Here is a 57,671-nt window from a genome sequence, read left to right as displayed (position 1 = left end):
AAAAACAACAAGGTGGTGTTGTTCATATTAATGTGCCATTTGCCGAGCCACTTTATGATGCAACTGATGAGGAGGTAGATTCTCACCCTTGGCTGCTGCCGTTACAACGCTGGTTAATTCAAACTAAGCCTTGGATGAATGTGGAAGCGCAACAGAACGAAGTATTAATGCATGAAAACTGGGATCATTGGCGTACCAAACGAGGTGTCGTTGTGGTTGGTCAATTACCTGCAGAGCAAGCGATGGGCATTAACTCTTGGGCAAGTGCTATGGGCTGGGTATTACTGACGGATATTCAATCCGGTGTTGTTCCAACGACGCCTTATGAAGATATTTGGCTTGCGAACCAAACTGTTCGTGAAAAACTTCTGCAAGCTGATATTGTGATTCAATTTGGTGCACGCTTTATCAGTAAACGAATTAATCAATTCTTACAGGCATTTAAAGGTGAATTTTGGTTGGTTGAACACAGCGGTAAAGCATTAGATCCTTATCATCATTCGCTTACTAGATTTAATGCTAAAGCACATCATTGGTTGCGTGCACATCCTCCTTTACGCCAAAAGCCTTGGTTGCTTGAGCCGTTAGCTTTATCTAAGTTCTGTGCGACCTTTATTGAACAGCAAGTCGGTGGAAATTTAACAGAAGCCTCGCTTGCATTACGTTTACCAACACTTTTACCTTATAACGGTGTTTTATTTTTAGGTAATAGTTTACTTGTTCGTCTGGTTGATGCGCTAACGCAATTACCAGAAAGTTATCCCGTTTATACCAATCGTGGTGCGAGTGGAATTGATGGTTTGTTGGCTACGGCAGCTGGAATTGGTATTGGTTCAAATAAACCTGTTGTTGCGGTGATTGGCGATACGTCCACTTTATATGATTTGAATTCTTTCGCATTATTCAAAAATGTTACGCAACCAACGGTAATCTTTGTGATCAATAATAATGGTGGCGCGATTTTTGATATGTTACCTGTGGATGAACAAGTCAAAGATCAGTTCTATCGATTACCGCATAATGGCGATTTTTCTCAAATTGCGGCAATGTTCGATCTCAAATACGCTCATCCTTATACTTGGGCGGATCTCAATTCCGTTGTTAAACAGGCTTATAGTCGCCGCAAGGCAACGTTAATTGAAATTAAAACGAATCCGAGTGATGGTAGTAGTTTGTATAAACGCTTAATCGAGCAAATTAGTCACGCCGTGATTGGTGCTTAAGTATTCTGTAGGCGGGCTTTAGTCCGCCATATTTTATTATTTTCTATCAATAATCCCTTCAATGATAAACATCATTTTTCTTCACGGACTTCTTGGTACAAAAAACGACTGGCAAAAAGTCATTGAAAATCTACCGCACTTTAATTGTATTGCGCTAGATTTACCTTTTCATGGGCAAGCTAAAGACATTGAAGTCACAAATTTTGAAGAAACGGCGGAGTATTTGGCTCAGCAAATCAAAAGTGCGGTGAAAAATGAGCCGTATTTTCTTGTTGGGTATTCTCTAGGTGGAAGGATTGCTTTGTATTATGCACTGCAAGCTCAGGTGGAACGATCTAATTTGCAAGGCGTTATTTTAGAAGGGGGGAATCTAGGTTTAAAAACTGACGAAGAAAAGCAAATTCGTTTTCAACATGATTTTGCTTGGGCGCAACGTTTTATGCAAGAATCGTCAGAAAATGTATTAAATGATTGGTATCAACAGCCCGTGTTTTCTCATTTGACTGCAGAAGAAAGACAGAAGTTAGTTGAAAAACGAAAATCAAGTTACGGGGAAAATATTGGTAAGATGCTGCTGGCGACAAGTTTATCTAAACAACCTGATTTTAGTGAAAAAGTGCGGTTAAGTGCTTTGCCATTTTTTTATTTTTGTGGCGAACGAGATCATAAGTTCCAAGTTTTAGCCAAAGAAAATCAAATTGATTTAGTAACCATTCCTTCCGCTGGGCATAACTCGCATTTAGAAAATTCAAAATATTTCTCTGAAAAAATAGAAAATTGCATATTAAAAATTGCTAGACCTTAGTTAAAATGCTAGGATTCAACCCTTTCTTTTTATAATAAACTACTAAGGAAATACAATGTCTACACAACTTCGTAATAATCCGATGAAAGTGGCGTTAGCCTCGATGGTCGGTACGGCAATCGAATTTTTTGATTATTATATTTATGCGGCTGCGGCTGTATTAGTTTTCAATACGCAATTCTTCCATAGCGATGATCCGCTTTCTAATGATTTACTTTCTCTTTCTACGCTTGCTTTAGCATTCTTTGCACGTCCAATTGGTTCCGCATTATTTGGTCACTTTGGCGATAAAATTGGTCGTAAAAAAACCTTGGTTGCCTCACTTGTTTTAATGGGTGGTTCAACAGTGGTAATTGGTTTACTTCCTAACTATGCTCAAATCGGTATCTGGGCGCCAATTTTGCTTTGCGTATGCCGTGTTGGTCAAGGTATTGGACTCGGTGGTGAATGGGGCGGTGCAGCTTTAGTCGCAACAGAAAATGCGCCAGAAGGTAAACGTGCATGGTACGGTACTTTCCCTCAATTAGGTGCGCCAATAGGCTTATTTGTAGCGAATGCAACATTCTTTTTAGTTAGCTATTTCCTCGGGCAAGATGCCCTTGTGGAATGGGCATGGCGTATCCCATTTGTATCTTCCATTTTATTAGTTGTAGTTGGTTTATATGTTCGCTTAACTTTGCACGAAAGCCACGTATTTGTGGAAGCAGAGCAAAAAGGCAAAAAATTGAATGCACCAGTGAGTGTTGTTTTTACTAAACACTTAAAACCAATGATCATTGGCACATTTATTATGGTAGCAACTTATTCTTTGTTTTACATTATGACGGCTTTTGCGCAGGCATATTCTCGAACCGCACCAAAGCTTTCTGAAGCAGGTTATGCGCTTGGCTTAGGTATCCCAGCAAATACATTTACTGGCTTGTTATTAATTAGTGCCATTGTATTTGGTATTTTTATCAGTATTTCTGGTGTTTATGCTGATAAAATTGGTCGCCGTAAATGGTTGATTTGGGTGACGGTGGCTGTTGGTGTACTTGGTTTAACCATGCCATTCTTTTTAGAAAATGGTACCCCGATGAGCGTATTTGCATTCTTAGTGATTGGTATGGCGATCATGGGGATGACATTTGGTCCAATGGCTGCGCTATTGCCAGAATTATTTCCAACAGAAGTACGTTATTCAGGCGCATCTCTCGCCTATAATTTAGCATCCATTATTGGTGCAACGATTGCGGCGATGATTTCTTTAAAAATTAACGCGTCATTCGGTGTAATGGGCGTAGGAATTTATTTAGCAATCAATGCTCTCATGACGCTATTAGCATTATTAGCATCAAAAGAAACTAAAAACGTAGATTTAACACAAATCTAATTCTAGTTAAGAAAAAAGAGCGGTGAAAAATTTCACCGCTCTTTTGCCTTTCTTTAGTTTATTTTCAATATTAACTTTCAAACGAATCTTTTAATCGTTCATCTGCTCGACGAGATTCACTTTTATGTTGAAGTTTATTAAGCTGGCGCTCCAATTTTTCCTCAACTTCATTAATTGCTTTATACATATCATCTGAGGTTGCACTTGCCAATAAATTGCCCAGTGGCGTGCCAATAGATGCTTCTACAGTAAATCCATTCGGTACTTTGTTTAAAACAAAATGTGGGTTGATTAACTGTGTTTGCCATTTACCTAATTTCGCGAGTCTTTCCTCCACGTGTTCACGAATTGCATGGGTGATTTCCATTTGTTTGCTGGTGATATTAAGTGTCATAGCATTTACCTCTTTGTTGCGTGATTTACAGTTTTCTTTAACTACAAAATAGCTTTCTTAATTCGGGTTTTCAAGGGCTTTAAGAGGAAATATCAAAGTAATTTTTAAAAATATGATCTATGTCTAATTTCTGAAAAAAGCTGCTTTTCTTTCGAAGATAAGTTGTTAAGATGGGAAATTGTGATAAGAAAAAAGGTGTGAATATTGATTGTATCCACACCTTTTTTCATTTGATTATTCTACGATTTCGTCTTGATCGTGATGATTTATTTTCAAGCGTTGGAAATAATCTTTTGTTTCTTCAATCACAACTTTTCGCAATCCGATGAGCGCGATGAGATTTGGAAAGGCCATTAAACCATTTACGATATCGGCGATAATCCATATTAAATTTAAATGTAAGAATGAGCCTAATCCCACCAACACAATATAAGCTAAACGATATAGTTTTACGCCACGAATACCAATGAGGTAAACAAAGCAACGTTCACCATAGTAACACCAGCCTAAAATAGTTGTGAATGCAAAAAATAATAAACCGACGGTTACAATCGTTGCGCCAATTGATGTCTCTAAACCTTGTGCAAAGGCATAGTTTGTTACTGTCGCACCCGCTAATTCAGGATTGTTCCACGCTCCCGTTAATACCAATACAATACCTGTCATTGTACAAACGATGATGGTATCTAAGAATGTACCTGTCATGGAAATTAAACCTTGGCGAACAGGTTCACGAGTTTGTGCCGCTGCGGCTGCAATTGGTGCGCTTCCTAAACCTGATTCATTGGAGAAAATGCCTCGAGCGACGCCTGATTGAATAGCCTTCATTACGGTAAAGCCAACAGCCCCGCCTAGCGCCGCTTGCGGATCAAAAGCACTATAAATAATTAATGAGATTGCATCTGGTACTTTTTCTATATTTAAAAGGATAATAACCAGTGAAGTTGTGACGTATAAAATCGCCATAAACGGCACAATTACCGATGATGCGGTTGCGATACGCTTTACACCACCAAGAATGATTAAGCCGACTAAAAGCGTCACAATAATTGCAGTAACTAAAACTGGAATATTAAAAGTATCTTGCATTGCATGGGTAATCGCATTGACCTGTGGGAATGTACCGATCCCGAAAAAGGCCACCATTACACCAAATAATGCAAATAATTTTGCTAGCCATTTGATACCTAATCCGCGTTCAATGTAATACATTGGACCGCCAGCCATAAATCCATTTTTATCGCGAACACGGTATTTAACCGCGAGTAAACATTCGGCATATTTTGTTGCCATTCCTAACAAGGCGACTAGCCACATCCAAAAAATAGCGCCAGGCCCACCTGCTTGTACAGCAGTTGCAACGCCCACAATATTACCAGTTCCGATTGTTGCTGCTAATGCGGTACAAAGTGCGGCAAAAGATGACACATCGCCTTTCCCGCCTTTATCTTTTTTAAATAAATAACCCAGCGCACGTGGTAAATAGCGAATTTGAATAAAACCTAAACGTAGCGTTAAATAGAGCCCTGTGCCCGATAAGAGTATGAGTAGCGGTGCTCCCCAAATAAAGCTATCAATAGCTGAAAGAATTGACTCAATTGTCATGTGATTCCTCGTCGTTTAAATCAAAAATAAACACGACAAGAAGACGAAAAGATACAATGGAAAAGAAAGTGCGGTGAAAGATAGATAATTTCCACACTTACGATAGATTGTCTTTTGCCCCTGTCCTTTTGCCTGAGCGTTTGAAAAACGATTGAAAAATTAACCGCTTTTTTGCGCCTTCGGCGTCCATTTCTAAAATGGATCTCTCCAAGGGTTCGTCCAGTAACAGTCCCTGCCATCGCACCTGAAAGATTTTACATCGTCGGTGTGGGGTCAATTCCCCGCTCTCCAGCTACCTTCATCCGAACTCATTTTTCATTGTGACAATCACAATGAAAGCGTATGGATTCTATCAAAATGGGAAATTAATTTCAAAAAGGAATTTTAAAATAGTCTCTCAGTTGATAGAAATAATGACTTTATTCTATATCCCCACAAAAACGATATCCTTCACCATGCACCGTCATAATGATATTTGGGGTATTAGGATGATCTTCAAAATGTTTTCTAATGCGTCGAATTGTGACATCTACGGTACGATCCTGAGGTTTCAATTCACGTCCCGTCATTTTTTTTAGTAATTCTTCGCGAGTTTGTAATTTTCCTGGATTTTCACAGAAATGTAGCATTGCACGAAATTCACTGCGCGGAAGTTTAAATTCTTGACCTTCTGGTGTAATTAAACTGTGGCTATTTAAGTCTAATTTCCAGCCATTAAAACGATAGAATTCTCGACCAAATGTATTTTCTTTTTCTTGATGCGGCATTGTGCGATGCAATAAATTTCGTGCACGGATAGTCAATTCTCGAGGGTTAAAAGGCTTGGTTAAATAATCATCTGCACCAATTTCTAGCCCTAGAATTTTATCGACTTCATTATCACGACCAGTTAAGAATATAAGTGGTAAGTTGAGTTCTTCGCGGAGCTCTCTTGCTAATAATAAACCGTTTTTACCAGGTAAATTAATATCCATCACCACCAAATTTATATTGTGGTTTTCTAACATGTGATGCATCTCTGCGCCATTTTCTGCTTCAAGCACATCATACCCTTCCGCTTCAAAAATCCCTTTAAGCGTATTTCGGGTAACGATTTCATCTTCAACAACGAGAATTTGTGGAGTAGCCATTTTCCATCCTTATACTTATTTTGGTGTATGCTATCATGATTCCATTCTAGCGGTGTAACATTGTTGTAACAATAAAAAAGTGCGGTTATTTTTTATAAGATTTTCCTTTTTATGATCTAAATCATAGTTTTAGATATTCAAATTTCTTTGTGATAGAATTTTGCGCATTTTTACTTTTCCTTTCAATTCTATGAAAAAACTTTTTCTTTTTTTTACACTGATTTTTACCACACTTGCAGCGAATGCTGGTCTATTTGATAAAAAACAATCTTTCTTGAAAGTAGATGATGCTTTTGCATTTTCCGCAACTTTATCTAAGGATAAAAGTCAATTACAGGTTCATTGGGATATTGCCGATGGCTATTATCTATATCAAGATAAGATTAGTGCTGAATTAGTTGGTAAATCGGATTCCCTCACTTTACATACTCAACAAGCAGCTGAATTACATCAAGATCCTTATTTTGGTGAAGTGAAGGTGTTTACTCGCTCAATTGATGGCGTGTTTAGCGGCGCATTTAGTCATGCTGATGATCAGGTTGAAATCAGTTATCAAGGATGTACCGAAGGTTTTTGCTATCCGCCTGAAACTAAAGTATTACGAATTGGGGATTTAGCCGTTTCTCAAGAGAAAATTGTCGAAAAAACAGTTGAAAAAAATACCGCACTTTTATCTGAACAAGATCGTTTAGCTGATGGTTTATTCCATAGTAAATGGGCGATCTTCGGTTTCTTTTTATTGGGATTGGGACTGGCTTTTACACCTTGTGTATTGCCAATGTTACCGTTGCTTTCTGCTATTGTTATCGGTCAGCAACAACGTCCAAATATGATGCGAGCGTTTAGTTTAGCTTTTCTTTATGTTCAAGGCATGGCGCTGACTTACACCTTGTTAGGGCTTGCAGTAGCGGCTATCGGTTTGCCGTTTCAAATTGCCTTGCAACATCCTTATGTAATGATTGGGCTTTCTATTTTATTTGTTGTTCTTGCCCTTTCAATGTTTGGCTTATTTACTATTCAATTGCCAAATAGCTTACAAAATAAACTCAATACATGGAGCCAAAAACAAACTTCGGGCGCTTTTGGCGGATCCTTTGCAATGGGAATGATTGCTGGGCTGGTGGCATCACCTTGTACATCTGCACCACTTTCTGGGGCTTTACTTTATGTGGCGCAAAGCGGTGATTTATTCACAGGCGCAGCAACCCTTTATTTACTCGCACTTGGTATGGGCGTGCCGCTAATGTTAATCACATTGTTTGGTAATAAAATTTTGCCAAAATCAGGTGAGTGGATGAACACAGTGAAACAAACATTCGGCTTTGTTATGTTAGCGTTACCTGTGTTTTTACTTTCTCGTATTTTGCCTGAAGCATGGGAGCCACGCTTATGGGCTGGATTAGCGACAGCATTCTTTATTTGGTTTGCGTTGCAGATGCCTAAGAGTGGTTTTGGCTATGCCATTAAAATTATTAGTTTTGCGTTGGCTATGGTTTCCGTACAACCTTTGCAAAATTGGATTTGGCAAACTCAGACTACAACACAAAGTGCGGTAGAAAATAAGCCTGTTTCTCAGGTTAAATTTAAGCAAATTAAAAATATTGAAGAATTTGACCGCACTTTAGCGGAAAATCCGCATTCTATCACGATGCTGGATTTATACGCGGATTGGTGTGTGGCTTGTAAAGAATTTGAAAAGCTGACTTTTTTAGATCCAAAAGTGCAACAGCAATTTCAAAATATCTTATTGTTACAAGTGAATATGACAAAGAATAGCCCAGAAAATAAAGCATTAATGGAGCGCTTTAATGTGATGGGATTACCCACAATTTTATTTTTTGATAAGCAAAATAATGAGATTCAAGGAAGTAGGGTAACGGGCTTTATGGATGCCGATTCTTTTTCTAATTGGATTGAAAAGCTACTTTAGTTATTTTTTACTTTTGGTAAAAAGTATTTTTCAATTTTAATTATTGTTTAACTATCCGCTAAAGATTAATATGGCGCCGTTTTAATTCATCTTTAAACAAAAGGAAAGCAAATGAACAATCTTGAAAAATATCGCCCTTATGTATTAGCGCTATTACGCATCACTGCTGCTTACATGTTTATCTTACATGGCACAGCAAAATTCTGGGAGTTCCCAATTTCCATGACGGGTGGAAATGGCCCGGTAGGTGACTCAATGATGATTGTAGGTGGCGTGATTGAAATTGTCGGCTCAATCTTATTAATTTTAGGATTATTTACGCGCCCAGCTGCGTTTATTTTATCTGGTCAAATGGCTTTTGCGTATTTCTTTATGCATGTGGCTGGAAAAGGGAATTTACTATTCCCAATTGCAAATGGCGGTGAGCTTGCGTTACTTTACTCTGTACTTTTCTTCTATTTTGTATTCTCTGGTGCAGGTGCTTGTGCCTTAGATAACAAGTTTTTTAAAAAGTAGTTTAGTTGTAGTTTCATAATTTAATCCTTTTATTTGCCCACATCTATGTGGGCTTTTTTATGCTTGAAATTTACCGCACTTTATTCGTATTACATTTTATTTAATCTTTCCTATATTTACGCAAACGATTGCGTTATAATTTACTCCGCTTATTTTTAACTATTTAATGAAGGAAAATGTAATGACAGATCGTCCAATTCGTCAGGTTTTACTGAGTGTTTCTGATAAAACCGGTATCGTAGAATTTGCTCAAGGCTTAGTACAGCGTGGTGTAAAACTACTTTCCACAGGCGGTACCGCAAAATTGTTGGAGCAACATGGCTTGCCGGTGACTGAAGTGTCTGATTATACGGGGTTCCCTGAAATGATGGACGGTCGCGTGAAAACCTTACACCCGAAAGTGCACGGCGGGATTTTAGGTCGTCGTGGCACGGATGATGCGATCATGCAGCAACATGGCATTGAAGGCATTGATATGGTTGTCGTGAATTTATATCCATTTGCAGCCACCGTGGCTAAACCGGATTGCACCCTAGCTGATGCGGTTGAGAATATCGATATTGGTGGTCCAACCATGGTGCGTTCTGCAGCGAAAAACCATAAAGATGTGGCGATTGTAGTAAATAATGGTGATTTCAATGCAATTCTTGCGGAAATGGATAAACACCAAAACAGCCTAACACTTGAAACCCGTTTTGACCTTGCGATTAAAGCCTTTGAACATACCGCTCAATATGATTCCATGATTGCCAACTACTTTGGACAAATGGTGAAACCGTATCATGTAGCTGAGGAAGAAGATGCGAATGCGAAGTGCGGTCAATTCCCAAGGACTTTAAACCTTAACTTCGTGCGTAAACAAACCATGCGTTACGGCGAAAATGCCCATCAAAATGCAGCCTTTTATGTTGATTTGAATGTGAAAGAGGCGAGCGTAGCTACGGCTAATCAACTCCAAGGTAAAGCCTTGTCTTACAATAATATTGCAGACACTGATGCAGCCCTTGAATGTGTAAAAGAATTTGATGAACCGGCCTGTGTGATCGTTAAACATGCCAATCCATGTGGCGTGGCTTTAGGAAAAGATATTTTAGACGCCTATAATCGAGCTTACCAAACCGATCCAACGTCTGCATTTGGCGGCATTATTGCTTTCAACCGTGAATTAGACGAAAAAACCGCGAATGAAATTGTGGAACGCCAATTCGTTGAAGTGATTATTGCACCGAAAGTTTCTGCTGAAGCGCAAGAAGTCGTGAAACGTAAGAAAAATGTTCGTTTGCTTGAATGTGGTGAATGGACTTCTCGTTCTGAACGTTTAGATTTCAAACGTGTAAACGGCGGTTTGTTAGTACAAGATGCAGATTTAGGCATGGTTGGCTTGGATGATTTAAAAGTAGTGAGTAAACGTCAGCCAACTGAACAAGAATTAAAAGACTTATTATTCTGCTGGAAAGTGGCGAAATTTGTGAAGTCCAATGCCATTGTTTACGCCAAAGATAATCAAACTGTCGGCATTGGTGCAGGCCAAATGAGCCGCGTATATTCTGCAAAGATTGCGGGTATCAAAGCTCAGGATGAAGGTTTAACTGTCGCAGGTTGCGTGATGGCATCTGATGCGTTCTTCCCATTCCGTGACGGTATTGATGCAGCTGCGAAAGTAGGTATTCAATGTGTGATTCATCCGGGCGGCTCAATGCGTGATCAGGAAGTGATTGATGCAGCAGATGAGCATAATATGGTGATGGTATTAACTGGAATGCGTCATTTTAGACATTAATTTATGTCGTCACTTCGCTCAATGAGCGACTTATTCCTCCCTCATCTTTCGTAAAGAGGGGGTTAGGGGGAGATTTAAACGATGCTAAATATACTATGAGGTTGAAATAACTTCTGCCAAATCTCCCCTACCCCTCTTTGCTAAAGAGGGGATTAAATTCAAAAAGATACAAGGAGCATTATGAACATCCTCATCATCGGAAATGGCGGTCGTGAACACGCCTTGGCTTGGAAAGCTGCAAAATCTCCGCTAGCAGATAAAGTTTTTGTCGCACCAGGCAACGCAGGTACAGCATTAGAGCACAAAGTAGAAAACGTGAATATTTCTGCAACAGATATCCCCGCATTAGTGAAATTAGCTCAAGATAAGCAAATTGGATTAACCATTGTTGGCCCTGAAGCACCGCTAGTGATTGGTGTGGTTGATGCATTTCGCGATGCCGGATTGAAGATTTTTGGTCCAACTAAATCAGCTGCTCAATTGGAAGGTTCAAAGGCATTCACTAAGGACTTCCTCGCTCGTCATAAAATTCCAACGGCAGAATATCAGAACTTCACCGAAGTAGAGCCGGCATTGGCATACTTACGAGAAAAAGGTGCACCAATTGTCGTCAAAGCAGATGGTTTATCGGCGGGTAAAGGCGTCATCGTGGCAATGACATTGCAGGAAGCGGAAGAGGCTGTGCGTGATATGCTTTCTGGCAATGCTTTTGGCGAAGCGGGTAGCCGAGTGGTGATTGAAGAGTTTCTAGATGGTGAGGAAGCCAGCTTTATCGTCATGGTAGATGGTAAAAACGTCGAACCTATGGCAACTAGTCAAGATCATAAACGTGTAGGCGAAAATGATACAGGCTTAAATACTGGCGGTATGGGTGCGTATTCGCCTGCGCCAGTGGTGACACCAGAAATTCATGATCGCATTATGCGAGAAGTGATTTATCCAACAGTCAATGGCATGGCGGCAGAAGGCAATGTTTACACCGGTTTCTTGTATGCTGGACTAATGATTATGCCGAACGGTCAACCAAAAGTGATTGAATTTAACTGTCGTTTTGGCGATCCAGAAACGCAGCCGATTATGTTGCGTTTGGAGTCGGATTTGATAGAACTTTGTCTTAAAGCCTGTGATGGTAAATTGGACGAAGTGAAATCCCAATGGAATCCAAAATCTTCCTTAGGGATTGTTTTGGCGGCTGAGGGCTATCCAGGCGATTATCGCAAGGGCGATGAAATCACCGGTTTGCCACAAAGTACGGTCGAAAATGAGAAAGTTTTCTTAGCGGGCGTTGCAGAACAAGAAGGCAAGTTAGTCACGAACGGCGGTCGCGTGCTTTGTGTTACTGCATTAGGCGAAAGCGTATTTGAAGCACAACAAAAAGCCTTAAAACTTGCTGAGCAAATTCAATGGTCTGGACGTTTTTATCGTCGAGATATTGGTTACAGAGCTGTGGAACGAGAGTTGCCAAAATAATTCATATCATTATGATGAATTAATTTCATTTAAGTGATGAAAATTTAGGAATGAAATTTTAATTAAGTTTTTATCCATAAACAGTTAAACTATCTGCCATAAATTACATAACAGGAGAACACAATGTTTACAAGAAATATGACTATTGCTGATTACGATCCAGTATTGTGGCAAGCGATCCAAGATGAAAATCGTCGTCAAGAAGAACATATCGAACTAATTGCATCTGAAAACTATGCTAGTCCGCGCGTGATGGAAGCTCAAGGTTCACAATTCACTAATAAATATGCTGAAGGCTATCCAGGTAAACGTTATTACGGTGGTTGTGAGTATGCTGACATTGTGGAACAATTAGCAATTGACCGTGCGAAAGAATTATTTGGTGCTGATTACGTGAATGTTCAACCGCACTCTGGATCACAAGCAAACGCTGCAGTGTACGGTGCATTGATTAATGCGGGCGATACTATTTTAGGTATGGATTTGGCTCACGGTGGGCACTTAACTCATGGTGCAAAAGTCAGTTTCTCAGGCAAGATTTATAACTCTGTGCTTTATGGAATTACTGCGGATGGCTTAATTGATTATGAAGATGTTCGTCAAAAAGCATTAGAATGTAAACCAAAACTTATCGTTGCTGGTTTCTCGGCTTATTCACAAGTTGTGGATTGGGCGAAAATGCGTGAAATCGCAGATGAAGTTGGTGCGTATTTATTTGTGGATATGGCACACGTAGCAGGATTAATTGCAGCGGGTTTATATCCAAATCCACTTCCGCACGCACATGTTGTAACCACTACCACCCACAAAACATTAGGCGGCCCACGTGGTGGTTTAATTCTTTCATCTTGTGGCGATGAAGAAATCTACAAAAAATTACAATCATCCGTATTCCCTGCAAATCAAGGTGGTCCATTAGTTCATATTATTGCGGCAAAAGCAGTTTGCTTTAAAGAAGCATTAGAGCCTCAATATAAAGAATACCAAGCAAATGTAATCAAAAATGCGAAAGCAATGGTTGAGGTATTTAAACAACGTGGTTATGACGTTGTATCAAATGGTACTGAAAACCACTTGTTCTTAGTAAGTTTCATTAAACAAGGATTAACAGGTAAAGCAGCTGATGCGGCATTAGGCAAAGCAAATATTACAGTGAATAAAAATGCTGTACCAAACGATCCGCAAAAACCATTTGTTACTTCAGGTATCCGTGTAGGTACACCATCTGTGACTCGCCGTGGTTTCAATGAAAATGATGTGCGTGAATTAGCGGGCTGGATGTGTGATGTTTTAGATGCTTTAGGCAAAGAAAATGAAGAACAAGTGATTGCTGAAACTAAAGAAAAAGTATTAGCAATTTGTAAACGTCTTCCAGTTTATCCGAAATGATTTATTTTCTTTCGTTGATTATATGGTTAGCGGCGATCAATATCGCCGCTTATTTTTTATGGAAAATTATATGACTTATATTGTTGGATTAACTGGTGGCATTGGTAGTGGTAAAACAACGATTGCTAATTTATTTGCCGATCTTGGTGTACCTCTACTGGATGCGGATGTGGTTGCTAGAGAAGTCGTCGCGAAAGATTCCCCCTTATTGTCAAAAATTGTTGAACATTTTGGTGCTCAAATTTTAACGGAACAAGGCGAGCTTAATCGCGCGGCTTTACGAGAGCGAGTGTTTATCCGTGATGAAGATAAATTGTGGTTAAATAATCTTTTACATCCCGCTATTCGTGAACGAATGAAACAACAACTCGCTGAACAAACTGCGCCTTACACATTATTTGTCGTCCCTTTATTAATAGAAAATAAATTGACCGCACTTTGTAATCGTATTTTGGTGGTGGATGTGAGTCCACAAACTCAACTTGCTCGTTCAGCTCAACGAGATAACAATAATTTTGAGCAAATTCAACGAATTATGAATTCTCAAGTTTCTCAACAAGAGCGTTTAAAGTTGGCGGATGATGTGATTAACAATGATGCTGAACTGGCCCAAAACTTACCGCACTTGCAACAAAAGGTGCTAGAATTACACCAGTTTTATTTACAACAAGCGGAACATAAAAATGTCTGACGAAATGATTGAAGTACCTTGTCCGATTTGCCAAAAATCTGTGCCTTGGACAAATGAAAGTACTTTTCGACCTTTTTGTAGCAAACGTTGCCAGTTAATCGATCTTGGCGAATGGGCGGCTGAAGAAAAAGCGATTCCAAGTGATACTGCAGATTTTGCAATGGATCCAAATGTGAGTGATGAATGGAGCATTAAATAGAGATTAACCGATAGGAAACCCTATTGGTTAATTTTTATAAGTGCGGTCCTTTTTTGAGGATTTTCCCTAAGCATGCTATGCTAAACGTAATTTTATTATTCTAAAATGTGATTTTTATGCAACAAGATTATTTAAGCCAACAACGATTCTCCGATCTTCCTCTACATCCGATTGTACGAGATGCTTTGGCAAAAAAAGGCTTTGATTTTTGTACCCCAATTCAGGCTTTATCCTTGCCTATCAGTTTAAATGGACGAGATGTCGCAGGACAAGCTCAAACTGGTACAGGCAAGACAATGGCTTTTTTAACGGCTACTTTTCACCATCTTTTAACTCACCAAGATCCTAATCTTGAATATCCTCACCCAAGAGCTTTGATTTTAGCGCCTACTCGAGAATTAGCGGTGCAGATTAGTAATGACGCTGAATTTCTTTCAAAAGCGAGTGGATTAAAGACCGCACTTGCCTATGGTGGCGATGGTTATGACAAACAGCTACAAGCGATTGAGCGTGGCGTAGATATTTTGATTGGTACGACAGGGCGAGTTATTGATTATGTGAAGCAAGGCGTAATTAGTTTAGATGAGATTCAAGTTGTCGTGCTAGATGAAGCGGATCGAATGTTCGATCTTGGATTCATCCGTGATATTCGTTATTTATTGCGTAAATGCCCCGCTCCACAAGCGCGTTTAACGATGTTATTTTCAGCGACGCTTTCTTATAAAGTACGTGAATTAGCATTTGAAGATATGAATGATCCTGAATATATTGAAATCGAACCGGAACAAAAAACAGGCCACCAAATCAAAGAAGAACTCTTTTATCCATCTAATCAGGATAAAATGGCACTTCTCTTAACCTTAATGGAAGATGAATGGCCTGAGCGCTGTATTGTGTTTGCGAATACGAAACATCGTTGTGAAGAAATTTGGGGTTATTTGGCGGCTGATGGGCATCGTGTTGGTTTACTGACTGGCGATGTAGCACAGAAAAAACGTTTGTCGCTATTGAAACAATTTACTGACGGTGATTTAGATATTTTAGTAGCAACAGATGTGGCTGCTCGTGGCTTGCATATTTCTGATGTGACGCATGTTTTCAACTATGATTTACCCGATGATCGAGAAGATTATGTTCACCGAATCGGCCGTACTGGACGAGCAGGGGAAAGTGGAGTTTCGATTAGTTTTGCTTGCGAAGAATATGCGATGAATTTACCCGCAATTGAAGAATATATTGGCCATTCTATCCCAGTGAGCCAATATGAAACAGAAGCCTTGCTTGAACTGCCGAAACCGTATCGGTTAAAACGTACAGCTGCGCAAGGGCATACAAGACATCGTTCTTATCATACAAAATAGTGATATAATTTTTTTAGTCTTAATAATTAATAAGGAAATCATTATGGCCATTTTAGTGACAGGTGGCGCCGGTTATATCGGTTCTCACACAGTTGTAGAATTATTAAATGCTGGCAAAGAGGTGGTGGTATTAGATAATCTTTGCAATTCATCGCCAAAATCCCTTGAGCGTGTAAAACAAATTACAGGCAAAGACGCAAAGTTTTATGAAGGCGATATTTTAGATCGTGTTTTGTTACAAAAAATTTTTGCAGAAAATGAGATTAACTCGGTTATTCACTTTGCAGGGTTAAAAGCCGTAGGGGAAAGTGTTCAAAAGCCGACAGAATATTACATGAACAATGTCGCTGGCACCCTTGTATTAATTCAAGAAATGAAAAAAGCAGGTGTTTGGAACTTTGTATTTAGCTCATCTGCAACGGTTTACGGTGATCCAAAAATTATTCCAATTACAGAAGATTGTGAAGTCGGTGGTACAACCAATCCTTATGGTACATCTAAATATATGGTTGAACAGATTGTACGTGATACAGCAAAAGCGGAACCAAAATTTAGCATGACTATCTTGCGTTATTTTAATCCAGTTGGGGCGCATGAAAGTGGCTTAATTGGTGAAGATCCAAATGGCATTCCAAATAATTTGTTGCCTTATATCAGCCAAGTTGCCATCGGTAAATTAGCTCAACTTTCTGTATTTGGTAGTGATTACGACACCCATGATGGAACAGGAGTGCGTGATTATATTCATGTAGTGGATTTAGCTGTGGGGCATTTAAAAGCGCTTCAACGTCATGAAAATGATGCTGGTTTACATATTTATAACCTTGGTACAGGACATGGTTATTCCGTATTAGATATGGTAAAAGCCTTTGAAAAAGCCAACGACATTACAATTGCATATAAACTTGTAGAGCGCCGTCCTGGTGATATTGCGACATGCTATTCTGATCCTAGTTTAGCTGCAAAAGAGCTTGGTTGGGTGGCAGAACGTGGTCTTGAAAAAATGATGCAAGATACGTGGAACTGGCAGAAAAATAATCCAAAAGGGTATCGAGATTAATATTCTCTAATATTTGTTTTCTTCTTTATGAAGAACGCTAAACATTGGGGGATGTGATTAAAAATCCCCCTAATTTTTATACTTATCCTTTAATTGAAAGGCGAAGTTTCTAAAATACAACCAAAATTAACCGCACTTTATGTTAAATTCCCTTTCTTCCCAAATTTTTACACGCAAGATGTTAATTTGCGTATTCACAGGTTTTAATTCTGGTTTGCCATTATTTGTGTTATTGCAAATGTTGCCTGTTTGGCTAACAGATAAACATCTTTCAATTGAGCTTATTGGTGCAGTAACCGGTGTGATGTTGCCTTATGGATTGAAATTTTTGTGGGCACCATTATTGGATCGTTATTTTCCGAGTTTTTTAGGGCGTCGTCGTAGCTGGATGTTGCTTTCACAAGTGGCATTATTGATTTTACTTTACATAATTAGCCTGTTTGATCCGCTCACACAAATGAGTACGGTGGCAAATATTGCTTTGCTTATCGCCTTTTTTTCAGCCACACAAGATATCGTGTTGGATGCGTATCGTCGTGAAATTTTGAGTAATCATGAATTAGGTTTAGGAAATACTATTCATATTAATGCTTATCGAATTGCGGGATTAATTCCGGGTGGGCTATCGCTCTATTTGGCGGCGATTTATCCTTGGGAAACAGTCTTTTTATGGACCGCACTTTGTATGTTAGCGGGCATCTTCATGACACTATTTTTAGCAAAAGAGCCAAAAATAGACATGCAGCAAACTAATCAGCCTTTCTATCAAGCATTTTGGATTCCATTACAAGAATTTTTTCAGCGTAAGGGTGTCATTCAGGCTATCGGTTTTTTACTGTTTTTGTTTTTGTATAAGTTCGGGGATTCTTTTGCCACAACGCTACAAACCAAATTTATTTATGATATGGGGTTTAGCAAAGAGGATATAGCCATTGTTGTAAAAAGTACCGCACTTTGGTCAAGCATTTTATCTGGGCTTGCTGGTGGTGTGATAATGCTAAAACTGGGCATTAATCGTGCATTGTGGTTGTTTGGGCTTGTACAGATGGTGACAATTGGTGGGTTTATTTGGTTGGCAGCTTTCGGACATTTTGATGTTATTACATCTGCCGAGTTATGGAAACTGGGTGTTGTGATTGCGGCAGAATATATCGGCGTAGGACTTGGCACCGCGGCTTTTGTGGCTTTTATGGCGCGTGAGAGTAATCCTCTTTATACCGCAACACAGCTTGCACTTTTTACAAGCCTTTCAGCTTTACCAAGTAAAGTTTTAGGTATGCTTTCTGGTTATGTTGTGGGAGCAGTGGGATATTATCAGTATTTTTGGTTTTGTTTATTTTTAGCGATTCCAGGCATGCTTTGTTTATTTTGGGTTGCGCCTTGGAATCAAGAAAATAATACGGCTAATTCACTATAAAAGTGCGGTAAAAATTATAAAAAATTTGACCGCACTATGCTTTATCAGTATCTTAATCACGTTTTTTATTAATGGAGATTTTTTATGAAAATTATTCTTTTAGGTGCACCGGGTGCAGGTAAAGGCACTCAAGCACAATTTATTATGAACAAATTTGGTATCCCGCAAATTTCAACTGGCGATATGTTCCGTGCAGCAATCAAAGCAGGGACTGAACTTGGCAAACAAGCCAAAGCATTAATGGATGAAGGTAAATTAGTACCAGATGAATTAACCGTTGCGCTTGTAAAAGATCGTATTGCTCAACCTGACTGCGCAAATGGTTTCTTGTTAGATGGTTTCCCTCGTACTATTCCACAAGCGGATGCATTGAAAGATTCAGGCGTTAAAATTGATTTTGTTTTAGAATTCGATGTGCCAGACGAAGTGATTGTTGAACGTATGAGTGGCCGTCGTGTACACCAAGCATCTGGCCGTTCTTATCATATCGTCTACAACCCACCAAAAGTGGAAGGTAAAGATGATGTAACTGGTGAAGATTTAATTATTCGTGCAGATGATAAACCAGAAACTGTATTAGATCGTTTAGCCGTATATCATAAACAAACCAGCCCATTAATTGATTATTACCAAGCAGAAGCGAAAGCGGGTAATACTCAATATTTCCGTTTAGATGGTACACAAAAAGTGGAAGAAGTTAGCCAAGAGTTAGATAAAATCTTAGGCTAAAAATAATCTAAAAAAATAAACCGCACTTTGGGTGACCTAAGTGCGGTTTGTTTTTTCTATGTTTTAATTAGTGGGTTGTTTTATTTTCATCAAAAACCGGTAATGGTTTATGTTCGGTTGCGACATAGCTATATACCACAGGCAATACGAACAAGGTGAAAATAGTACCAATGGATAATCCCGCTACAATCACTATCCCCATACTAAAGCGAGATACTGCTCCCGCACCTGTTGCATAGAGTAATGGAATTAAGCCTGCTACCATTGCTGCCGTTGTCATTAGAATTGGGCGTAAACGTACTTTGGCTGCATGAGTGATTGCCTCAATTCGAGTTTTACCATGGTTTAGCTGCTCTTCTTTTGCCACTTCACACATTAAGATACCATGCTTGGTGATTAATCCTACGAGAGTAATCAACCCAACTTGAGAATAGATATTTAATGTTGTTCCCGCGATGCTAAAGAAGGATAAAATATTTAAGCTCACTAATGCACCACTAACGGCTAATGGTACGGAAATCATAATTACCATTGGGTCACGTATAGATTCAAACTGAATGGCAAGTACCAAGAATATGATGATAACAGCCAATGCAAAAGTGACGGCTAATGCGTTACCTTCTTGGACTAATTGACGTGCTTCGGATTTAAAATCAAACGTATAGCCTTGCGGTAAATTGTCAGTCGCATATTGTTGTAGCCATGCAACAGCATCTCCCGTTGATGAACCAGGCATTGCTACAGCACTGATTTCAGCCGAATTTAACTGACTGAAACGTGGTAATGATGTTGGTTGTGTTTCTAGCTTCATCGTGATTAAACTGCTTAATGGCACAGATTGCCCATTACTTGCCGTTAAGTAATAGTTTTTGAATGCTTCGGGCGATAAACGATCATCACGTTTGACTTGCGAAATGACTTTATAAGCTCGTCCATCTACATCGACTCGCGTAATCGTCGCGCCAGATAAGAAACTCCCTAAAGTATTACTGATTTGTTGCATCGTGATACCGTAAGTACCAGCTTTCTCTTTATCTACTGAAATTGTCATTTGCGCCGTGTCATAGGTCAAATCTAAATCTGTATAAATAAATTTACCCGAGTCTTTCATTGCACTGAGGAATTTCTCTGCGGTATTTGCCAAAGATTTATAATCTTGTGCAGTTTTCAACACGATAGAGACTGGAGGGCCTTGTTCTCCCGTATCAATTTCAGGAAAGTTAAATGCAGATACGGAGACTTCTGGAATTGATTTCGCTTTTGCGTTGATTTCATTCATTACGGCAGATTGCTTGCGTGAGCGTTCTTTCCAGTCTTTCAATGTGATGATATTTAACGAGCTATTAGAAGTTGGCGCGCCCGCAATGCTCATACCAAAAGAGACTTCAGGTGTTTCCATTACATTTTTCATATATGGTTGCATTGCATTTTGAATGTAATCCACATTCACACTAGATGGCGCGTTACCAATCGCAATAAATGCGCCTTTATCTTCATTTGGCGTTAATTCACTAGAAAGAGAATTAAACAAAAATGGGAGCGTTGAGAAAATCACCACAGCAAAAGCCAGCATTGATTTACGATTGAGCATAACGAGATCAAGCATGTATTCGTAAATACGATTTACTTTACCTAAGGTATGTTCTACGCGTTCTTCCATCCATGTTGGTTTAGCGTTGGATTTAAGTAATTTACTACTCATCATTGGCGATAACGTTAATGCCACAACACCAGAAATAAATACCGCGCCAGCAAGGGTTAAAGCAAACTCTTTAAACAATGTGCCAGTAATCCCCCCCATTAAAGCCATCGGTGAATAAACTGCGATCAATGCGATAGTCATAGAAATTACAGGTACGGCGATTTCACGAGTACCAATAATTGCTGCACGGAATGGTGTTTCCCCTTCTTTTATATGGCGATCCACGTTTTCTAACACGACAATCGCATCATCAACTACTAAGCCGATAGCGAGAATAAGTGCTAATAATGTCATTAAGTTAATAGAAAAATCTAAACTTTGTAGCATCATTAAAACACCGATCAACGAAATCGGAATGGTGAGAACTGGAATTAAAATTGCGCGAAGCGATCCAATAAACATCAAAATAACCACTAATACAATAACAGTTGCTTCCACAATAGTTTTAATTACTTCATGGATTGAACTATTAATAGCAATAGTACTGTCATAAAGAATGTCAGTTTCCATACTATCCGGTAGTTGCTTTTTGATGTTTTCAAAGAGCGGTCGGATTTTTTCTGCAACGGTTAATGGGTTAGCCGATGAGGTTGGATTAATGCCTAATACAACAGAATCTGCACCATTTGCGGTTGCGCGAGAATTATCGCTTTCTTTGTTCAATTCAATGGTCGCAATATCGCGCAGGCGTACTAAATCATCACCACGAGAAGCAATAATTAAGTTACCTAATTGCTCAACGGATTTGGTCGTTGTTTCAACTTTGTTGCGGTAAGTGACATAGTAGCCGTTATCATTACCAGCCGCAGTTTGTACATTATTTGCAGAAAGGGCTGACATCACTGTTGGCGCAGAAAGATTTTGTGACGCCATTTTTTGAGGATCTAGCCAAATACGTAATGCATATTCCGCTGCACCAAATACTTGTACTCCAGCCACGCCTTCAATCGTAAAGAATTGAGGTTTGACTACGCGGTTAATGTAGTCTGTTACTTGGCTTGAGTCGAGTTTGTTGGAGCGAAAGCTTATATACATAATCCCCGTCCCACCAGAGGAAGATGCGACGCTTGGTGCTTCAATTCCACTTGGTAATTCAGAGCGCACAGCATTTACTTTTGCCAATACATCAGCAAGTGCTCCAGCAGGATCGGTATTCAGTTTCATTTTGACTGTAATAGTCGATGAATTTGGCGCACTGCTGGATGACATATAGTCAATGTTATCGGCTTGGGCGATAGATTCTTCTAATGTAGAAGTAACAAATGCTTGAATTAGATTTGCATCAGCACCAGGGTAGGCGGTTGTTACCGTAATTACCGTGGTGGTCATTTTAGGGTATTCACGCACTGCCAATTTCGAAATAGCTTGCAAACCTAAAATAATAATAAGCAAACTAATTGAAATCGCTAAAACAGGACGACGAATAAATATATCGGTAAATTTCATTCGTATTTCCTAGTTAATTAAAGGTTAGTTTTATTTACTGGCTCTGTTGCACCTACAATGTCTTTTTCAATCCATTCTACAAGACTGCCATTGCCGATACCTTGTTGACCACCAGTGATAATCTTATCACCCGGTTTTACTTCATTACCTTGTAATTGAGAATAAATACCTTGGCGATCTTTAGTAAATACGGTGATTTGTTTTGCTCGATATAAACGCTCTAATTTTTTGTTCTCAGCCATTTTCTCTTTATCTTCATCAGATAATGGTGTGAGTAAGTAAGCAATTTCACCATACATGTTGTAGCTAATAGCTACTTGTGGAACGACAACTTGATTTGTTTCTGTTGGAAGCGCAATGCGTAAACGTGAGAACATGCCTGAAAGCAATTTACGTCCATCTTCAGGATCAAATGTAGCCTGAACATCAACCAAACCTGTTGATGAATTAATAGCGGGTTCAATAGCCGTGATTCGAGCTGAAAATGTTTCGCCCAAGCGAGCATCTGTTGTCGCCGTGACGCGTTGACCGATATGCAATTTATCTAAATCATTTTGTGAAAGAGCAAAATCCACTTTCATTGAGCTCGTATCTTCTACACGCACAATTTCTGTTCCCACATTCACATATTGACCAACGTTTACTTTCACAATACCAGCTTTACCATCAAATGGCGCAACGATTTTACGGCGTTCAATTGCTGCTTTGAGAGATTCGATATTGGCTAATTGAGCATCATAAGCCGCTTTTGCGTTATCCATTTCTTGTCGTGAAACAGCATTGCTTTTCAATAAATTCGCATAACGTTGATAAGTTTGACGAAGAGCGGGGAGTTGTGCTTGTGCAGCTTGAAGGCTTGCATGTTCTACTGAACTGTCGAGTTCAATGAGTAAATCGCCTTTTTTAACTTGTTGGCCATTTTGCACAAGTACTTGAGAAATCGTACCTGCATTTTGTGTACTGAGCATCGCGCCTTGATTTGGACGCACAAGACCTGTTGTGTTGATAACTGGCGTCCATTCTCGAGGTTGAACTTCAAGTGCGGTCACTGGGCTTGAAGGTTCTGGCATTCCCGCAATGGCTCGGCTTATCATTACACCTTTTATCATATTAAAACCGATGACACCGGCAAAAATTAAGACAAATACCACTAAAATTATTTTCATAAAGAAAATATGTGAGCGTTTTGGTCTTTGATGTTGAGTTTGACTCATGTTTAAAGCTCCGTTATAAAATAACAACTATTATTTTTGAATTGCACGCCAAGAGCGTTCAATCACAGATTCTAAAATTTCAGGCTTAAGATCGAAATCGATAAATTTTGCATCAGAGGCTAGATTTATCGCAGTTTTCAAACTTAATAAAAAGAGAATATCTTCAGATAATTCCGCTAATAAGCCAGCTTTTTGTGCTTGATGATAAAATAAATCCCAACGGCAATTTTTAACGTTTTTACAAATATCCTTGAAATTAGGCAAAGATTCATATTGCTTTAAATTGGATAAGATAGTGGGATTTTCTTGTAAGAAATACCAAATGTTTTTCCACATTTGTCGATACTGTTCGAAAAAAGACTTAGTTTCATCAAAATCTTTTTCAAGTGTTGCTATAAACATTGAAAATACTCTGTGTGCAAATTGTTCAAGCAACTCATCTTTGTTTTTGAAATAAAGGTAAATCGTTCCTGCTGCTACATTCGCTTCTTTCGCAAGTTTGTGCATAGACAGCTGATTCAACCCTTCTTTTGCCATTAAACGATCTGTCGCTGAAAAAATCTGTTCAGCTAAGTCTGTTTTAGCTTGTCGCATAAGATCCTTGAGTAAAATAAGGAGCAATAATTGCTCAAAAATGAATGAGCGTTCATTTTATTTATTTTTTATTTTTTGGCAAGTTAAAAAACACAAAAGCACAACGAAAATGGGCAACATTTAAAAGCTAGATTTTTCAATAAACTTTTAAATGTTGCCCATTTTGACCGCACATTTGATTGGGAGAATAAAAAGCTAAATTGGCTCTAGTCCTAACACTTTACGACCGTTAATACTTGCGATGTTGACCATTTCATCTAAGTGTGGGAAACGGCAACCTGCAGCCAATAAGCTTAATTCTTGCCATAAATCGCCTTCACATAGAGGAACCATGTAATCACAAATATTATCTGTGCCTAGGGCAACAGTTATACCTTCGGGAATCATTTCATCTGCTGGCGTGAGCGCATTATGGAATGGCATAAGATCTTCTTTGCGATTACTGTCAATCCATGCCATAGGACAGGCGATCATCATCATTTTGGCTTTACGCATTTTTTCGTAAAGTTTGTAGCGATATTCTTTCGAATGTGAGCCAATGGAAATACCGTGGATACCCACAACTCGCCCCTCCATTCCATGTTCAATGGTTTTGTCGCAAAGTTGCTCAGTTTCTTTTTCACTTGGATTGTTGAATTGGTCGACATGTACATGACACATAATCCCAAGAGATTTGGCCTTATCTAACAAGATATCCATCGCCTCTAGGCCGCGTCCATAATCCAATTCATCACGATATGGTAAGCCGCCAATCATATCTACCATTTCCGCACCAATATCAAACCATTTACGCGCAGTGGGTTCGATTACTCCTTTTAAAGTTTGATTGGCAAATTTCAAAATAATGTCATGTTTATACACTTCGCGGGCTTTGTGTGCGGCAATAATTGCACGATCTTCACAAATTGGGTCTATATCGACAAAGGTACCAAATGCGGTTACACCTTGGGATATCATTAATTCAATAGATTGGCAAAAACGTGCGTAATAATCATCAACACTGGAAGTGCGTTTTACTTCATCCACTAAATCCCATTTTTGTTGCAAATTACTGCTATGATAAATCCCAATTTTCTCTGGCGTCATCGTAAAAGCGCGGTCAGCATGTGCATGGGCATTTACCCATCCGCCTTTTTTGATAATTTCATCGCGAATATAGGTTTTAAAACTACGAACGTGGCTTTTCATACAAACTCCGTAAAAAAGAAAGGATAAAAAGACGAGAATGTATATTAATTGAAAGGTGCTGTAAGTACGGCGAGAAGCATTATGATAATGTTATGAAAAACTCACGGATTTTCATTAATAACATTTTTCAGTCTTAAACTTAGTCGTGAGTATAAAGGCTTAATGGCAAAAAATCTATTCTTTTATGCCCTTATAGATTATTTTTCAAAGAAGAAATTTTGTAATTGGAAGGCTTCTAAGAAGATCCCAAGTGGCGGTCTGTCTGAAGATTGCTCAATATAATCCTTATCGAATTTTTTGTAATTACCTTTGCGATCAATATGGTATTGCGTTCCATCAGGTTGAATCACCACATTCCAGTGGAAATTAGAGGCAAGTACCCAGTCATCACCTTTAAGATCAAAGAGATTATGTCCTTGACTATAATCCATCAATGGGTTTTCTACACGGAATATAGTCTGCATTAACGCAGAGAAAATATCCGCATGATTACTTAATTCATTCTGTTTGCCTACGGGTAAATCTTTCCAATATACAAGCAATGGCACTTGAACTTCATCGCGCCCAAAGTAGTTTTCTCGCTCTTTTTCATTCATTTCATTAAAACTTAAACCATGCTCTGACGTGATGATGACTAATGTATTTTCAAGCGGTGTACTTTCTAACGCTTTTGCTAAAAGAGAATCAATGTCCTGCAAAGTGCGGTCATAATCTGATGGATTTTTAGCCTCCAAGGCTAAATCCAAATAAGCAAACCAAGGTGAGTCAGTTTTTTGTGCTTTAATAAAATCATTGAGATTTTTTACCGCACTTTCATTATTTGGTTTGTTGGTTTTATTCGATGAAAGTTTCATTTCTCGAAATAATGCTTGGTGGAAGACGCTATCTTTGAAATTCGTAGCAGAAAATAAACCCAATTGATAATTTTCAGCACGTAATTTTTCGATTAAAACAGATTGGGTATGATTGCTTAAAATGCTATCGGTGTAATTTGCATTTAGCCCGTAAAATAACCCAATTAAGCCAGCGTTGTTACTATTACCTGTGCTGTAATGATTAGTGAATTCTGTTGAACTTGTCGCAAATTCAGCAAGTTTTGGCATCTTTTCACTAGAAATCGCATCATGGCGCAAACCCGAAACCGTTACGATCAGAACGTTAGGTTTGTACGTAATGGGTGCGTAAGAGAGTTCTTTTTTCGGATAATCAATTTTTAAGGCATCTAAACGACCTTCTTGCGCCAATTTTTGCGTATATTCTTCTCCATCCAAGAAACCGTGTTTTTCTAAAAAAGAACGAGCTGTCATTGGATAAGATAAAGGGAAATTAGATCGTTGCATGGTGATAGGACGATACAAATAAGCATCTGCCCAAGCATAAATTAAATGCGTTGCAATGAATGTAGCGGTTAAGAATATACCTGTGCCTTTTAGCCATTTTTGGCGTTCAAGACTGCGCAATTTTTCCCAACTCCAGCGAGAAAATAACATTTGTGCCAGTAAAATTATTGGCATTGGTGCAAAGAATATTTGCCAATCGCGTGACATTTCACCATTTTCTGGATTGACCAGTAAATTCCATACAACAGAGGATAAATGCAGATTAAAACGATTGAAAACGGCGGTATCAAATAATAATAAGGTTGTACAAATCGTGGAAAAAATCACGGTTAATCCGCGAAAAGTGCGGTGATTTTTTATAATGAAACTCAGTGGAAAGACCACGAGTAAGTACAACGCAAAAACATTGAAACTGAAATGCCCGAGCAAACTCACAAAGAAATAAAGTTTTCCTGCTAGAGTATCTGGCCAGTCAATGATAAAGGCATAACGAGTGCCAATAAGAATAGCAACAATAATATTAAAAAAGGCAAACCAATGGCCCCACGAAATTTTTCGTGAAACGTCATCACGGTATTGTTTGCCGCTGAAGGTGCCTTTTTTAATCCATTTCATATTAACGTGTTTTTACCGCATTAATTAAGGAATTAGAAAACGCTTGAGCTAATGCCTCGCGTTGAGTTTGCGGCACGCTAGTGGTTAATAAATTACTCGCCATGTTACCCAGTGCGATTAAGGATAGATCTACAGGGGCTTTATGCTTTTCTAGCACTGTGATCATATCGTTTACAATCGCACTTAATTGAGCATCAGAATATTTAGAATGTTGAGCCATAATGTTAAAAATAAAACAAAAAATTTGGCTTATGATACCCGATTATTTGGTAGAACCTAAATAATTTCTTTTTTCTTGCTTAAAAAGTGCGGTTATAATTTGCAACAAATTTTTCAAAGGTGACAAAAATGAGTATTACCGTTAATCAAATTGTTTTGCATCAGTTAGTCAAAAATATGGATGGCGACAGCATAAAAATGGAAAGTGTATTACGCGATGAGCCGTTGTCAATTACACCAGAAGTAGAACAAATGATGTTGCAACTTCATCAAAGCTATCAAAATAAAGCTAAGGCTTTTGGCGTGTTTCAGGAAAAGTCTATCTTTGCACAACATTTAAATCGTTTATTGGAACAAGAAATTGAGTTTTTAGGTTTTAGTCAATACTCAACAAAATTGCTTGCAGATGAGCTAGGTAAATATAACTTTGCAGAAAGTGGTACTTTGATTTTATGTCAATATAATTTCTTAGCAACAGATTATTTGTTTATTGCATTGCTTGATAGTCGTCATAGCATGTTAGTCGATGAGCATTTAGAGATTCGTCGTACAGAATATCTTGATATAACTCAGTTTGATATTGCGGCACGGATAAATTTGACGGATTTGCAAGTAAATGCGAACTCTAATCGTTATTTAACCTTTATAAAAGGTCGTGTAGGTCGCAAAATTAGTGATTTCTTTATGGATTTTTTAGGTGCCGAAGAAGGCTTAAATCCACAAGTACAAAATCAGTGTTTATTGCAAGCGGTGAGTGATTACTGCGATCAAGGCGAACTCAACAAAGAGCAAACTCAAGCAGTGAAAAAACAAGTGTTTGAATATTGCAAAGCTCAACTTGCTGGCGGTGATGAAATTGAATTACAGGAACTTTCTGATTCCTTACCAACTCTAAATGAACAGCCTTTTGTTGCCTTTGCGGGAGAACAGAATTATGGTTTGGAAGACAGCATTCCGCCAGTACGTTCAACATTGAAATCGCTAACAAAATTCTCTGGGTCAGGAAAGGGCGTTACCCTAAGTTTTGATGCGGAATTATTGAATACACGTATTCAATGGGATCCTATGACAGATACCCTAACCATCAAAGGTTTACCGCCAAATTTAAAAGATCAATTACAAAAGGCTTTAAAATCAGAGAATTAATTTGGAAATACGCCCAATTTTGGGTATTATTTGACAGTACTTTTGCACAAATTAAGGTAAAGAAAATGCAAGTTAAAACACTTTTAGGCGCAACATTTTTAGCATTAAGTCTCGCTTCTTGTTCCACCGTTGAAAAAGTTGTATATCGAATTGATGTACCGCAAGGCAACTATTTAGAGGCGACTACCGTTGCGCAAGTTAAAGAAGGCATGACTGCTCAACAAGTACAATATTTGTTGGGAACGCCAGTATTAATCGACCCTTATAATAACTACACTTGGTACTACGTGTTCTTACAACAACGTGCCTATGAAACGCCAGTTCAACATACTTTCACAGTAAAATTTGATCAACGTGGGATTGTGACAGAAACCAATCTTGATAAACCTCTGCCAGAAGTTTCACAACAAGGCGAAAATAACACCATTATTGAAACAGGTGAGAAACCAAAATCAAGTTGGTGGAAATTCTGGAAATAATCTTTTTATTTTCACCGCACTACAATAAGAATAATTGGTAAAAGGAATCTCCAATGTCAAAACTCTTGCTCGTTGATGACGATGTTGAACTGACGGAATTACTTTCATCCCTTTTAACACTAGAAGGGTTTGATGTTCAAACAGCAAATAATGGATTAGAGGCATTACAAAAACTTGATGAAAGCCATGAGTTGGTTTTACTTGATGTGATGATGCCGAAGCTAAATGGTCTTGATACATTAAAAGAAATTCGTAAAGTCTCTAATGTTCCTGTAATGATGCTTACTGCAAGAGGTGAAGACATTGATCGCGTATTAGGCTTAGAATTGGGTGCGGATGATTACTTGCCTAAACCATTTAATGATCGTGAATTAGTTGCAAGAATTAGAGCAATTTTGCGTCGAAGTGTGTCTCCATCAAATAATGTTGGTGATACAAGAGAAATATTATCTTTTGAAAACGTAACCTTATATTTGACTCGCCAAACTGCGATGCATGGTGAGAAAAACTTAAATTTAACCGATTATGAGTTTAAAGTTCTTCAGCGATTAATAGAATCAAAGGGTGATATTGTTACTCGTGAAGAATTAAGTTTAGAAGTGCTAGGAAAAACATTAAGTCCGTTCGACCGCTCTCTTGATATGCATATATCTAATTTGAGACGAAAGCTACCAGAGCGAGAAAGCAAATTGCCTTGGTTTAAAACTTTACGCGGAAAAGGATATCTTTTAGTCACTTAGTTTTATGAAATTGCGTAGTTTTTTCTGTTTCAATCAACTTGCAATCAGAACATTTGCTTTGTTCTGGTTTTCTTTTTTTATCATGATGAGCCTTGTGATCGTGGTACCCAATCTCGATCTTAGACTCTATTCCCCTCTAGAAGAATCAGATATTGTTAATTATCAAAAAGAAATCCTGAATATCGTTCGTAATGGTCAATTACAGGGGCTAGTTTCAGAAGTTCCTGTTTTACCTTCAGATAAATTTCAACCTTCTAGACCAGTTCTTATTAATTTACAAACTAAAGATATTCTAGGTGAATTACCTGAGGAAACTACCTATATTCGAAGATTTTCGGAGGCATCCAATAATTTTTCAGAACCTAAACGTAAAAATTTCAATGAAGTACAGATATCAGGTCCATTTCAAGTATATTTAGGGGATGGAGCCAATTCTTATGCCTTATACTTTATTTCTTACGTTAATCCACAGCGTGAGATCTTTAATTATGTTTTTGATAGACCTATTATATTGATTTTGCTTATTCTTTTAATCACCAGCCCATTGCTTTGGTGGTTTACAAGAATGCTGACTAAGCCTATTTCTCGCTTGCAAGAAGCTGCGAATTCAGTGGCATTAGGCAATTTCAAAATTGATAAGAGCTTAGTGGCTAATGGTCCATTAGAGCTACGCCAAGTCGGTCAAAGTTTTAATCGAATGGCATCTTCTATTGATCATTTAATCTCTAATCAACAAACACTACTTTCGTCTATTTCCCATGAATTAAAAACGCCACTAACACGTTTACAATTGGCTGCGGCTCTTATTCGTCACCAATGTGGTGAGGATAATATAAAACGTATTGAAAGAGAAATTGAACGCATGGATAAAATGATTAGTGAGCTACTTCTACTTTCACGCCAGCAAATGAATAGTCAAATGGAACGTGATATATTTTATGCTAATACGCTTTGGACTGATATTATCAATGATGCCAAATTTGAGGCAGAGCAACGAGGTATAACGTTTCTCACAAATATTCGTTTACCCAAAAATGAATTACAACTTAACGGCAATTTTAGATTGTTGGAAAGTGCGGTTGAAAATATTGTGACAAATGCACTCAAATACACCAAGGATAAGATCGAACTTCATATTTTTATCCAAGAAGAAGAAGAAGAAGAAGAAGAAGAAGAATTTCTCAGGATCCGCATAGATGACAACGGATCAGGAGTCCATCCGGATGAATTTGAAAAAATCTTCAAACCGTTTTATCGAGTGGATGAAACGCGAACTAGAACGACTGGCGGAACAGGACTTGGATTGGCGATTGTGTCTAATGTTATTCAGGAGCATCAAGGAAAGGTCTGGGCTGAAAAAAGCCCACTAGGCGGGCTTGCTGTTACTATACGATTGCCATTATGGATCAGTCACTAAAAATCAAAAGTGCGGTAGATTTTTTACCGCACTTTTCGTCTAGGCATTATCTACGGCAAAAGAAATTACTTCATTAATTTTCTCACAACCTAGGGCAACCATAATTAGGCGATCGACTCCCAGTGCCACGCCAGAAGAGTTTGGTAAGCCAGCTTCTAATGCAGCCAGAAAACGTTCGTCAATATCTCTAGTTGGTAACCCATGTTTTTTTCTTTGCTGATTATCCAATTCAAAACGATGTCTTTGTTCTCGTGCATCGGTCAATTCATGGAAACCATTTGCCAGTTCTAAGCCTTTGTAATAGAACTCAAAGCGTTCTGCAACCCGCTGATCTTCTGGACTAACTTGTGCCAGGGCAGCTTGCGTTGAAGGGAAATGATAAACCGCAACAGGTCGTTCTTTTCCTATTTGAGGTTCAACGACTTCACTAAATAAGAACTGCAATAAAGTATCGCGATCTTCATCATCTTCAGCCATAAAGTTATGTTTACGCGCAGCTTCGATTAATTCTGAGCGTTCTGCTGATAAGGGATCTAAGCCTACATATTCTTGGAAAACAAACTGATAGCTTAAACTTTCTGCAGGTGGACAATCTAAAATTTGTTGGAGTAAATCATCTACTTCATTAATTAAACGATGCATACTAAAATGCGGTCGATACCATTCCAACATGGTAAATTCTGGATTGTGGCGATTACCGGCTTCTTCATTACGGAACACTTTGCTGATTTGGAATATTGGTCCACTGCCTGCAGCAAGCAAGCGTTTCATATGATATTCAGGGCTTGTAGAAAGCCAAAGTGTTTTGGATTGTTCACCGAAAGGCGCGAGAAATTCTGTGCTGAATGTGGAAAGGTGTAAATCAGTAACGCCAAATTCACTTAGAACAGGCGTCTCAACTTCAAGCAAGCCTCGCTCTGTAAAAAATTGACGAATTTCAGCAATAATTTTTGCTCGTTTAAGAAGATTTTTTATATCGGCAGAAGGTTGCCAATCAGTAAGTGCGGTCATTTTTATTCCCATTTTTGAATTTGCATCATTGTAAACGAGAGCTCTTCTCAACTCAATCTAAGCTTTTTTGAGGTAGATCACAAAATCCGATCTTTTCCATCTTTAGACATAAAAAAACGTTATTAATTTGTAACAAAAAATGGCACAATGCCTACGAAATATTACCCTTTTAGGGTAATTTCTTTTTTTTACTTTCTACATTTATTGGAGGATATCGTGCAAACAGTTAATGTCGATATTGCAATTGTTGGTGCTGGTGGCGGCGGTTTACGTGCAGCGATTGCAGCAGCAGAAGCAAATCCTAACTTAAAAATTGCATTAGTTTCAAAAGTGTACCCAATGCGTAGTCATACTGTGGCTGCAGAAGGTGGCGCAGCGGCAGTTATCAAAGAAGAAGATTCTTACGATAAACACTTCCAAGATACTGTTGCGGGTGGTGACTGGCTTTGCGAACAGGATGTTGTGGAATATTTCGTGCAACATTCGCCAGTGGAAATGACTCAATTAGAACGTTGGGGATGTCCTTGGAGCCGTAAAGCAGATGGCGATGTAAACGTGCGTCGTTTCGGTGGAATGAAAATTGAGCGTACTTGGTTCGCTGCTGATAAAACAGGTTTCCACTTATTACACACGCTTTTCCAAACTTCTATTCAATATCCACAAATCCAACGTTTTGATGAACACTTCGTATTAGATATTCTTGTTGATGATGGCCATGCTCGAGGTATGGTTGCAATGAACATGATGGAAGGTTCACTTGTTCAAATTAATGCAAATGCGGTTGTGATTGCAACTGGCGGCGGTTGTCGTGCATTTAAATTCAATACCAACGGCGGTATTGTAACAGGTGACGGTTTATCTATGGCGTATCGTCATGGCGTACCACTTCGTGATATGGAGTTTGTTCAATATCACCCAACAGGTTTACCGAATACCGGTATTTTAATGACTGAAGGTTGCCGTGGTGAAGGCGGTATCTTAGTGAATAAAGATGGCTATCGCTATCTTCAAGATTACGGTCTGGGACCTGAAACGCCAATTGGCAAACCGCAAAATAAATATATGGAACTTGGTCCTCGCGATAAAGTTTCTCAAGCATTCTGGCAAGAATGGAAAAAAGGTAATACCTTAAAAACTGCGAAAGGCGTAGATGTTGTGCATTTAGATTTGCGTCATCTCGGTGAAAAATATTTACATGAGCGTCTACCATTCATTTGTGAGTTAGCAAGTGCTTATGAAGGTGTTAATCCAGTGAATGAACCAATTCCAGTTCGTCCAGTTGTTCACTACACCATGGGCGGTATTGAGGTTGATTTTAACAGCGAAACTCGTATCAAAGGTTTATTTGCTGTAGGTGAGTGTGCATCTTCAGGTTTACATGGTGCAAACCGCTTAGGCTCTAACTCTTTAGCTGAACTTGTTGTATTAGGTCGTGTCGCTGGGGAATATGCGGCACAACGTGCAGTTGAGGCTCAATCTGTAAATCAAAGAGCGGTTGATGCTCAAGCAAAAGATGTTGTTGCTCGTTTAGAAGCCCTTCATAAACAAGAAGGTAATGAATCTTGGTCTGAAATCCGTGATGAAATGGGTTCTGTAATGGAAGAGGGCTGTGGTATTTACCGTGACCAAGCAAGTATGCAAAAAGCAGTAGATAAAATTGCAGAATTAAAAGAACGTTACAAACGTATTCGCGTAGCAGATAACTCAAGCGTGTTCAATACCGATGTGCTTTACACAGTTGAGTTGGGGTACATCCTAGATGTTGCGCAATCTATTGCAAATTCAGCGATTGAACGTAAAGAATCTCGTGGTGCTCACCAACGCTTAGATTACACAGAACGTGACGATGTAAATTATTTAAAACATACACTTGCTTTCTACAATGAGAATGGTGCGCCGCGCATTGAATACAGTCCGGTGAAAATTACTAAATCTCAACCTGCAAAACGTGTTTACGGTGCGGAAGCAGAAGCTCAAGAAGCAGCGAAAGCTAAGGAGCAAGCAAATGGTTAATTCACCTGTAATGAATGTTGAAGTATTACGCTACAATCCTGAAATCGATCAAGAACCGTATCTAAGTACTTATCAAGTACCTTATGATAATCAAACTTCATTGCTTGATGCGTTAGGTTATATTAAGGATAAACTTGAACCCTCTCTTTCTTATCGTTGGTCTTGCCGTATGGCGATTTGTGGTTCCTGCGGGATGATGGTAAATAACAAACCGAAATTGGCTTGTAAAACGTTCTTACGTGATTACAGCGGCCATATGCGTATTGAGCCGTTAGCAAACTTCCCAATTGAACGCGACTTAGTGGTTGATTTAAGCCACTTTATCGAAAGTTTAGAGGCAATTAAACCTTATATTATTGGTAACGAAGCACCAGCATTAGATGGTAAACCACATCCATCGAAAGAATTGCAAGTAAGCCGTACTAAACAAACGCCTGCACAGCTTGAGAAATATCGTCAATTCTCAATGTGTATCAACTGTGGTTTATGCTATGCCGCTTGCCCTCAATTTGGTTTAAATCCTGAATTCTTAGGCCCTGCAGCTATTACTATGGCTCATCGTTATAATCTTGATAACCGTGACCATGGTAAAGCAAAACGTATGTCATTGTTAAATGGTAAAAACGGGGTTTGGAGTTGTACTTTCGTTGGCTATTGCTCAGAAGTTTGTCCAAAACATGTGGATCCTGCTTCTGCAATTAACCAAGGAAAAGTGGAAAGTGCCAAAGATTATGTTATCTCTATGCTAAAACCAAAAAGCTAAGGGGGAAGGAATGTCAGTAACAGTGAGTAAACGTAAAAAATATGTTCGTCCAATGACAGCGACTTGGTGGCAAAAATTGGACTTCTATAAAGCTTATATGCTACGTGAAGCGACTTCAATCTTTGCTGTATGGTTTTGTATTGTATTGCTTTATGGTGTTCTTTGCCTTGCAAGCAATCCAATGCCAGGCTTAGGCATCTTGAGCTTTATTGAGTTTTTAAGAAATCCAATTGTGGTGTTCTTAAATATTATTACGCTTATCGCAACGCTTTATCATACGGTGACATATTTCTTAATGACACCGAAAGTAATGAATATCATTGTGAAAAATGAACGCTTACCACACACTGTTGTAAGAAATGCACTTTGGGCGGTAACCGTATTAGTTAGCGTGATTGCTTTAGTTTTAGTTTATATCTAAGGGAGAGAAAAAATGGTTGATCAAAATCCAAAACGCTCCGGCGAACCGCCAGTATGGTTAATGTTCGGTGCAGGCGGCACAGTGAGTGCAATTTTCTTCCCTGTCGTTATTTTAATTATCGGTTTGTTATTACCATTTGGTTTAGTCGATGCGCATAATCTAATTACTTTTGCTTATTCTTGGATTGGTAAATTAGTTATTTTAGTGCTTACTATTTTCCCAATGTGGTGTGGTTTACACCGTATTCACCATGGTATGCACGATCTTAAAGTGCATGTGCCAGCTGGTGGATTTATCTTTTATGGTTTAGCCACAATTTATACTGTTTGGGTGTTATTTGCGGTAATAAATCTGTAATAAAAATGCTATAAATAAAAAAACGAGTCTAAGACTCGTTTTTTATTTTATGTATCAAGTAAATATTTTTTAGTTTGTTTTACTTCAGAAATTCGATTGGATTTTTTATAAATGACTTAAGTATTCACTACCTAAATTTCCCATTTGTCTCAAAATCCAAGCTTGTTTTTTACGAACTAATAAGCTTGGCTTATTTACTTTATAAATGATTGGATTAGGCAACACAGCAGCTAAAAGTGCGGCTTCATTTTGAGATAAATTTTTAGCTGATTTTTTAAAGTAATAGCGACTTGCCGCTTCCACACCAAAAATGCCATTCCCAAATTCTGCAATATTTAAATACACTTCTAAAATACGTTTTTTTGACCAAGTCAGCTCGAGCAACATGGTTGCTGGAACTTCCAAACCTTTTCGTAGCCAATTTTGTCCATGCCAAAGCATTAAATTTTTAGCGGTTTGCTGGGAAATGGTTGATGCTCCTCGGATTCCTTTTTTAGATTTTTCGTTATACCGAATTGCTCGTTGGATAGCCTCAAAATCAAAGCCTAAATGTTCAGGAAAACGCTGATCTTCTGATGAAATCACAGCCAATTGAATGTTTGGGGAGATATTTTCTAGGCTGACCCAGTTATATTGGATTTGATATCGAAAATCGCCTTGTAAAAGATTAGCGATTTTTTGTTGTACCATATAAGCGGAAAATGGGATAGGTACAAATCGAAAAATCAGCAACAAAGCAAAAACGGCGAAAAAAAAACGAAAGATAACTCGCTGCCAGTTTTTTTTCCACCATTTAAGACTAAATAAGTGAGAAAGTGCGGTAAAAATTCGCTTAGTTTTTTTCAATGAGATCAAGATGTTGTTTCATCCATTGCATAAAATCAGGATCCATCGTTTTAATCATATTGGAACCTCGAGTGATTGTGGCGGCACTTGTATTAAGATTTTGTTGAATTTCACGCTGAGGCATATTTTTATCAATCAGCTGAGAGACAATCTGCAAACGCAATCCTACTGCATCCCGTTCGTCTGCAGTTAATAATAAGGTTAGAAATTCCTGCGCTTTGTTTTCTTCAAAGGCAATTTTTAGCATTTGAAGAAAGGCATTCCATTGTTCTAAATTGCGGCTGATATACATAATTACGCTCCCATTCCACACTATTAAACTAGTGCGTTTAGTATAGCCGATTCAATTCTTCTTGGCTAAAGATTTGTGGGTTTTCTTGATTTTGTAAAATTTGATAGTAAAAGTCATAAGTGACGACATTTTGCACATAACCACGAGTTTCGTAAAAAGGAATAGATGCGACAAATTCGTCTAATGCTAATTTTCCATTAGTGCGACTTAACCATTTTTCTACTCGATTTGCCCCTGCATTGTAAGCGGCTGCAATCAATATTCGATTATTAGGATATTTTCCATTGAGTTCATTGAGATGTGCGGTACCTAGCAAAATATTATTCAATGGTTTGAATAAATCTTGTTCGCCTTGATAAGGTAGTTGATTATTCTCTGCAGTCAATTTTGCTGTGCTTGGCAGAAGTTGCATTAAGCCCCGCGCATTTGCAGAAGATTGTGCCATTGGATTCCAAGCACTTTCTTGACGGGCTATTGCCATAGCAAAAGTTTTGCTGATATTTAAATTCTGTAATGCTGCATTGAAGTATTCTGAATAAGCATTTGGCAGACGAAGGGACAGATAATCCCACGCTTTTGCAACAATAGAAGCATCAACAGCCAATTCAAACCATTGCTGGTTTTTAGCATATTCTGCAAGTTTTAGCTGAGTTGTGAAATTAGCATTATCAAGTAAAATTCGCCAACGTTGTTTTGCTAAACCATTTCGTCCCAGTTCTCTTAATTCTCGAATTATGGCGAAAACTTGTTCGAAAGGAAGTTGTTCTTCTACGGTAAAACTTGGTGCGACTGGAAAATCGACTTTATATGCTTGCTTTAATTGTGCAGCTGCTAACATTGGATAGAATCCCCGCTCTTTTGAAAGTGCGGTCAGTTTTTCTATATTTTTTGATATATCTTGTTTGGCTTCCCAATAACGCCATTCTTGTTTTGCTTTTCCTTCAGTTGTAAGTGAATTAAGCCACGGAGAAAGGTCTGTCTTCTGCCAAATTGCCATTCGTAAACGGCGTTCGGTTAGATTATCAGTTTTTAATTGTTGGATTTTTTCATCACGCCATTTTTGAAAATCAGCGTTTTCATTATCAAAAAAACGATTTAAAAAGGCTATTTTCCACTGTTTGATTTCATCTTCTGAGAGTTGCCAAGTATTTGCCCATTTTTGATAGGATTCAAAACTTGGGTTATTCATTTGTTCAGGTAGCGTTTTAAGATAACGTGGGAAAGCATCAATTAATACGGTTTTATCTAAAGTGTTAGGATCACTTTTTCTTACAATTTCATCAAGTTGTTTAGGATTTTCTACTTGATTTTGTTCTTTTTGAACCCTGTTATTTTCTTTATCATTATCTGAAGTTGCTGATGTTTGTTGTTCGTTTAACGTGGATAGTTTTTGTAATAAGGCTTGAAATGCTGGCGTCACAAAAGGGTAATTTTGTTGCACTAATGCATTGAGTTCATTTATTGCTTGTTGTTTGCCCTGAATGTCATCACTTTTTAAAAAGACGATTTTTGTCTCCCAAAATCGAGCAAGCAGATCATATTGCAAAGGGTAGCCTTGCAATGAATCTATTAAGGTTTTTGTGATGTTTTGAGTCGCTTCAGAAAATTGCTGGTTTTTTACCGCACTTTTTAACAAACCTTCAACTTGCAAAAAGGTTTCACGTTGTTTTAAACGTTTTAAGTAGTCTTGATGCTGTATTGACGCCCAGTTTTGTTTTTCTTGCTCAAGATTGATGGATGCTGTTGCCGTGTTAGATGTATCGGCAAAGGCAGAAAGTGCGGTCAAAATGCAGAGAGAAATTAAAGCGACTTTTTTCATGTTAGCTTACAAGAATTGAGGAGGGCTAAAATACTTTTTTAAATGGTTTTACAATAACATCACCATATATGCCAGCTTCTACATAAGGATCTTGTGCCGCCCAGTCTTTTGCCGCTTGCAAGTTTGCAAATTGTGCAATGACGGTTGAACCAGTAAAACCAGCTTCCCCCGGATTTTCATCATCAATTGCAGGATTTGGTCCTGCCGTCAGTAATCGGTTTTCTGCTTGAAGTTGTTTTAAACGAGCTAAATGTTGTTCGCGTACTGCAAGGCGTTTTTCTAACATATTGGGAATATCTTGGGCAAAAATAACATAGTACATAATGATTTCCTTTTATTTACAAGGGTGTTCTGTTTCTAATTCGGAAATTAGGGCTAATGCTTTTTCCAACTCTTGGTTGTTTTCACGGGGAATCGTGCGAGAGCGACCATTATTATCAACTGCAACAAAGGTAAAAACCGCATCAGTTACGCAATAGCGTTCACCAATTGGCTCACTCGCTACTTTTTTCACCCATACTTCTACTTTAATTTTAATGGAAGAACGTCCTACTTTTAGACATTGGCCGTAGCAACAAACCACATCGCCCACAGAGATTGGTTTGATGAAATTCATGCTTTCAACCGCAACGGTAACTACGCGCCCATGTGCGATTTCTTTTGCTAAAATCGCACCACCCATATCCATTTGAGACATAATCCAGCCACCAAAAATATCTCCGTTAGCATTGGTGTCAGAAGGCATCGCCAAAGTTCGTAGTAAAAGAACTCCTTTTGATTGGCGACCATTTTTATCAGTAAAATTGGAAGACATTATTTTTCTCCATCTTTTGAATTTGAATCATCTTTAGGTAAATAGCGATAGATATAAGCACCTGAAATAATCGTTGCAATCACCGTCATACCAATAATTCCGAAAGATTTGAAATCAACCCAAGCTTCTTCCGACATATTATGGCTGATATAAATATTCACCAACATACAAATAATAAAGAATACTGCCCAACCGAGGTTAAGTGTATTCCAAGCCTTTTCAGGCAGTTGTAGCTCTTTGCCAAGTAATTTTTTTATTAATGGGGTTTTAAATTGAAATTGTGCGACGAGCAAAACAATGGCAAACAAGGCATTAATAATTGTCACTTTCCATTGCAAATAGCGGATTTCATTAAAGTAAGCAGTTAAAAGTCCAAAAAAAACGACCGCACTTGCCATGATTTTTTGTTGTTTTTCAACGGTTCCGTATTTCCATTTTAAAATCACGATCTGCAAAATTGTTGCAACTACTAATACGATGGCTGCTTCACGTACACCACCGAGTTTGTAAGTGACAAAAAATAAAATTAAAGGGATAAAGTCAAGGAGTTGTTTCATATTGATTAATCCTTCATAAATAAGCTGTAGAAACGATAAGTCACTACTAGCATAAAAATATTGAGTAATGCGGTGAAAATGCCTATCACCATATCAAACACAGCATTATTGGAAAATGCGCTTAATTGGAAAATGAGAACTGGCACGAGAAAATAAACCAGTAGGGTGTAAATAAACAATACACCTTTTCGAGTATTTCCTCGTATCCAAATTTTTCGGATAGTTTGCGAAAGTGTATCTTGAGTCGAAAGATAATGTACTGCCGTCAAATTTAAACGGACGAAGAACCAAACGCCAACAATCATCGCGATAAGTGACATGATAGAGGGTGATTTTTTTGTGAGTAATGCAGCAAAGGCTTCACCAAGACCAAGTAACATTGGCGCAAGCATTAATAGATCTAACAGAATTAGACCTGCAAAACGGCGCAAGGTAAGTGAGAAGGTCTCACCCAAAGTGCGGTAATTTTGTAAGCTAATTTTATGGATTGAGGTTAATCCCCAAGCTGCAATAAAGCTCGTTAAAATCTGAGTGATTGCAACTGAAAAGATAAAGCCAGTTATATCTCTATTCGCGAGATTTAATACATCATTTTTATTTTCATCATTAACTGGAAAGCTTAAAAGTGCACTCGCGCTTTGCACAATAAATAAAATTGTTACAAATTGCAGCATGATTTTTTGTTGATTACGGAAGAAGTTCCAACTGTCTTGCAATACTTGTGTAAAGTTAATTTGCATGATTATCTCTCTATAAAAATGGTGGCGCAATTATACAGGGTTTGCTGATTATTGCATAAATATCCTTAATTCAGAATTGAATAGATAAAACAAAAGTGGACAAATTTGCCCACTTTTCATTCATTTTATTAAGATTGCGTCAGCTTTATTTTTTCTTCGCGTATTTTAATGAGTCAATAGCTACCGCTAGAATAATAATGCTACCTTTGATGATGTATTGCCAGTAAGGATTTACACCGATATAAGTTAAGCCGTAGTTGATAACTGTAAAGATGATAACCCCAGTGATTACACCAATAACGGTACCCACACCACCTGCGAAGGATACGCCACCCACTACGCAAGCAGCGATAGCATCTAATTCATACATAAAACCTAAGTTGTTAGTTGCAGAACCGATACGACCAGCTTCGAGCATACCACCGAATGCATAGAACATACCTGCAATCATGTAGATGACAACTAAGTTGCGTGCAACGTTTACGCCAGATACTTTCGCTGCTTCTGGGTTACCACCGATAGCAAATACGTTTTTACCGAAACGAGTTTTGTTCCACATCACCCAAACTAAGAATGAGGCAATGGCTGCATAGATTGTGATGTAAGAAAGTTTAAAACTACCGATTCGGAAGAATCCTTGAGCAAATGTTGAGAAATTTTCGCTAAAACCTGCGATTGGAGAACCACCTACTGCATCATAGTATAGTGAGTTGAAACCATATACGATAATCATCGTACCCATTGTTGCAATGAATGGGGTAACGTTTAAATAAGCGATAACTAATCCATTAATCAAGCCAATTAGCGCACCAACAGCACAAACTGCAAGAATTACCACAGGAATTGGAATTTCACCCATTTCAGGGAATACACGGTTCATATTTTCCATTGATTGCAACATGGTTGCAGAGATAACCGCAGCTAAACCAACTTGACGACCAGCAGATAAGTCAGTTCCTTGTGTAATCAACAATCCGGCAACCCCGAGAGCAATAATTAAGCGCACAGAAGATTGGGTTAAGATGTTACTGAAGTTGATTAAATTTAAAAAGGTTGGATCTTGCGCAATAATAATGCCGAGCAAAATCAGCAAGACAAAATAAATCGCATTTTGTTTTAATAAATCAAAGGATTTGTTTTTTTGTAAGGCACTCATGATTTGTTCCTTTTATCTTTATAAATATTTCGCAGCGAGTTGCAAGATTTCTTCTTGTGAAGTTTTTGCAGTTTCTACAATACCCGCCAATTTACCGTTACTCATCACTAAAATACGGTCAGTTACACCTAGTAATTCAGGCATTTCTGATGAAATCATAATAATGCCTTTATCTTTTTTAGCGAGTTCTTGAATGAGTTGGTAAATTTCAAATTTTGCCCCGATGTCGATACCACGAGTCGGCTCATCAAGCATCAGAATTTCAGGTTGAGTTAAAAGCCAACGACCGATAATGACTTTTTGTTGGTTACCGCCAGAAAGAGAACCAATTGTTGTTCTATGTGATGGCGTTTTAACATTCATTGAATCAATTACCCACTGGGTATCACTTTTCATTTTCTTCGTGCTAAGTAATTTCCATGGTGTGAGATAAGATTTCATATTTGAAATCAATGAGTTAAATTCAATGCTTAAATTAGAGTAAATACCTGTTGAACGACGCTCTTCAGTGACCAATGCAAAGCCATTATTAATCGCTTCAAGTGCGGTATGATTTTTCACGGTTTTTCCGTGTAACTTGATAGTTCCTTCGGTTAATTCACGTACGCCAAAAATAGCTTCAACGATATCAGTACGTTTAGCCCCCACAAGACCTGCAATACCGAGAATTTCACCTTTTCGTAATTCAAAAGATACGTCTTGAATGGATGGTTGATTTTTAGCGGTAAGATTTTCTACCTGTAAAATGACTTCTTTTGGCGTGTTTGTTTTTTCAGGGAAACGCTGTGTTAATTCACGACCTACCATCATTCCGACAATTTGTTCCATGCTGGATTCTTTCACATTTACAGTGTTGATCCATTTACCGTCGCGTAAAATAGTAATTTCATCACAGATTTTGAAGATTTCATCCATTTTGTGAGAAATATAAATAATGCCGCAACCGCGTTGTTTTAATTTGTCGATAATTTTAAACAGATGCTCAACTTCTTTTTCAGAAAGCGAGGATGTTGGTTCATCCATGATTACGATTTTAGCGTTATACGAGAACGCCTTCGCAATTTCGATCATCTGCATTTGAGAAACTGAAAGTTTGGCGACCTTTTCTTTAGGATCTACATCAATATCCAATTCATCAAAAATCGCTTTAGTATCACGATACATTTTTGCGTGATCGACAAAAGGTCCTTTAAGTGGATAGCGTCCAAGCCACAAATTATCCATTACGCTAGTTTGGCGCACGAGGTTGAGTTCTTGGTGCACCATTGAAATACCATTCTCAAGGGCTTCTTTAGATGTTTTAAAATTGACGGGTTGACCTAAGAAAAGAATTTCACCTTCATCTTTGGCATAAATGCCGAATAAACATTTTAGTAATGTAGATTTGCCCGCGCCGTTTTCACCCATTAAAGCATGAACAGAATGTGAACGAACCGTTAAGTTTGCGTTATCTAAGGCTTTTACGCCTGGAAAGGACTTGCAGACATTGGTCATTGTGAGCAGCACTTGGCTGTCTTGACTTTGAGTTTGAGATGTCATATCCAACCTCGTTAAAAAGGGGAAGGGCAACTTCCCCTTGGATTACAACAAAAATTGATGAGAAATTATTTTAAGAAGTCGCCTAAGTTGTCTTTATCCACACCAACATAAGGGATACGTACAACACGATCTTTTAATTCCCATTTTGTGCCTTCAGTTGCTGCTTTGCCTTGTGCTAAGTTGTTAGATAATTGAACAACTGCTTTACCTTGGTTCACACCATCGTTTAACACAGTACCTGCAAGTTCACCTTTTTTGATGAGTTGTAACGCTTCTGGTAATGCATCCACACCGAAGATAGGGAGTTTTTTACCATGTGCTTTGGTTGCTTCTAATGCGCCTAATGCCATACCATCGTTGTTAGAAATAATTACTTCAATGTCGTTAGCTTTAGAGCTAGATAACCAAGCATCTACTTTATCTTTCGCCATTGCAGCATCCCACATACCAGTATCAATAAATAATTGTTCAGTTTGGATACCTTTAGCATTAAGTTCTTCAACTACGAATTTTGTACGTGCTTCAGCATCTGGGTGACCTGGTTCACCTTTTAATAACACGAATTGGATTTTGCCATCTTTATTTAAGTCTAGAGCTGGATTCGCTTTCCATTGTTTTGCAATTAAATCCCCTTGAATTAAGCCAGATTCTTTTGGATCAGTACCTACATAGTAAGCATGTTCATAAGAACCGATAGCTTTTGCACCTGGGTCTTTATTAAAGAATACAACCGGAATGTTATCTGGTTTTGCTTTGCTAATAATGGTTGGTGCCGCAGCTGGGTCCACTAAGTTAATTGCAAGAGCTTTCACACCTTTGGAAAGTAATACATCAACTTGGTCATTTTGAATTGATTGTGCATTTTGGGAGTCATTCATTAATAAGTTAATGCCGCCAAGTGCTTTAGCTTCTTTATCAATTTCTTTACGCATTAAAGACATGAAGTTGTCATCGTATTTGTAAATGGTTACACCAATTTTGTTACTTGCTGCGAAGCTAGAAGATGCTGCACCTAAACCGATAGCTAAAGCAACCGCACTTAATACTGCTGTTTTTTTCATAATAACGCTCCTATTTTGGAATGTTGATGTTAGAGATAAATATTGCATTACATTCTGCAATTGATGCCATATTAGCGAATAATCAGCTTGGAATCTGTGATCAAACTCACATAAATGAAAACGATTACATTAAAAATTCGGATTTGTGATCGCCATCACATTTTATGAGTGCGTTTATCTTCAAATTTAGATAGATTCCACAGAAAAACGGCGTACTAATGTTGGGTTAAATTGAATTGTTAATGGCGTTCTCACCTCATTATCGACAAGGCTTAATGCAAGGTTAGCTGCATAAGTTGCCATTAAATCAATAGGATAGCGAATGGTCGTCAATTTTGGAATTAAATAACGAGCGATTGGCATATCGTCAAAACCAATGATTGAAAATTGGCTTGGTACACTTATATTGTTTTCATTGAGGACTGAAATTGCTCCTGCAGCCATTGAATCGTTATAAGCGACCACAGCAGTAAGATCTTTGTTATAACTAAGCAAATCAATCATTGCTTTTTCACCACCTTCGAAGTCTGGTGAATTGTGCGTTATGGCATGCTCAATAATTGGATAATTGTGATCTTTTAATGCAGTAAGATAACCATCTCGACGCTCAATTTCATCGAAAATAGCATGGTTAGATCCAATATATGCAATATGTTTATGACCACAACGGATAAGCATTTCTGTTGCTAAGTAGGTTCCTTTTTTATTATCTAAACTTACGCAACGATTTTCATAGCCTTGAATCACCCGATTGATAATCACCATTCCTGGTACTGTTTTCAAATAATGGCTAAGCTCATCGTCGGATAACGCTTTCGAATGCACAACTAAACAACTACAACGCTTGCGAAGTAAAGTATCAATAGCTTCACGTTCCTTCTCTGCATGGTGATAGCCAATGCCAATCAAGATTGTTTTACGGTGTGCTTCTGCGACTTTATCTACGGCTTTCACTAAAATAGCAAAAAACGAGTCTGTTACATCGGTGACAACCACACCAATGGTATCGGTGTTTTGTATTGCAAGGGCTTTAGCATTTGCATTTGGCTGGTAATTAAGTTGTTCAATTGCTTGTTTTACTGTAAGGCGAGTTTCTTCACTCACAGAGGGATGTTGATTTATAACACGAGAAACAGTAGCAATGGATACATGGGCTAGCTCAGCTACATCATGAATGGTGCTCATAGAATACTTTCCATAATGGAATTACGTTTCTTAATTATGTTCTTTCTAAATAAAATTGAAAGCGATTACTTTCTGATTTGTAACTGAGATCACAAAAAACTTTCAGAGATTTTCATATTATGTGATACGGATCACGGTTTATTTTTGTGAATTTGCTATCTTATGCGCAGTCTTTTGTGTAATCGTTTACAATTTAGAAAGGGAGCCAATTATGAGTGATATTTTTGAATCAACAGAGCATCCACATCGTCGCTATAATCCGTTAATTGATCAATGGGTTTTGGTATCACCACATCGTGCTAAACGCCCGTGGCAAGGGCAACAAGAAAAAGTGAATGAAGAACAAAAACCAAGTTATGATCCAACTTGTTATCTTTGCCCGAGTAATAAGCGTATTACAGGCGAATTAAATCCAGATTATCGTAAACCTTATGTGTTTAAAAATGATTTTTCCGCGCTTTTAGAAGATACGCCAGCCCCTGAAAAATCCTCAGATCCACTTTTCCAAAGTTCTCAAGCTCGTGGGGAAAGTCGAGTCATTTGTTTCTCTCCAGATCATAGTAAAACATTGCCATTATTGACCACACTTGAAATTGAAGAAGTGATTAAAGTATGGCAAGAGCAACTTAGTGAACTTGGTGCAAAATACCAATGGGTGCAAATTTTTGAAAACAAAGGTGCAGCAATGGGGTGTTCGAATCCACATCCACATGGTCAAATTTGGGCGAATAGTTTCTTGCCAAATGAAGTTGCTCGTGAAGATCGCACACAACGCGATTATTTACTAAAACATGGTTCAGTAATGCTAGTTGATTATGTGAAACGAGAACTGGAGTTAAAAGAACGTATTGTTGTTGAAACTGAACATTGGGTAGCTTTGGTGCCTTATTGGGCTGTTTGGCCATTTGAAACATTGCTTTTACCAAAAACGCATGTAAAACGTTTAACTGAATTAAGTGATGAACAATCAAAAGATCTTGCGGTTATTTTGAAAAAATTGACAACTAAATACGACAATCTATTTGAGACTTCTTTCCCATATTCAATGGGATTTCATGCCGCACCATTTAATGGCGAAGATAACGAACATTGGCAGCTACATGCTCATTTTTACCCTCCTCTTTTACGCTCAGCAACCGTGCGTAAATTTATGGTGGGATATGAAATGTTAGGCGAAAGCCAACGCGATTTAACGGCGGAACAGGCAGCAGAGCGATTACGTGCTTTGAGTGAAGTTCATTATAAAGAAAGAGCTAAATAATATAGTCAGCCCGCTCTCTTTACAAAAGAGGGGTGCAGTTTGAATACAGATTTAATATAAAGGATAGAAATATGACCCCAATCCAAAATGCTCAACAAATTTTCAATAGACAGCATAAAAATTTGCCAGAAATTACCGTCTATGCGCCAGGCCGAGTAAATATCATCGGTGAACATACCGACTACAACGACGGCTTTGTTATGCCTTGTGCGATTAATTTTGGTACAGCCGTTTCTGGTACAAAACGAGATGATCATATTTGGAATGTTTATGCGGCGGATCTTGATGAAACTGATGAATTTTCTCTCAATGTAGAAATTTCTAAGAGTGAACACAAATGGGCTAATTATGTGCGTGGAGTGGTAAAATTTATCCAAGAACGTTACCCGCACTTTCAACAAGGTGCAAATTTAGTGATTTCTGGAAATGTGCCGCTTTCTTCTGGATTAAGTTCATCTGCAGCGTTAGAAGTTGCGGTGGGTAAATTCTGCCAACAACTTAGCGATTTACCGCTTTCTCACACGGATATTGCATTGAATGGGCAAAAAGCGGAAAACCAATTTGTTGGAGCAAATTGTGGCAATATGGATCAGTTAATTTCCGCACTTGGGCAGGAAAATCACTTACTGATGATCGATTGTCGTAGTCTTGAAACCACTCCAACACCTGTGCCACAAGATGTCGCCGTTATTATTGTGAATTCAAACGTACCGCACGATTTGGTAACGGGCGAATACAATACTCGCCGTCAGCAATGTGAAGAGGCGGCAAAATTTTTTGGCGTGAAAGCATTACGTGATGTTTCAGTTGAGCTATTCCAAAAAAGAGAAGCAGAATTGACCGCACTTTCTCCGTTAGCAGCAAAACGCGCTCGTCATGTCGTAACAGAAAATCAACGAGTACTCGATGCAGTGGAAGCATTGAAGAACAATGATTTGACTCGTTTAGGTAAACTAATGGAAGCATCTCACGATTCAATGCGTGATGATTTTGAAATCACCGTGCCACAAATTGATTATTTAGTTGAATTGGCTCAACTTGTTATTGGCAAAAATGGCGGTGCGCGTATGACGGGCGGCGGTTTTGGTGGATGTATTGTTGCACTTGCGCCGCATGATAAAGTCGATGCAGTTCGTAAAATTATTGCGGATAATTACGAGAAAACCACAGGTTTAAAAGAAACTTTTTATGTGTGCACTGCATCACAAGGTGTTCAAGTGATTTAAGAGAAAATGATGTTAGAACAAACCACTTTTAATGCGCCTGATGGCGTGCCTTATCAGCTTATAACTCTGCAAAATGAAAATGGAATGCGTGTTCAATTTATGGATTGGGGGGCAACTTGGCTTTCTTGTAAAGTGCCAGTAAATGACACATTACGCGAGGTTTTATTGGGTTGCAAGATAGAGGATTATCCCACTCATCAAAGCTATTTAGGCGCAAGCATAGGGCGTTATGCAAATCGTATTGCAAATGCTCAATTTGAATTGAATGGCGAACTTATTAAATTAAGTAATAATCAAGGTAAACACCAGCTTCATGGTGGAGAGGGCTTTGATAAACGCCGTTGGAACATTCAAAAGTGCGGTAAGAATTTTGTGTGTTTTTCATTACACTCAGAGGATGGTGATCAAGGTTTTCCTGGTAATGTGGATGTGTCTGTAACCTATACGCTAACGGATGATAATAGCGTAAAAATTGAATATGCAGGGATGAGTGATAAGGATACTGCTTTGAATCTGACTAATCATGCCTATTTCAATTTAGAAAATGCAGAGCAAGGCAGTGACGTGCGTGAACATACATTACGTTTAAATGCTGATTTTTATCTGCCTGTAGATAATGAGGGGATTCCTAATTCTCCATTAAAGCACGTAGTGAATACAAGTTTTGACTTCCGTATTGCTAAACCCATCAAACAAGATTTTTTACAAGGGGATCAGCAAGTAACAAAAGGTTACGATCATTCCTTTATTGTCAATAAAGCTTGGCAAAAGCCTTGTGTGTTACTAACCTCTCCAACTGGTGATTTAAGTTTGGAAGTAAGAACCTCGCAAGCCGCATTGCAGGTTTATACGGGTAATTATCTTGCAGGCACACCAACGAGAAATAGCGGATTATATGCCGATTTTTCTGGCGTAGCACTAGAAACCCAATGTTTACCCGACACACCAAATCATCCTGAATGGCAAAATTACGGCGGGATTCAAAAAGCAGGCGAGCGATATTATCAATGGACGGAGTTTAAGTTCTTATAGAATTGAAGTGCGGTAGAAAATAAAGAGATATTTCACCGCACTTTTCTTTTCCCTTGCTTTATCTTTGCGAAGATGCTCAAAATATGATACTTTTTCGCCGTCAATAAGACATCAACTACAAACCAATATGAACGACGAACAGCAAAATTCAAACCAACCAGAAAATACGAAAAAACCTTTTTTCCAATCTTTATTTGGTCGCTTTTTTCAAGGTGAACTAAAAAATCGTGAAGAGCTTGTTGAAGTGATTCGCGATTCAGAACAAAACGATTTAATTGATCAAAATACGCGTGAAATGATTGAAGGCGTAATGGAAATTGCGGAACTTCGCGTTCGCGATATTATGATTCCTCGTTCACAAATTATTTTTATTGAAGATCAACAAGATTTAAATACTTGTTTAAACACAATTATTGAATCCGCTCATTCTCGTTTTCCTGTGATTGCCGATGCGGATGATCGCGATAATATCGTGGGTATTTTGCATGCGAAAGATTTATTGAAATTTTTACGTGAAGATGCCGAAGAGTTTGATTTATCTTCATTATTGCGCCCCGTCGTGATTGTGCCAGAAAGCAAAAGAGTGGATCGTATGTTGAAAGATTTCCGCTCAGAGCGTTTCCATATGGCTATTGTGGTAGATGAATTTGGTGCGGTGTCGGGACTTGTTACTATTGAAGATATTTTGGAACAAATTGTTGGCGATATTGAAGATGAATTTGATGAAGAAGAAGTCGCGGATATTCGTCAGCTTTCTCGTCATACTTATGCTGTACGTGCGCTCACAGATATTGATGATTTCAATGCACAATTTAATACGGATTTTGATGATGAAGAAGTGGATACCATTGGTGGGCTGATTATGCAAACTTTTGGTTATCTACCAAAACGTGGTGAAGAAATTACGTTGAAAAATCTTCAATTTAAAGTCACCTCGGCAGATAGTCGCCGATTGATTCAACTTCGAGTGACTGTGCCAGATGAACATTTGGCAGAAATGGATGATGTGGAAGAAAAAGCTGAATAGCATTTTATCATCCTCAATGATGGCGCGCGTTTTCTAACGCGTGCTTTTTATTTACTTGGAATAGAATTTCAAATTTCAACACAAAAGACGCTCCTGAAGGCGTGCAAAATATAATTGAATTTATGAATAAATATTTTACTTATCTTATTGCGATTATATCTGGTTTAGTCGGTGTTTTTGCCTTTTCGCCATTTGATTATTGGCCTTTAGCCTATGTTTCTTTACTCGGTTTACTGTATGTCGCTAAAAATTCTAAAAAATCCACCGCACTTTTAGCGACGTTTTTGTGGTCGATGGGATTTTTCTGCTTTGGAGTGAGTTGGCTTAATGTCAGTATTCACCAATTTGGTGGCGCATCTTTAGGTGTGAGTTATTTCCTTGTCGGTTTACTTGCGGCTTATCTTGCACTATACCCGATGCTCTTTACCTATTTGGTTCAGCGTTTCCAAGTTCAAAGTGCGGTAATTTTTGCCGTGATTTGGACATTTACAGAATTTTTACGAGGTTGGATTTTTACCGGTTTTCCTTGGCTTCAGTTTGGTTATACACAAATTGACAGCCCATTTTATGGCATCGCCCCGATTTTTGGGGTAACAGGATTGACGTTCTTTACCGTTTGGGCAAGTGCGGTGATGTTTAATTTTGTTTTATCTTTATTTAAAACGAAAAATCTTAAATTAGTCTTTACGAATGTTTTGTTATTGATCATCGTGGGGGCATTAAGTGCTTATTCATCCCGAATTCACTTTGTAAAACCTGTTGAAGATAAGGCAATTTCAGTCACGCTTGCACAAGGAAATATTGAACAAAATCTCAAATGGGATCCAGCTTATTTCTATTCTACTTTGGAGATTTATCAAAAATTAATCGCAGAAAATCTTGGTAAAACAGATTTAATTATTTTGCCTGAATCCGCATTGCCAACTCTTGAAAATGCGATTACTCCATTTTTTGAAGGATTAGATCGAGCTGCTAAAGAAACAAAAACGGAGATAATGGTTGGAACGGTATTTCAAGATACGAGATCTGGTAAATTGCTTAATTCTATTATGACTGCTGGAAACCCAGACTTTCCTTATCAGCCAGATACGTCAAATCGTTATAGTAAGCATCATCTCGTGCCGTTCGGTGAATATGTTCCACTAGAAAGTATTCTGCGACCACTTAATTCAGTGTTTAATTTGCCGATGTCTGCATTTCAAAGCGGGGATGCGATTCAGCCATCTTTAATGGCAAAAAAACGCGCTTTTTCGCCAGCAATTTGCTATGAGATTATTTTTGGTGAACAAGTGCGGCAAAATTTGAAACAAGATACAGATTATTTGCTCACAATTTCTAATGATGCTTGGTTTGGTGATTCGATTGGACCTTGGCAACATTTACAGATGGCAAGAATGCGCGCTTTAGAATTGGGGAAACCGCTTATTCGTGCAACGAATACGGGGATTTCAGTCTTTGTTGATGCACAAGGTAAGGTGTTAGCGCAGGCACCGCAGTTTATTGAAACAACGTTGACGTATAAAATTGCACCTTCGAAAGGCAAAACCCCTTATTCTGTGCTAGGAAATATGCCTTTATATGCTTTATCATTGTTGTTTTTAGTATTACACGGCATGATGGCGTTTGTTCGTCGTAAGATGAACCTTTCACAAAAACGCTAGTCAAAACGACCGCACTTTTTATTTATAAACGAGATTTTAATGAATCAAAATCTAATTGAAGTTAAGAATCTCACCTTTAAACGCGGTGATCGCGTGATTTACGATAACCTGAATTTGCAAGTAAAAAAGGGAAAAATCACTGCGATCATGGGGCCGTCGGGGATTGGTAAAACCACCTTACTAAAATTGATCGGTGGGCAACTAATGCCAGAACAAGGTGAAATTTTGTTTGATGGGCAAGATATTTGTCATCTATCTAATCGTGAACTGTACGAAGTACGTAAGCGGATGGGGATGTTATTCCAATCAGGTGCGCTTTTTACGGATATTTCTACTTTTGATAATGTCGCCTTTCCAATTCGGGAACATACGCATTTGCCCGAAAGTTTAATTCGCCAAATCGTATTGATGAAATTGGAGGCGGTTGGGTTGCGAGGTGCAGCTGGGTTGATGCCTTCAGAACTTTCCGGTGGTATGGCTCGTCGAGCTGCATTAGCACGCGCTATTGCGCTTGACCCTGATTTAATTATGTTTGATGAGCCATTTACTGGGCAAGATCCAATCAGTATGGGCGTAATTTTAAGCCTGATTAAACGATTAAATGAAGCGTTAAATTTGACTTCTATCGTGGTGTCGCACGATGTGGAGGAAGTATTGAGTATTGCAGATTATGCCTATATTATTGCAGACCAAAAAGTCATCGCAGAAGGAACATCTGAGCAGCTTTTACAAAGCCAAGATCCGCGAGTAGTGCAATTCTTAAAAGGTGAATCTGATGGTCCTGTGCGCTTTAAGTACCCAGCGCAAGATTATGTGAAGGAATTATTTGAATGATCGTCAATTTTATTTCTGCTTTGGGAAAACAGGTGATTGATTTTTTCCGTGCATTAGGGCGAGCAGGCTTTATGTTATTTGGCGCATTGATCGGTAAGCCACAAATTCGCAAGCATTTTCCTTTGCTTGTGAAGCAAATGCATGTTTTAGGTGTCCAATCGTTACTCATTATTTTGTTGTCCGGTTTATTTATTGGAATGGTATTAGGACTACAAGGTTATGTCGTATTAGTCGATTTTTCTGCTGAAACAAGTTTGGGGCAGCTTGTAGCACTTTCTCTTTTACGAGAATTAGGGCCTGTTGTTACCGCACTTTTGTTTGCTGGTCGAGCAGGTTCTGCATTGACGGCTGAAATAGGCTTAATGAAAGCCACTGAACAACTTTCTAGTCTTGAAATGATGGCGGTTGATCCTTTACGTCGCGTGATTGCACCACGTTTTTGGGCAGGTGTCATTTCTATGCCAGTTTTATCAATCTTGTTTATTGCAATTGGTATTTGGGGCGGTTCTTTAGTTGGTGTGGATTGGAAAGGTGTTGATTCGGGTAGCTTTTGGTCTGTTATGCAAAATTCTGTGAGTTGGAGCTATGATATTTTAAATGGCTTTATTAAAGCGGTTTTCTTTGCTGTAGCCGTAACTTGGATTGCGCTGTTCAATGGTTATGATTGTATGCCAACATCAGAAGGTATCAGCCAAGCTACAACACGAACAGTTGTGCATGCATCACTCGTTGTTCTAGGATTAGATTTTATTTTGACAGCTATTATGTTTGGAGCAGGTTAAGGATTTTTTTTATGAGACAAACAATTAAATATGAATTTTGGGTCGGGTTATTTTTATTACTTGGTATTGGTGCCTTAGTTTTTTTAGGTTTACGCGTAGCCAACGTACAAGGTTTTGGTGAGACGAAATCTTATACTGTGACGGCAACTTTTGATAATATTGGTGGACTAAAAGTGCGTGCACCATTAAAAGTTGGCGGAGTGGTTATTGGGCGTGTGAGCGGTATTACGCTTGATGAAAAAAGTTATTTACCAAAAGTCAGTATTGCAATTAATCAGGAATATAATGAAATCCCAGAAAACAGTTCTTTATCAATTAAGACATCGGGCTTATTAGGTGAGCAATATATTGCATTGACAATGGGATTTGATGATGGTGAATCATCTATGCTTAAAGAGGGTAGCCAAATTCAAGATACAAAATCTGCTATGGTGTTGGAGGATTTAATCGGCCAATTCCTTTACGGCGATAAAAAATCTGATAGTAACAGTGAAAAGACTGAGCCTACAGTACAATAACAACTAACATTTATTTAGGAGATTTATGATGAAATTTTTCCAAGTGAAAAAATGGTTTGCAATTTTAACCTTAGTATTTACCGCACTTTTTACTGCTGGTACAGCTATGGCTGAAACAAGCCCTTATGTATTGATGCAACAAGCGTCAGATAAATTGTTTTCTGATATTCAGGCAAATCAAAGCCAGATTAAAAAGAATCCAAATTATTTACGTACTATCGTTCGTAATGATTTGCTGCCTTATGTTCAAGTCAATTATGCAGGTTCTTTGGTGCTAGGTTCTCATTTCAAATCTACTACACCTGAACAACGTGAAAAATTCTTTAAAGCTTTTGGTGATTTTATTGAACAAGCTTACGCACAAGTATTAACGGCATATTCAAATCAACAAATTCAAATCGAGCCAGAAAAAGCATTAGGCGATAAAAACTTAGTAAATATTCGTGTGAATATCATTCAAGTTAACGGAGCTGCACCAATTAAATTAGATTTTAAATGGCGTAAAAATAGTAAAACTGGTGAATGGCAAGCTTATGACATGGTTGCTGAGGGCGTGAGCATGGTTGTAACAAAACAACAAGAATGGAGTGGTATCTTACGTCAACATGGCATTGATGCATTAACAGCACAAGTACAAAAATCAGCAGCCCAACCTGTAACATTAAGCAAATAATCTTGTTGCCATGTTAAATTGGGATTTAAAGAAAAATGATGATAAGATAGCGCTCCTTTTGTCAGGGGAGCTATCTCGCAACACGTTGTTGCCTATTTGGCAGCAACGTGACGTTTTTTTATCAGCTAATGCGCTTGATAAAACGATTGTTGAATGGGATTTGTCTGGTATTCAACATATTGATTCAGCCGGTTTTGCAGCTCTTTGTGATTTTTTACGAGAGTGCCAAAAGCTTAACAAAACAGTGCGATTAGTTTATCCGCCAAAACAATTATTAACCCTTGCAGATCTTGTTGGTTTGTCTGATTGGATCGCAAATTTTACAGATCTTAATTAAACGGAAATCTGATGGAACTTCAAGAAATTGAACGAATTTTAAAAGATGCGCTAAACGTAGAAGAGGTTTATGCTCAAGGTGAAAATGCGCATTTTGGCGTGATTGTAGTGAGTGATGAAATTGCCGCACTTTCTCGCGTAAAACAACAACAAACAATTTATGCTCCGTTAATGGCTTATTTTACTACTGGCGAAATTCACGCGTTAACAATTAAAACTTACACCACTGAAAAGTGGAAACGTGATCGTGCATTAAACCAACTTAATTAAGGATTCAAAAATGGAAAAATTTCGTGTTTATGGGCAATCTCGTTTAAGTGGAACCGTGAATATTTCAGGTGCAAAAAATGCCGCACTTCCAATTCTTTTTGCAGCTATTTTAGCAACAGAATCCGTTAAACTCACGAACGTGCCTGCGCTTAAAGATATTGAAACCACTTTGAAAATTTTACGTAAATTAGGCGTGGTGGTAGATCGTGATGAAACTGGCGCAGTTTTATTAGATGCATCGAATATCGATCATTTCACTGCCCCTTATGAATTGGTTAAAACCATGCGTGCTTCAATTTGGGCATTGGCGCCTTTGGTTGCTCGTTTTCATCAAGGCCAAGTATCGTTACCTGGTGGTTGCTCTATCGGTGCTCGTCCAGTTGATCTCCATATTAGCGGTTTAGAAAAATTAGGCGCAGACATCGTTCTTGAAGAAGGATATGTAAAAGCACAAGTATTAGATCGTCTAGTGGGAACTCGCATTGTAATGGAAAAAGTAAGCGTAGGTGCAACTTTATCTATTATGATGGCAGCGACACTTGCGAAAGGCACCACCGTGATTGAAAACGCGGCTCGTGAGCCTGAAATTGTAGATACCGCTGACTTCCTGAATAAAATGGGTGCGAAAATATCTGGTGCAGGTTCTGATCACATTACGATTGAAGGTGTTGAATATTTAACTGGTTGTGAGCATAGTGTCGTGCCAGATCGTATTGAAACAGGTACGTTCTTAATTGCCGCAGCAATTTCGGGCGGTCGTGTTGTTTGTCAAAATACTAAAGCTGATACTTTAGATGCAGTGATCGATAAACTTCGTGAAGCTGGCGCTCAAGTTGATGTTACTGATAATAGTATCACTTTAGATATGCTTGGAAATCGCCCTAAAGCGGTGAATATTCGTACTGCGCCACACCCAGGTTTCCCTACTGATATGCAGGCTCAATTCACCTTATTAAATATGGTGGCAGAGGGCACGAGTATTATTACCGAAACGATTTTTGAAAATCGTTTTATGCATATTCCTGAATTAATTCGCATGGGTGGGAAAGCTGAAATTGAAGGGAATACTGCGGTATGTCATGGTGTTGAACGGTTATCTGGTGCAGAAGTGATGGCGACAGATTTACGCGCATCAATCAGTTTGGTTCTTGCAGGTTGTATCGCAACAGGTGAAACCATTGTAGATCGTATTTATCATATCGATCGTGGTTACGAACATATCGAAGATAAATTACGTGGTCTAGGTGCGAAAATTGAACGTTTTTCTGGAAGTGATGAAGCGTAATTAGGTACGCTACTTTTCTATTAGACATTACAAGTTTATTTATAATCTTAAATTTCTACTAATGCCTTTCTTTAGAAAGGCATTTTTTTACCGAAATGTTATAAGAATAGATTGATTACATTGTTTAGAAATGTGTTTTTCTACAAGAAAATGCGGTAGATTATTTTCTTGTTTTGATAGTAATTGGTCATATCTCGCTTTGTTATAACTAAAATTCATAAAATATAAATAAATAATCTTGTTTTTTCATAAGTTTGATTTTTATAATCATGCTTAGACAAACACAACACAAGGAATAAAAAATGAAAAAATTATTTTTTACAACCGCACTTTTAAGTGCTGGTATTGCTTTCTCTGCATTTTCTCACGCTGGTGAAATTGCTGATCGCGTTGAAAAAACTAAAACTTTATTAGTGGGAACTGAGGGTACTTATGCTCCATTTACTTTCCATGGTAAAGACGGAAAATTGACCGGTTTTGATGTAGAAATCATTGAGAAAGTGGCAGAAAAACTAGGTTTGAAAATTGAATTTAAAGAAACCGCTTGGGATGGAATGTATGCAGGTTTGAATGCGAAACGATTTGATGTTATTGCAAACCAAACGAATCCAAGCCCAGAGCGCTTAAAAAAATATGATTATTCTGCGCCCTATAATTATTCTGCTGGCGTTATTGTGACGAAAGAGAATAATAACAGCATTAAGACTTTCTCTGATTTAAAAGGTAAAAAATCAGCTCAATCAGCAACGAGTAACTGGAGCAAAGACGCTCGTGATAATGGTGCGATTATTGTGACCGTGGATAGCCTTGCGCAAAATCTTGAAGCAGTCAAACAAGAACGCGTTGATGCAACAGTGAATGATAAATTAGCGGTGCTTGATTATTTCAAAAAACAACCAAATGCAGGTTTAAAAATTGCCGTTGAGAGCGATAAGAAAATTCCGACAGGTTTCGCATTTTTGAAAGGCGAGGAAGCACTTATTGCAAAAGTGAATAAAGCATTAGAAGAATTACGCCAAGA

Annotated in this window: 56 protein-coding genes and 1 riboswitch (2 of these 57 running past the window's edge); of the genes, 35 read left to right on the top strand and 21 right to left on the bottom strand. The window is 38.3% G+C overall.

The window, feature by feature from the left end:
• The 3 genes from menD to DV434_RS00875 all read left to right on the top strand — a co-directional run.
• Nucleotides 1-1,223: the 3' portion of a 2-succinyl-5-enolpyruvyl-6-hydroxy-3-cyclohexene-1-carboxylic-acid synthase gene (menD, locus tag DV434_RS00885; protein WP_118784897.1), read on the top strand. Its footprint begins 484 nt before the window's first position; the window shows 1,223 of its 1,707 coding nt (coding positions 485-1,707); the start codon falls outside the window, past its left edge; it ends in the stop codon at nt 1,221-1,223.
• Between the two features lie 61 nt (nt 1,224-1,284).
• On the top strand, nt 1,285-2,028 hold the full coding sequence (gene menH / locus DV434_RS00880) for a 2-succinyl-6-hydroxy-2,4-cyclohexadiene-1-carboxylate synthase (RefSeq protein WP_118784898.1): 744 nt from the start codon (nt 1,285-1,287) through the stop codon (nt 2,026-2,028).
• A gap of 55 nt (nt 2,029-2,083) precedes the next feature.
• Complete coding sequence (locus DV434_RS00875) at nt 2,084-3,400, top strand: MFS transporter (protein WP_118784899.1); 1,317 nt, start codon at nt 2,084-2,086, stop codon at nt 3,398-3,400.
• 70 nt (nt 3,401-3,470) lie between these two features.
• Here the strand turns inward: DV434_RS00875 and hpf are convergent, their stop codons facing one another.
• The 3 genes from hpf to arcA form a co-directional block, all read right to left on the bottom strand.
• A complete protein-coding gene (hpf, locus tag DV434_RS00870; RefSeq protein ID WP_005631258.1) occupies nt 3,471-3,794 on the bottom strand; it encodes a ribosome hibernation-promoting factor, HPF/YfiA family in 324 nt (107 codons plus the stop codon).
• Nucleotides 3,795-4,028: 234 nt separating this feature from the next.
• The gene (locus DV434_RS00865) at nt 4,029-5,399 is read right to left on the bottom strand and encodes an alanine/glycine:cation symporter family protein (RefSeq protein WP_118784900.1); all 1,371 of its coding nucleotides are present in this window, start codon (nt 5,397-5,399) and stop codon (nt 4,029-4,031) included.
• A 110-nt stretch (nt 5,400-5,509) separates the two neighbouring features.
• Nucleotides 5,510-5,620, bottom strand: a riboswitch (glycine riboswitch).
• A 198-nt stretch (nt 5,621-5,818) separates the two neighbouring features.
• Entirely contained in the window at nt 5,819-6,529 is a 711-nt protein-coding gene (gene arcA / locus DV434_RS00860; RefSeq protein ID WP_005627543.1) for a two-component system response regulator ArcA, read from the bottom strand.
• A 190-nt stretch (nt 6,530-6,719) separates the two neighbouring features.
• On the opposite strand from arcA, the gene DV434_RS00855 reads away from it, so the two are divergent.
• From DV434_RS00855 to adk, 11 genes are all read left to right on the top strand, one after another.
• Nucleotides 6,720-8,459 carry a protein-disulfide reductase DsbD gene (locus DV434_RS00855; protein ID WP_118784901.1) on the top strand — a complete coding sequence of 580 codons (1,740 nt, stop codon included), beginning with the start codon at nt 6,720-6,722 and terminating at the stop codon, nt 8,457-8,459.
• Nucleotides 8,460-8,570: 111 nt separating this feature from the next.
• On the top strand, nt 8,571-8,975 hold the full coding sequence (locus DV434_RS00850; RefSeq protein ID WP_118784902.1) for a DoxX family protein: 405 nt from the start codon (nt 8,571-8,573) through the stop codon (nt 8,973-8,975).
• A gap of 181 nt (nt 8,976-9,156) precedes the next feature.
• On the top strand, nt 9,157-10,755 hold the full coding sequence (gene purH, locus DV434_RS00845) for a bifunctional phosphoribosylaminoimidazolecarboxamide formyltransferase/IMP cyclohydrolase (protein ID WP_118784903.1): 1,599 nt from the start codon (nt 9,157-9,159) through the stop codon (nt 10,753-10,755).
• Nucleotides 10,756-10,935: 180 nt separating this feature from the next.
• On the top strand, nt 10,936-12,225 hold the full coding sequence (gene purD, locus DV434_RS00840) for a phosphoribosylamine--glycine ligase (RefSeq protein ID WP_118784904.1): 1,290 nt from the start codon (nt 10,936-10,938) through the stop codon (nt 12,223-12,225).
• A 123-nt stretch (nt 12,226-12,348) separates the two neighbouring features.
• Complete coding sequence (glyA, locus tag DV434_RS00835; protein ID WP_005648164.1) at nt 12,349-13,614, top strand: serine hydroxymethyltransferase; 1,266 nt, start codon at nt 12,349-12,351, stop codon at nt 13,612-13,614.
• Nucleotides 13,615-13,684: 70 nt separating this feature from the next.
• Nucleotides 13,685-14,305, top strand: coding sequence for a dephospho-CoA kinase (gene coaE / locus DV434_RS00825; protein ID WP_118785001.1), 621 nt, complete (start codon nt 13,685-13,687; stop codon nt 14,303-14,305).
• Nucleotides 14,298-14,504 carry a DNA gyrase inhibitor YacG gene (yacG, locus tag DV434_RS00820; protein ID WP_005634195.1) on the top strand — a complete coding sequence of 69 codons (207 nt, stop codon included), beginning with the start codon at nt 14,298-14,300 and terminating at the stop codon, nt 14,502-14,504. Before coaE ends, yacG begins: the two co-directional genes overlap by 8 nt.
• A 116-nt stretch (nt 14,505-14,620) precedes the next feature.
• Entirely contained in the window at nt 14,621-15,865 is a 1,245-nt protein-coding gene (rhlB, locus tag DV434_RS00815; RefSeq protein ID WP_192881455.1) for an ATP-dependent RNA helicase RhlB, read from the top strand.
• Between the two features lie 43 nt (nt 15,866-15,908).
• Complete coding sequence (gene galE, locus DV434_RS00810; RefSeq protein ID WP_118811387.1) at nt 15,909-16,925, top strand: UDP-glucose 4-epimerase GalE; 1,017 nt, start codon at nt 15,909-15,911, stop codon at nt 16,923-16,925.
• Nucleotides 16,926-17,064: 139 nt separating this feature from the next.
• The gene (locus DV434_RS00805; protein ID WP_118811386.1) at nt 17,065-18,342 is read left to right on the top strand and encodes an MFS transporter; all 1,278 of its coding nucleotides are present in this window, start codon (nt 17,065-17,067) and stop codon (nt 18,340-18,342) included.
• An 84-nt stretch (nt 18,343-18,426) separates the two neighbouring features.
• The gene (gene adk / locus DV434_RS00800) at nt 18,427-19,071 is read left to right on the top strand and encodes an adenylate kinase (protein WP_005631284.1); all 645 of its coding nucleotides are present in this window, start codon (nt 18,427-18,429) and stop codon (nt 19,069-19,071) included.
• A gap of 67 nt (nt 19,072-19,138) precedes the next feature.
• Here the strand turns inward: adk and acrB are convergent, their stop codons facing one another.
• From acrB to DV434_RS00770, 6 genes are all read right to left on the bottom strand, one after another.
• Nucleotides 19,139-22,219: a multidrug efflux RND transporter permease subunit AcrB gene (gene acrB / locus DV434_RS00795; RefSeq protein ID WP_118811385.1), complete on the bottom strand. Its 3,081-nt coding sequence runs from the start codon at nt 22,217-22,219 to the stop codon at nt 19,139-19,141.
• A gap of 17 nt (nt 22,220-22,236) precedes the next feature.
• The gene (gene acrA / locus DV434_RS00790) at nt 22,237-23,433 is read right to left on the bottom strand and encodes a multidrug efflux RND transporter periplasmic adaptor subunit AcrA (protein ID WP_192882512.1); all 1,197 of its coding nucleotides are present in this window, start codon (nt 23,431-23,433) and stop codon (nt 22,237-22,239) included.
• Nucleotides 23,434-23,463: 30 nt separating this feature from the next.
• Nucleotides 23,464-24,027 carry an efflux transporter AcrAB transcriptional repressor AcrR gene (acrR, locus tag DV434_RS00785; RefSeq protein WP_118811384.1) on the bottom strand — a complete coding sequence of 188 codons (564 nt, stop codon included), beginning with the start codon at nt 24,025-24,027 and terminating at the stop codon, nt 23,464-23,466.
• 195 nt (nt 24,028-24,222) lie between these two features.
• On the bottom strand, nt 24,223-25,215 hold the full coding sequence (locus DV434_RS00780; RefSeq protein WP_005631292.1) for an amidohydrolase family protein: 993 nt from the start codon (nt 25,213-25,215) through the stop codon (nt 24,223-24,225).
• A 197-nt stretch (nt 25,216-25,412) separates the two neighbouring features.
• On the bottom strand, nt 25,413-27,170 hold the full coding sequence (locus DV434_RS00775) for a DUF3413 domain-containing protein (RefSeq protein ID WP_118811383.1): 1,758 nt from the start codon (nt 27,168-27,170) through the stop codon (nt 25,413-25,415).
• Nucleotide 27,171: 1 nt separating this feature from the next.
• Nucleotides 27,172-27,390, bottom strand: a complete 219-nt coding sequence (locus DV434_RS00770) for a YejL family protein (RefSeq protein WP_005640214.1) — start codon at nt 27,388-27,390, stop codon at nt 27,172-27,174.
• Nucleotides 27,391-27,518: 128 nt separating this feature from the next.
• On the opposite strand from DV434_RS00770, the gene yejK reads away from it, so the two are divergent.
• The 4 genes from yejK (at nt 27,519) to cpxA (ending at nt 31,171) form a co-directional block, all read left to right on the top strand.
• Nucleotides 27,519-28,535 carry a nucleoid-associated protein YejK gene (gene yejK / locus DV434_RS00765; protein ID WP_118811382.1) on the top strand — a complete coding sequence of 339 codons (1,017 nt, stop codon included), beginning with the start codon at nt 27,519-27,521 and terminating at the stop codon, nt 28,533-28,535.
• Between the two features lie 65 nt (nt 28,536-28,600).
• The gene (gene bamE / locus DV434_RS00760; RefSeq protein WP_005631300.1) at nt 28,601-29,014 is read left to right on the top strand and encodes an outer membrane protein assembly factor BamE; all 414 of its coding nucleotides are present in this window, start codon (nt 28,601-28,603) and stop codon (nt 29,012-29,014) included.
• A gap of 53 nt (nt 29,015-29,067) precedes the next feature.
• A complete protein-coding gene (locus tag DV434_RS00755) occupies nt 29,068-29,754 on the top strand; it encodes a response regulator (protein ID WP_118784912.1) in 687 nt (228 codons plus the stop codon).
• A 4-nt stretch (nt 29,755-29,758) separates the two neighbouring features.
• Nucleotides 29,759-31,171 (top strand): envelope stress sensor histidine kinase CpxA, encoded by a 1,413-nt coding sequence (cpxA, locus tag DV434_RS00750; RefSeq protein ID WP_118784913.1) that lies wholly within the window; start codon nt 29,759-29,761, stop codon nt 31,169-31,171.
• A 39-nt stretch (nt 31,172-31,210) separates the two neighbouring features.
• Here cpxA and epmA read toward each other — a convergent pair whose 3' ends face one another.
• Entirely contained in the window at nt 31,211-32,182 is a 972-nt protein-coding gene (gene epmA / locus DV434_RS00745) for an elongation factor P--(R)-beta-lysine ligase (protein WP_118784914.1), read from the bottom strand.
• A 216-nt stretch (nt 32,183-32,398) separates the two neighbouring features.
• On the opposite strand from epmA, the gene frdA reads away from it, so the two are divergent.
• The 4 genes from frdA to frdD are packed head-to-tail and all read left to right on the top strand — an operon-like array spanning nt 32,399 to nt 35,736.
• Nucleotides 32,399-34,195 carry a fumarate reductase (quinol) flavoprotein subunit gene (gene frdA, locus DV434_RS00740; RefSeq protein ID WP_118784915.1) on the top strand — a complete coding sequence of 599 codons (1,797 nt, stop codon included), beginning with the start codon at nt 32,399-32,401 and terminating at the stop codon, nt 34,193-34,195.
• The gene (locus tag DV434_RS00735; protein WP_118784916.1) at nt 34,188-34,958 is read left to right on the top strand and encodes a succinate dehydrogenase/fumarate reductase iron-sulfur subunit; all 771 of its coding nucleotides are present in this window, start codon (nt 34,188-34,190) and stop codon (nt 34,956-34,958) included. Before frdA ends, DV434_RS00735 begins: the two co-directional genes overlap by 8 nt.
• 10 nt (nt 34,959-34,968) lie before the next feature.
• Nucleotides 34,969-35,379 (top strand): fumarate reductase subunit FrdC, encoded by a 411-nt coding sequence (frdC, locus tag DV434_RS00730; RefSeq protein WP_118784917.1) that lies wholly within the window; start codon nt 34,969-34,971, stop codon nt 35,377-35,379.
• Between the two features lie 12 nt (nt 35,380-35,391).
• A complete protein-coding gene (frdD, locus tag DV434_RS00725; protein WP_005631316.1) occupies nt 35,392-35,736 on the top strand; it encodes a fumarate reductase subunit FrdD in 345 nt (114 codons plus the stop codon).
• A 105-nt stretch (nt 35,737-35,841) separates the two neighbouring features.
• Here frdD and mtgA read toward each other — a convergent pair whose 3' ends face one another.
• From mtgA to DV434_RS00670, 11 genes are all read right to left on the bottom strand, one after another.
• Nucleotides 35,842-36,582 (bottom strand): monofunctional biosynthetic peptidoglycan transglycosylase, encoded by a 741-nt coding sequence (gene mtgA, locus DV434_RS00720; protein ID WP_118784918.1) that lies wholly within the window; start codon nt 36,580-36,582, stop codon nt 35,842-35,844.
• On the bottom strand, nt 36,569-36,874 hold the full coding sequence (trpR, locus tag DV434_RS00715) for a trp operon repressor (RefSeq protein ID WP_005629736.1): 306 nt from the start codon (nt 36,872-36,874) through the stop codon (nt 36,569-36,571). Before trpR ends, mtgA begins: the two co-directional genes overlap by 14 nt.
• A gap of 37 nt (nt 36,875-36,911) precedes the next feature.
• The gene (locus DV434_RS00710; protein ID WP_118784919.1) at nt 36,912-38,693 is read right to left on the bottom strand and encodes a transglycosylase SLT domain-containing protein; all 1,782 of its coding nucleotides are present in this window, start codon (nt 38,691-38,693) and stop codon (nt 36,912-36,914) included.
• Nucleotides 38,694-38,718: 25 nt separating this feature from the next.
• On the bottom strand, nt 38,719-39,015 hold the full coding sequence (locus tag DV434_RS00705) for a YciI family protein (protein WP_118784920.1): 297 nt from the start codon (nt 39,013-39,015) through the stop codon (nt 38,719-38,721).
• Nucleotides 39,016-39,027: 12 nt separating this feature from the next.
• Nucleotides 39,028-39,507, bottom strand: a complete 480-nt coding sequence (gene yciA, locus DV434_RS00700; protein WP_118775373.1) for an acyl-CoA thioester hydrolase YciA — start codon at nt 39,505-39,507, stop codon at nt 39,028-39,030.
• Nucleotides 39,507-40,064 (bottom strand): septation protein A, encoded by a 558-nt coding sequence (locus DV434_RS00695; protein WP_005636812.1) that lies wholly within the window; start codon nt 40,062-40,064, stop codon nt 39,507-39,509. Before DV434_RS00695 ends, yciA begins: the two co-directional genes overlap by 1 nt.
• Nucleotides 40,065-40,069: 5 nt before the next feature.
• Nucleotides 40,070-40,804 carry a hypothetical protein gene (locus DV434_RS00690; RefSeq protein ID WP_118784921.1) on the bottom strand — a complete coding sequence of 245 codons (735 nt, stop codon included), beginning with the start codon at nt 40,802-40,804 and terminating at the stop codon, nt 40,070-40,072.
• Nucleotides 40,805-40,949: 145 nt separating this feature from the next.
• The gene (gene mglC / locus DV434_RS00685) at nt 40,950-41,960 is read right to left on the bottom strand and encodes a galactose/methyl galactoside ABC transporter permease MglC (RefSeq protein WP_005631332.1); all 1,011 of its coding nucleotides are present in this window, start codon (nt 41,958-41,960) and stop codon (nt 40,950-40,952) included.
• A gap of 18 nt (nt 41,961-41,978) precedes the next feature.
• The gene (mglA, locus tag DV434_RS00680) at nt 41,979-43,499 is read right to left on the bottom strand and encodes a galactose/methyl galactoside ABC transporter ATP-binding protein MglA (RefSeq protein ID WP_005633425.1); all 1,521 of its coding nucleotides are present in this window, start codon (nt 43,497-43,499) and stop codon (nt 41,979-41,981) included.
• A gap of 65 nt (nt 43,500-43,564) precedes the next feature.
• Complete coding sequence (gene mglB / locus DV434_RS00675) at nt 43,565-44,560, bottom strand: galactose/glucose ABC transporter substrate-binding protein MglB (protein ID WP_005628316.1); 996 nt, start codon at nt 44,558-44,560, stop codon at nt 43,565-43,567.
• 186 nt (nt 44,561-44,746) lie between these two features.
• A complete protein-coding gene (locus DV434_RS00670) occupies nt 44,747-45,745 on the bottom strand; it encodes a substrate-binding domain-containing protein (protein WP_118784922.1) in 999 nt (332 codons plus the stop codon).
• A gap of 211 nt (nt 45,746-45,956) precedes the next feature.
• On the opposite strand from DV434_RS00670, the gene galT reads away from it, so the two are divergent.
• From galT to DV434_RS00605, 13 genes are all read left to right on the top strand, one after another.
• On the top strand, nt 45,957-47,006 hold the full coding sequence (galT, locus tag DV434_RS00665; protein WP_118784923.1) for a galactose-1-phosphate uridylyltransferase: 1,050 nt from the start codon (nt 45,957-45,959) through the stop codon (nt 47,004-47,006).
• A gap of 71 nt (nt 47,007-47,077) precedes the next feature.
• On the top strand, nt 47,078-48,232 hold the full coding sequence (gene galK / locus DV434_RS00660; protein WP_118784924.1) for a galactokinase: 1,155 nt from the start codon (nt 47,078-47,080) through the stop codon (nt 48,230-48,232).
• 9 nt (nt 48,233-48,241) lie between these two features.
• Nucleotides 48,242-49,264: a galactose-1-epimerase gene (gene galM / locus DV434_RS00655; protein ID WP_118784925.1), complete on the top strand. Its 1,023-nt coding sequence runs from the start codon at nt 48,242-48,244 to the stop codon at nt 49,262-49,264.
• Nucleotides 49,265-49,391: 127 nt separating this feature from the next.
• Entirely contained in the window at nt 49,392-50,291 is a 900-nt protein-coding gene (corC, locus tag DV434_RS00650) for a CNNM family magnesium/cobalt transport protein CorC (protein ID WP_118784926.1), read from the top strand.
• Between the two features lie 122 nt (nt 50,292-50,413).
• Entirely contained in the window at nt 50,414-51,952 is a 1,539-nt protein-coding gene (gene lnt, locus DV434_RS00645; RefSeq protein ID WP_118784927.1) for an apolipoprotein N-acyltransferase, read from the top strand.
• A 39-nt stretch (nt 51,953-51,991) separates the two neighbouring features.
• On the top strand, nt 51,992-52,786 hold the full coding sequence (mlaF, locus tag DV434_RS00640) for a phospholipid ABC transporter ATP-binding protein MlaF (RefSeq protein WP_118784928.1): 795 nt from the start codon (nt 51,992-51,994) through the stop codon (nt 52,784-52,786).
• Nucleotides 52,783-53,568, top strand: coding sequence for a lipid asymmetry maintenance ABC transporter permease subunit MlaE (gene mlaE, locus DV434_RS00635; protein WP_005669891.1), 786 nt, complete (start codon nt 52,783-52,785; stop codon nt 53,566-53,568). Before mlaF ends, mlaE begins: the two co-directional genes overlap by 4 nt.
• A gap of 11 nt (nt 53,569-53,579) precedes the next feature.
• Nucleotides 53,580-54,086 carry an outer membrane lipid asymmetry maintenance protein MlaD gene (mlaD, locus tag DV434_RS00630; RefSeq protein WP_118775382.1) on the top strand — a complete coding sequence of 169 codons (507 nt, stop codon included), beginning with the start codon at nt 53,580-53,582 and terminating at the stop codon, nt 54,084-54,086.
• Nucleotides 54,087-54,114: 28 nt separating this feature from the next.
• Nucleotides 54,115-54,759, top strand: coding sequence for a phospholipid-binding protein MlaC (gene mlaC, locus DV434_RS00625; protein ID WP_192805953.1), 645 nt, complete (start codon nt 54,115-54,117; stop codon nt 54,757-54,759).
• A gap of 10 nt (nt 54,760-54,769) precedes the next feature.
• A complete protein-coding gene (locus DV434_RS00620; protein WP_118775383.1) occupies nt 54,770-55,096 on the top strand; it encodes an STAS domain-containing protein in 327 nt (108 codons plus the stop codon).
• A gap of 11 nt (nt 55,097-55,107) precedes the next feature.
• Nucleotides 55,108-55,365 (top strand): BolA family protein, encoded by a 258-nt coding sequence (locus DV434_RS00615; RefSeq protein ID WP_005631356.1) that lies wholly within the window; start codon nt 55,108-55,110, stop codon nt 55,363-55,365.
• A gap of 10 nt (nt 55,366-55,375) precedes the next feature.
• Nucleotides 55,376-56,650, top strand: a complete 1,275-nt coding sequence (gene murA / locus DV434_RS00610; protein ID WP_118784929.1) for a UDP-N-acetylglucosamine 1-carboxyvinyltransferase — start codon at nt 55,376-55,378, stop codon at nt 56,648-56,650.
• A gap of 302 nt (nt 56,651-56,952) precedes the next feature.
• Nucleotides 56,953-57,671: the 5' portion of an amino acid ABC transporter substrate-binding protein gene (locus tag DV434_RS00605; protein ID WP_114908662.1), read on the top strand. 55 nt of this gene lie beyond the right edge of the window; the window shows 719 of its 774 coding nt (coding positions 1-719); the start codon lies at nt 56,953-56,955; its stop codon lies beyond the right edge, outside the window.

Origin of the sequence: Haemophilus haemolyticus (assembly GCF_003493685.1) — a bacterium.
GTDB classification, from domain to species: domain Bacteria; phylum Pseudomonadota; class Gammaproteobacteria; order Enterobacterales; family Pasteurellaceae; genus Haemophilus; species Haemophilus haemolyticus_O.
Note: the sequence above shows the minus strand (reverse complement) of the source record. Positions and strands in the feature narration are given on the sequence as shown.

Coding starts and splice junctions, on each gene's coding strand:
- menH (WP_118784898.1), top strand. CDS start 1,285: ATGATAAACATCATTTTTCTTCACGGACTTCTTGGTACAAAAAACGAC.
- DV434_RS00875 (WP_118784899.1), top strand. CDS start 2,084: ATGTCTACACAACTTCGTAATAATCCGATGAAAGTGGCGTTAGCCTCG.
- hpf (WP_005631258.1), bottom strand. CDS start 3,794: ATGACACTTAATATCACCAGCAAACAAATGGAAATCACCCATGCAATT.
- DV434_RS00865 (WP_118784900.1), bottom strand. CDS start 5,399: ATGACAATTGAGTCAATTCTTTCAGCTATTGATAGCTTTATTTGGGGA.
- arcA (WP_005627543.1), bottom strand. CDS start 6,529: ATGGCTACTCCACAAATTCTCGTTGTTGAAGATGAAATCGTTACCCGA.
- DV434_RS00855 (WP_118784901.1), top strand. CDS start 6,720: ATGAAAAAACTTTTTCTTTTTTTTACACTGATTTTTACCACACTTGCA.
- DV434_RS00850 (WP_118784902.1), top strand. CDS start 8,571: ATGAACAATCTTGAAAAATATCGCCCTTATGTATTAGCGCTATTACGC.
- purH (WP_118784903.1), top strand. CDS start 9,157: ATGACAGATCGTCCAATTCGTCAGGTTTTACTGAGTGTTTCTGATAAA.
- purD (WP_118784904.1), top strand. CDS start 10,936: ATGAACATCCTCATCATCGGAAATGGCGGTCGTGAACACGCCTTGGCT.
- glyA (WP_005648164.1), top strand. CDS start 12,349: ATGTTTACAAGAAATATGACTATTGCTGATTACGATCCAGTATTGTGG.
- coaE (WP_118785001.1), top strand. CDS start 13,685: ATGACTTATATTGTTGGATTAACTGGTGGCATTGGTAGTGGTAAAACA.
- yacG (WP_005634195.1), top strand. CDS start 14,298: ATGTCTGACGAAATGATTGAAGTACCTTGTCCGATTTGCCAAAAATCT.
- rhlB (WP_192881455.1), top strand. CDS start 14,621: ATGCAACAAGATTATTTAAGCCAACAACGATTCTCCGATCTTCCTCTA.
- galE (WP_118811387.1), top strand. CDS start 15,909: ATGGCCATTTTAGTGACAGGTGGCGCCGGTTATATCGGTTCTCACACA.
- DV434_RS00805 (WP_118811386.1), top strand. CDS start 17,065: ATGTTAAATTCCCTTTCTTCCCAAATTTTTACACGCAAGATGTTAATT.
- adk (WP_005631284.1), top strand. CDS start 18,427: ATGAAAATTATTCTTTTAGGTGCACCGGGTGCAGGTAAAGGCACTCAA.
- acrB (WP_118811385.1), bottom strand. CDS start 22,219: ATGAAATTTACCGATATATTTATTCGTCGTCCTGTTTTAGCGATTTCA.
- acrA (WP_192882512.1), bottom strand. CDS start 23,433: ATGAGTCAAACTCAACATCAAAGACCAAAACGCTCACATATTTTCTTT.
- acrR (WP_118811384.1), bottom strand. CDS start 24,027: ATGCGACAAGCTAAAACAGACTTAGCTGAACAGATTTTTTCAGCGACA.
- DV434_RS00780 (WP_005631292.1), bottom strand. CDS start 25,215: ATGAAAAGCCACGTTCGTAGTTTTAAAACCTATATTCGCGATGAAATT.
- DV434_RS00775 (WP_118811383.1), bottom strand. CDS start 27,170: ATGAAATGGATTAAAAAAGGCACCTTCAGCGGCAAACAATACCGTGAT.
- DV434_RS00770 (WP_005640214.1), bottom strand. CDS start 27,390: ATGGCTCAACATTCTAAATATTCTGATGCTCAATTAAGTGCGATTGTA.
- yejK (WP_118811382.1), top strand. CDS start 27,519: ATGAGTATTACCGTTAATCAAATTGTTTTGCATCAGTTAGTCAAAAAT.
- bamE (WP_005631300.1), top strand. CDS start 28,601: ATGCAAGTTAAAACACTTTTAGGCGCAACATTTTTAGCATTAAGTCTC.
- DV434_RS00755 (WP_118784912.1), top strand. CDS start 29,068: ATGTCAAAACTCTTGCTCGTTGATGACGATGTTGAACTGACGGAATTA.
- cpxA (WP_118784913.1), top strand. CDS start 29,759: ATGAAATTGCGTAGTTTTTTCTGTTTCAATCAACTTGCAATCAGAACA.
- epmA (WP_118784914.1), bottom strand. CDS start 32,182: ATGACCGCACTTACTGATTGGCAACCTTCTGCCGATATAAAAAATCTT.
- DV434_RS00735 (WP_118784916.1), top strand. CDS start 34,188: ATGGTTAATTCACCTGTAATGAATGTTGAAGTATTACGCTACAATCCT.
- frdC (WP_118784917.1), top strand. CDS start 34,969: ATGTCAGTAACAGTGAGTAAACGTAAAAAATATGTTCGTCCAATGACA.
- frdD (WP_005631316.1), top strand. CDS start 35,392: ATGGTTGATCAAAATCCAAAACGCTCCGGCGAACCGCCAGTATGGTTA.
- trpR (WP_005629736.1), bottom strand. CDS start 36,874: ATGTATATCAGCCGCAATTTAGAACAATGGAATGCCTTTCTTCAAATG.
- DV434_RS00710 (WP_118784919.1), bottom strand. CDS start 38,693: ATGAAAAAAGTCGCTTTAATTTCTCTCTGCATTTTGACCGCACTTTCT.
- DV434_RS00705 (WP_118784920.1), bottom strand. CDS start 39,015: ATGTACTATGTTATTTTTGCCCAAGATATTCCCAATATGTTAGAAAAA.
- yciA (WP_118775373.1), bottom strand. CDS start 39,507: ATGTCTTCCAATTTTACTGATAAAAATGGTCGCCAATCAAAAGGAGTT.
- DV434_RS00695 (WP_005636812.1), bottom strand. CDS start 40,064: ATGAAACAACTCCTTGACTTTATCCCTTTAATTTTATTTTTTGTCACT.
- DV434_RS00690 (WP_118784921.1), bottom strand. CDS start 40,804: ATGCAAATTAACTTTACACAAGTATTGCAAGACAGTTGGAACTTCTTC.
- mglC (WP_005631332.1), bottom strand. CDS start 41,960: ATGAGTGCCTTACAAAAAAACAAATCCTTTGATTTATTAAAACAAAAT.
- mglA (WP_005633425.1), bottom strand. CDS start 43,499: ATGACATCTCAAACTCAAAGTCAAGACAGCCAAGTGCTGCTCACAATG.
- mglB (WP_005628316.1), bottom strand. CDS start 44,560: ATGAAAAAAACAGCAGTATTAAGTGCGGTTGCTTTAGCTATCGGTTTA.
- DV434_RS00670 (WP_118784922.1), bottom strand. CDS start 45,745: ATGAGCACCATTCATGATGTAGCTGAGCTAGCCCATGTATCCATTGCT.
- galT (WP_118784923.1), top strand. CDS start 45,957: ATGAGTGATATTTTTGAATCAACAGAGCATCCACATCGTCGCTATAAT.
- galK (WP_118784924.1), top strand. CDS start 47,078: ATGACCCCAATCCAAAATGCTCAACAAATTTTCAATAGACAGCATAAA.
- galM (WP_118784925.1), top strand. CDS start 48,242: ATGTTAGAACAAACCACTTTTAATGCGCCTGATGGCGTGCCTTATCAG.
- corC (WP_118784926.1), top strand. CDS start 49,392: ATGAACGACGAACAGCAAAATTCAAACCAACCAGAAAATACGAAAAAA.
- lnt (WP_118784927.1), top strand. CDS start 50,414: ATGAATAAATATTTTACTTATCTTATTGCGATTATATCTGGTTTAGTC.
- mlaF (WP_118784928.1), top strand. CDS start 51,992: ATGAATCAAAATCTAATTGAAGTTAAGAATCTCACCTTTAAACGCGGT.
- mlaE (WP_005669891.1), top strand. CDS start 52,783: ATGATCGTCAATTTTATTTCTGCTTTGGGAAAACAGGTGATTGATTTT.
- mlaD (WP_118775382.1), top strand. CDS start 53,580: ATGAGACAAACAATTAAATATGAATTTTGGGTCGGGTTATTTTTATTA.
- mlaC (WP_192805953.1), top strand. CDS start 54,115: ATGAAATTTTTCCAAGTGAAAAAATGGTTTGCAATTTTAACCTTAGTA.
- DV434_RS00620 (WP_118775383.1), top strand. CDS start 54,770: ATGTTAAATTGGGATTTAAAGAAAAATGATGATAAGATAGCGCTCCTT.
- DV434_RS00615 (WP_005631356.1), top strand. CDS start 55,108: ATGGAACTTCAAGAAATTGAACGAATTTTAAAAGATGCGCTAAACGTA.
- murA (WP_118784929.1), top strand. CDS start 55,376: ATGGAAAAATTTCGTGTTTATGGGCAATCTCGTTTAAGTGGAACCGTG.